Raw genomic sequence first — 57,671 nt, 5'->3', positions numbered from 1 at the left:
GTGTAGATGAAGATGTAGAGCGACTTGGAGGAGTCGGCGTTGAGCGTCGGCACCAGCGAGTGGCCCACGACCACGAGGGCGATCAGCAGGAACTTGACGTTGTCGAGGTAGGGCTCGCGCTTGCGCGGCGCGGCCTTGGGCTCTTCCTCGGGCTCGGCCTCGGGACGCTCCTGCGTGCCCTCGGCGCCCCAGAAGGAGGCCTCGGGCGCCTGCTGGCCCCATCCCTGCGGGGCCGGCGCCGCCTGCGGCCACGGGGCGCCCACCCTCTCCGTCTCGGCAGGTGGCGCCTCGGAGGCGGCGCTCTGGCTGCCGTTGCTCCTGGGGGCCGAAACCGGGAAGGACGATCGGGTGTCACTCACGGGGGAGACGCTCAGCTATCTCTCGGGGCCGGGGGTCGCTAGCCACGTTAGCGAGGGCGGCTTGCACACGGCTGGCAAGGCGCCGACTCGCGTTCGCGATCTGACAACCCTAACGGCCACTGGGGCCGATGTCGCTGCGGAGACTGGAGAAACGGACGGAATCCACAGGGAATCCGGAGGTTGACCAGCTCCGCAGAAACCAGTCAAGAACGGCTCATACAAGCCGTGGTCGACGGGACTGGTCAGGCGCAGATGTTCTTGGTGTCGGCGGAGATGCCGGTCTCCTTGATGGACTCGGGGATCTCGGTTCGGACGCCAGTGAAGTCGTCGCCGATCAGCAGCTGGATCACCGGGGCCTTCTCGGCGCCCTTGTCCGTGCCCTTGTCCGCGACGCTCTGGGTGGTGCCGGCCGCGGTGAACGGCTGCGGGTTGGTGACCTTGACCTTGCCCTTGGTGGAGGGACGCTTGGTGCCCGACAGCTTCGAGGCGAGCACGCTGGCGTAGTCGGGGCCGGTGGTGTCGCGCTTGCCGTACAGCAGCAGGGTCTTGGGCTGGCTGGTGCCCTCGGCGGTCAGGGCGTTGCCGGTGCCGACCACGTCGAATCCGAGCTCGGCCAGTTGCTGGGCGACCTCGCCCGCCTTGCCCGCCGTGGTCGTGCCGTTGATCACCTGGATCTTGACCTGCTCGACCTTGGGCACGAACTTCTTGGCCGTGGGCGCGGGCTCAGGGAGCGCGGTGTCGTTCTTGATGGCTTCGAAGAGCTTGGGCGCGCGGGCGGGGTCCCAGACGACCCTGTTCGAGTCGGCGGGGTCGGGCAGGACGGGAACCGTGTAGAACTGCACCTTGCTGGCGGTCAGCGACCTGGCGCTCTGGGCGACCTCCAGGAGCTTGTCCGGGTTGCCGGCCAGCTTCTCGTCCATGGTGACCGAGGAGGAGGCCGCGCGGATCAGGCCGAGCAGGGCGGTGGGATCGCTCAGGATGCCGCCTTCGGTGATCTTCTTGACGACCTGGCTGGCGAAGAGCTGCTGGCGCTTGATGCGCTCGAGGTCGCTGTGGTTGCCGTAGGCGCGCAGGCGGACGTAGCCGAGGGCCTGCTCGCCGTTGAGCGTCGACCTGCCGCGGGGCAGCTTGAGCTTGGACTTCTTGTCGTCGACCGGGTTGGCCAGGCAGACCTCGATGCCGTCGAGGGCGTCGACGATGGCCTTGAAGCCGTTGAAGTCGACCTCGACGTTGTGGTGGATGCGGATGTCGGTCAGGGTCTCGATCGTGGTGATCGTGCAGGCGATGCCGCCGCGGTTGTAGGCGGAATTGATCATTCCGCGCATGGGCGGCAGGACCTGCTTGCTGCCCTCGGCCTCACACTGCGGGATGTCGACCATCGAGTCGCGGGGGAAGCTGATGAGCTGCGCCTTGTCCCTGGCAGGGGAGATGTGCATGAGGATCATCGTGTCGGTGCGCTTGCCCGAGTCGATCCTGGAGTCGGCCTGGCCGTACCTGGCGTTGCCCTCGCCGTGGCGGGTGTCGGAGCCGACGATCAGCACGTTGAGCGCGCCGGTGAGGTTGGCGGGCCGTGGGTTGCGGATCTTGTCGTCGGGGGTGGTGACGCCGACGCCGGCCAGCGCGCTGCGGTAGAAGGTGTAGCCGGTCAGCGATCCCGCGACCATCAGGCCGGTCAGGGCGATGCTCGTCCAGGCCAGGCCGCTCAGCTTCCTGCGCCCGTCGTCGCCGCCCCTGCGTCCTCGTGGCTCCTTCGGAGGGGGCGGTGGGGGCGGGGATGCGGCGGCGGCTCTCCTGGAGGACCGGAAACCGGGGGAGGTCGGCGCCACCAGACGGTCCTGGACGCCACCGCTCCTGTGGTTGCTCATACGATCTCCTCACCCAGTCGGCGTGGAGCCCGCAGTCGGCTTGCTTCGCACAACGGCCTCCTCGTCCGGAGATTCGGAGCCCGCGTCGTGCTGGCTCGGTCGATCGCTCATCGCGCCACGAGACTAGGACACCGCAAGCGTTGCGGGAGCCAAGAACGACCCAAAAGGTCGTGACCCGGGCGTGATGATCCAGTCCCAGAGCATACTCAGAGTCGGACATTTCATGGAATGTAGACGTGAAAAACTTTACGTTACGCGCCTGATGCAAAGTGCCGCAGCCAGACAGGCCAACGGGACGGCGGGCAGCGTGTAGCGGTAATCGAACTCGGCGACCGCGGGCGGCACGACCAGCAACACCCACGCCGTTGACCAGGGCAGAAGCCATGCGCCCTGATAGCTCCTGCGCCTGATCGCGACGGCGAGCGGCACCGCCAGCAGCACCAGCAGCACGGTGCCAGGCAGGCGAACGACGTCCTGGTAGGCGCGCATCCAGCCCGCGAACGGCTCCACGATCGCGGTGCCGATTGGCCCGTTTTCGTATTTTTGTGCGAATTCCGCGCCACGTTGAGCGGGATATCGGCCGGGCGGCGCGGGCGGTTTCACAGGAAACTCGTAGTAAGCGTAGATTTCCGCGTCAGGATAGACGGGCCTGCCCAGCGTGAACGTGCGCGCCAGCTCCGACAACACCGAACCGAGATAGTCGAGCGGCTGGCTGCGGATGGCCAGCATCGCGAACCTTCCCGCCAGATCGTCGTTGGCCTCGGAGAAGGTGATGTCGGGCAGCTTCACCAGGGGCGCGTCCTTGGCCCAGATGTACTCCTGCGAGGGCGGCCTGTCCTCCGGCGGGCGCGGGTCGCACAGCACCGCCAGGTCGGGCGGCGGATCCATCGTCCCGCAGTCGGCGAAGGACATCGTGCGCGCGTAGAGGAAGACCCCGTTCGCGCCGACGATGCCGACCCTGTCGTAGGTGGCGTGGAACCAGAGGCCGTAGGCGAGCACCGGCAGGAGCGCGGCGGCCGCGGTGATGCCCGCCAGCGCGATCCTCCTGCGTAGCAGCAGCCAGGCGCACAGCACCACGATGAGCGGCTGGCCGACCGTCCTGGTGAGGGAGGCGCAGGCGAGCAGCAGCCCGACGGTCAGCGCCGTACGCCAGGTGAGCCTCCTGCGGATGGCGAGCACCACCGCGGCGACGACCAGGAAGGTGAACAGCGCGTCGGAGACCAGCAGGTGTTCGAGCTCGATCTGGTAGGCGTCGAGCAGCACGGGCGCGGCCGCCAGCGTGGCGGCCCACCTCGGCACCCTTCGCGCGGCCAGATAGATCAGCACGCCGGTGGCCAGGCCGAGCAGGTGCTGCACGGCGGTGACGGCGGCGAAGCTCTGGAACGGCTGCAGCAGCTTGAGGAAGAAGGAGTAGCCCGCGGGCCGCACCAGATCCGGACGCGGGTGGAAGACGGTGACGATGTAGGTGTAGGAGTCGGGGAACCACAGCGCGGGCCTGTAGCCCAGCATGGTGACCACCCTGAGCAGGGCGCCGACGCCGAACACGCCGACGAACCAGCGGTGCCTCCGCAGCCTCGGCAGCACCTTGGCCGCCGTGGCCTGCCGCCACCCCTCGCTCGACCGCCATGTCGCGACCGCGGTGTCCCTCGCCGTCATGGCCTGCTGCCTGACCCAGGCCGACCGCCCGGCTTCCACCCCGCGTGCCCTCCCCGTCCCGACGCCCAGGCCACGGCCGGGCGCAGCCCGACGCCTGCCGTACGCTACCGGCTTCCACGGCGGATGCCGCGCCCGGCCGTCGGCGGCGTTGGATACTCTCGCGATCACCGATGAGACTCGCCTGGCTCGAACGCACGCGCAGACCGTCGGCGGGCAGGGTGCTCGCCGTCGCCTCCGTGCTGCCCGTGCTCGCGGTGGCCTCCTGGCTGCTGGCCGGGCTGCCGCTCCTGCTGGCCGGGTGGTTCAGGCCGCTTCCCACGGTGATCCTCGCCGCGGCCGTCCTGGTGGTGCTGTGCAGGGTCGCGCTCACCCGGCTGCCTGACCTCGACGCCACCGCGCGGCAGGTGGGCGGGGTGTTCGGCGTCGCCCTGTTCTCGCTGGTCTTCAACCTGGTCATGCACGGCGAGCAGCTGATCGTCCGCCGTGACCCCGCCACCTACGCCCAGTACGCGATCTGGATCGCCAGGCACGGCTCGCTGCCCATCCCGCGACAGGCCGAGGCGTTCGGCGGGGACGACCCCGCGCTGTGGTTCCGCAGCATGGGCTTCTACGACGCCGACGGCGCCGTGGTGCCCCAGTTCCTGCCCGGCCCGCCGATGCTGTACGCGGCGGGGGAGTGGCTGGGCGGGCTGCTGTTCACGCCGCCCGTGCTCGGCGCGCTGGCCACGCTCGTGCTGGCCGGAGCGGTCGCCAGACTGACGGGCGCCCGCTGGGCCGCGCTCGCGGCGCTGACCTTCGCGATCAGCATGCCCATCCTCTACACCTCGCGCGCGACCTTCAGCGAGATCGCCTCCCTGATCCTGATCTTCGGCGGCGTCGCCCTCCTCCACGACGCCCTCCGCGACAGCGCGGGACACTGGGAGAGGGCCGTGGCCGGGCTGGTGTTCGGGCTGGCCGTGCTGGTGCGCATCGACGCGCTGCGCGACGTCCTGCCCGTCCTGGCCTTCGGCGGCCTGCTGCTGGCGCTGCGCCGCGGCTTCTCGCTGCTGGCGGGCCTGGCGGCGGGCGTGGGGCTCGGATTCGTGGCCGCGTGGGCGTTCGCGGGCCCGTACCTGGAGTATCTGTCGCGCTCGGTGGGCCCGCTGCTGCTCATCTGCGGGGTGGTGGTGGTGCTGACGGCCGTCGGCACCGCCATGGCGGGCAGGCTGTCGGGGCTGCGCCTGCCCAGGCGGCTGCCCGAGATCGGCGCGGGCCTGGTCGCGCTGGTCATGCTGGGCCTGGCCGTACGGCCGTGGGTCCAGACCGTCCGCCGCGAACCCACCACCGACGAGGACTGGCTGACCTACGAGTTCCTCCGCGTGACGCAGAAGAACAACGGCCTGCCGGTCGACGGCACCCGCCTCTACTTCGAGGACTCCCTCTACTGGGTGATCTGGTACGTCGGCGTGCCCGTCGTGGTCTTCGCCACGCTGGCGGCCGTGGTGCTGGTCAGGCGGCTGCTGCGCGAAGGGGCTCCGTTCGAGTGGCTGCTGCCGCTGGCCATCATCGGCTGGACCACCGTCACCACGCTGCTCAAGCCCGAGATCACCCCCGACCATCCGTGGGCCTCGCGCCGCCTGGTCCCCGTCGTGATCCCCGGCCTGATCATGCTGGCCGTCTGGGGGCTGGCCTGGACGCGCGAGCGGCTCGGGCGCGGCGGGCGTGGCACGCGCTGGTTCGGTGGCGCCGCCGCCGTGCTGCTCCTGGCGCCGGTGGCCGTCACCTCCATCGGCACCGCCTTCACCCCGATCGAAAGGGGCGAGCGCGCGGCCGTCCAGAACCTGTGCGCGAGCCTCCCCTCCGACGCCTCGGTGCTGATCGTCGAGCGGGTCACGGCCGAGCGCTTCACCCAGGTCGTCCGCGGCACCTGCGGGATACCGGCGGCCCAGGTGCGCAGGTCGCCGTCGAAAGACACCCCTTCGAGCGGGGACGTCCTGCGCCTGATCGAGGGCGTCAGGAGGGCGGGGCGGACGCCCGTGCTGCTGGCCGCGGAGCCCGGCCAGCTCTCCAGGTACGGCCCGCCGCGACACGTCATCGCCCTCGACACCCGCCAGGACGAACGCTCCCTGGTGAAGCCGCCTGACGGCACCTGGCGCCTGGTGGTCAATGTCTGGATGTCCCTGCCCTGATCACGTCGCGGTGCTACCGTGGTCGCATGATGGCTGTGAAGAAGATCTCGATCTCGCTTCCCGAGGAGATTCTGGACGAGGTCGCCAGATTGGCCGAGCGTGAAGGGCTGAGCGTCTCCGCGTGGCTCACGCAGGCCGCCGGTCACGTCATCCGCAGGGAGGCGGGCCTGGCAGCCGTGCGCGAGTGGGAGGCCGAACACGGCGAGATCACGGATGACGAGCTCTCTGCGGCGGCGGCGGAGCTGGCCAGAGCCGACGCCGAGATGTTCGGCGATGTCGGAAAGCTGGCCGGATGAGGGCAGGAACCGTTCAGTCGGCGATCGTCTACGACGCCGGGGCGCTCATCGCGGCGGAATCTAATGATCGCCGGATGTGGGTGCGACACAGGCTGGCGGTCGGTGCGGGCCGGCACGTGATCCTTCCCGTGCCGGTGCTGGCTCAGGTGTGGCGGGGCTCGGCCAGGCAGGCGTCTCTCGCGCGGTTGCTGTTCGGCTGCGACATCGCGGACATGACGGAGGCCATGGGGCGCGACGTGGGAAAGCTGTGCGGAAAGGCAGGCAGTTCGGATGTCGTCGACGCCACGGTCGTCATGACGGCGATCCAGTGGAACGCGGCCATCGTCACCTCGGATCCAGGTGATCTTCACGCTCTTCTCGACGCCGCCAAGCCCGCCGTGCGTCCCTCGCTCATCGCCGTGTAGTCGGCGGAGCATCTTGACCGAGTGGAACCGGGGCGTGACAGGGAAGGGTACCCTCGTCCCACGTGAGCACGCTTGAGCCCCCCAAGACTGGATCCGCCGTGGAAGCTACGCCGTACGTCACGATCGTCCTGCCCTGTTACAACGAGCAGGACCACGTCCTTGACGAGGTCGAACGCATCACCAAGGCGATGGACTCAAGCGGCTACACCTACGAGCTCGTGGCGGTCGACGACTGCTCCACCGACGCGACGCTGGCCAGGCTCGAGGAGGCCGCGCCGCGCTTCCCGCACATGCGCATCCGCGCCTTCCACCGCAACGGCGGCTCGGGCACCGTCCGCAGGATCGGCACGCAGGAGGCGCGTGGCGAGATCGTGGTCTGGACCGACGCGGACATGACCTACCCGAACGAGCGCATCCCCGAGCTGGTCCAGATCCTGGAGAAGGACCAGACGGTCGACCAGGTGGTCGGCGCGCGCACCACCGAGGAGGGCTCGCACAAGCTCCTCAGGGTGCCCGCCAAGTGGGTGATCCGCAAGATCGCGGAGAAGCTGGCAGGGCAGAAGATCCCCGACCTCAACTCGGGGCTGAGGGCCTTCCGCAAGTCGGTGGCCAGGCCGTACCTCAGGCTGCTGCCCCCCGGCTTCTCGTGCGTCACGACGATCACGCTGTCGTTCCTGTCGAACCAGCACGACGTCTACTACCTGCCGATCGAGTACGCCAAGCGGGCGGGCAAGTCGAAGTTCAGCTTCGTCAGCGACGCCTACCGCTACATCCTGCAGGTGCTGCGGATGGTCATGTACTTCAACCCGCTCAAGGTGCTCATGCCGCCCGCCCTGTGGCTGGTGGGCATCGGGTTCGTCAAGTTCGTCACCGACATGGTGCGGACGCCCTTCTACATCCCGACGAACACCATCATGATCGTGCTGTCCGGCATGCTGATCGGCTCGGTGGCGCTGCTGGCCGACCTGATCGTGAGGTCGCGCGGCGAATGAGGATCGCGATCGTCGGCCCGACCTACCCCTACAAGGGCGGGGGCGCGCAGCACACCACCGAGCTGGCCCACAGGCTCGCGGCCATGGGCCACGACGTGGTGATCGAGTCGTGGAAGGCTCAGTACCCCTCCTTCCTCTACCCGGGGCAGCAGACGATCGACGTCCCCGAGGGCGAGCCGTACCCGCGCACGCACAGGCGGCTCGACTGGCGCAGGCCCGACGGCTGGGTGGCGGCGGGGCGGCGGCTCAGGAGCGCCGACCTGGTGATCCTCGCGGTGCTCAGCCCGGTACAGGTCCCCGCCTATCTCGGCATCCTGTCCGGCATCGGCCGTAGGACCAGGACGATCGCGCTGTGCCACAACGTCCTGCCCCACGAGCGCAAGCCGTGGGACGAGCCGCTGATGAAGGCGCTGCTCAAGCGGGTCGACGGCGTGCTGACCCACTCCGATCAGCAGGCCGGTCTCGCCGGGTCGCTCACGACCAAGCCGATCAGCACCGCCGCGCTCCCCCCGCACCTGCCGGCCAGGAGCGCCGCCAGAGCCGAGGGCACGCACCACAGGCTGCTCTTCTTCGGCATCGTCAGGCCGTACAAGGGGCTCGACCTGCTGCTCAGGGCGCTGCCTCCGGGTGTGGGGCTCACCGTGGCGGGCGAGTTCTGGGGCGGGCTTGACGACACCAGGGCGCTGATCGCCGAGCTGGGCATCGGCGACAGGGTGGAGCTGCGCCCCGGCTACGTGGCCGCCGACGAGGTGCCCGCGCTGTTCGCCCAGGCCGACGCGCTGGTCCTGCCGTACAGGAACGCCACGGCCAGCCAGAACGTGTGGCTCGGGCACGAGCACGGGGTGCCGGTGATCGCGACCAGGGTCGGCGCGCTGGCCGACAACGTCCGCGACGGCGTCGACGGCCTGCTGGTCGAGCCCGATGACGTCGAGGCGCTGCGCAAGGCGATCGAGCGTTTCTACGAGGACCCCGAGCGGCTGAGGGCGGGCGTCAGGGCCGTCGATCCCGAGCCGTTCTGGCGCACCTACACCGACACACTCCTTCGAGCCTGAGAGGATCGGGGACGTGGTGAAGGAGAAGCAGCTCGAGTACTCCGAGTTCCAGCCGGCGATGCTCGACGAAGCCAAGCGCAGGCGTAAGGCCGCGAAGATCATCGCAGTCCTCGAGCACTTTCACGGGCCGCTCGAAGGGCTGACCGTGGGCGACGTCGGCTGCTCGGCGGGGTTCATCGCCGACGAGCTCGCGGCCGCGGGCGCGGGGCGCACGCTCGGCATCGACATCGACGTGCCCGGCCTGCGCAAGGCCGCCGATCGCTTCGGCAAGCGGGTCGCCTTCATCTGCGGCGACGGCACCGCGCTGCCCTTCCCCGACGGCTCGGTCGACGTGCTGGTCTTCAACCACATCTACGAGCACGTCGTCGACCCCGACGCGGTCGTGGCCGAGATGCACAGGGTGCTGTCCGAGGACGGCGTCCTCTACCTGGGGCTCGGCAACAAGCTCGGCATCATGGAGCCGCACTACAAGCTGCCGTTCCTGTCGTACCTGCCCGCTTCCCTGGCCGACCGTTACGTGCGCGCCTCCGGCAGGGCCGACCACTACTACGAGCGCTTCCGCACCAGGCGGGGGCTGAGGAAGATGACCCGCGCCTTCTACGTGTGGGACTACACCTTCCCCGTGCTGGCCACCCCCACGGCGTTCGCGGGCGGCGAGCTGTTCCCCGGCGTGCTCGGCAGGATCGCGCAGGGCGTGCTGGCCCGCACGCCGCGGGCGGTGCTCAAGCTGATGCTGCCGCTGGTGCCCACCTACCTGTGGGTGGCCACCAAGCGGCCGCGCACGCCAGCCGGGGCCGCACTGCCGCAGCCGCCGGAGCGGCTGTGAAGAAGGCGGTACGGCTCGGCTTCCTGCTGGTCGCGCTCGGGTTCGGCGCCTGGGTCGTCGCCTCGCAGTGGGACGCGGTCGTCGCAGGGTTCGCCATGCTCACCTGGCCGATGCTGGCAGGCTCGCTCGTCTCGGTGGTCTTCGCGCTGCTCGCGGCCATGATGACGTGGCGGACCCTGCTGGCCGACCTGGGCTCGCCGCTGCCGCTCAGGCCCGCGGCGAAGGTGTTCTTCGTCGGCCAGCTCGGCAAGTACATCCCCGGCGCGGTCTGGCCCGTGCTCGCCCAGATGGAGATGGGCAAGGACCTCGGCGTGCCGCGCCCGCGCAGCGCGACGGCCTTCTTCCTGATGATGCCGATCCAGCTGGCCACCGGGCTGCTGGTCACGCTGGTCACGCTCGGCTGGGACCGCTTCGGATGGGCGCTGCTGTTCATCCCCGTGCTCCTGGTGCTCCTGGAGCCGAAGGTGATCAACGCGCTGATCGGCTTCGGGCTGCGCAGGCTCAGGCGCGAGCCGCTCGAGAGGCCGCTCAGCCGCAGGGGCATGCTCACGGCGCTGGCGTGGGCGCTGGCCGGATGGGGCGCCTACGGCGTGCACCTGTTCCTCCTGGCCGCCGACATGGGGGCCTCGGGAGGGCTGCTGTTCGCCATCGGCGCGTTCGCGCTGACGTGGTGCCTGGGCATCATGACCTTCGTCGTGCCCGCGGGGGCGGGGGTGCGCGAGGCGGCCATGGTGGCGGTGCTGTCGCCCGTCCTCGACCGCGGCTCGGCGATCGCCCTCGCGCTGTGCTCCCGCATGGTGATCATCCTGGCCGATCTCATCTGCGCCGCCGCGGCGGGAGCCGCCGCGAGAGCCACAGTGGACCGTAATCCCGTGTGATTTGCCCCACCGGGTCGTAGGGTTGGAGTCGGACGAGGGTCTTCTGGGGAGGGATCTTTCGTGATGCCCCGAGTGCTCATCGACGCGGCGGCCGTACACGCCGACCGCGGCGCGCTCAACCGGTACGTCGATGGGCTGGTCGGCGGGCTCCACCGGGCCGGCGCCGATGTGAGTGTGGTCTGTCAGCGGGCCGACGCCGACAGGTACAGCAGGATCGCCCCCTCCGCGAGGGTGGTGCAGGGTCCTGTCTCCATCGCCAACACGGGCGCCAGGCTGGCGTGGGAGCAGACCGGCCTGCCGGTGATCGCCCAGCGGGTGGGCGCGCAGGTGATCCACACGCCCTACTACTCCATGCCGCTGCGCTCCGGGGTGCCGGCCGTGGTGACCGTCCACGACGTCACCTGGTTCACCGAGCAGGAGCGGCACGCCACGGTCAAGGCGTCGTTCTTCAGGTCGGCCACCCGCACCGCCGTACGGCACGCGCAGCGGGTGATCGTGCCGTCCAAGGCGACGAGGGACGAGCTGATCAGGGTGCTGGCCGCCGACCCGACCAGGATCGACGTCGCCTACCACGGCGTCGACCACGAGATCTTCCACGCGCCGACCGAGCTGGAGAGCAGAAGGGTGGCCGACAGGCTGGCCCTGCACGGCCAGCCGTACGTCGCCTTCCTCGGCGCGCTCGAGCCGCGCAAGAACGTGCCGAACCTGATCAGAGGCTTCGCCAGAGCGGTCGAGCGCCTTGCGAACCCACCCGCGCTGGTCATCGTCGGCGGCATCCACGAGGACGACGTCGACGCGGCCGTCAGCGAGGTGGAGGCCACGGTGAAGGTGGTCCGCCCCGGTTATCTGTCCTACGCCGACCTGCCCGGCTTCCTGGGCGGCGCCCTGGTGGTGGCCTTCCCCTCGCGCGGCGAGGGGTTCGGGCTGCCGGTGCTCGAGGCGATGGCCTGCGGCGCGCCCGTGCTGACCACGCACCGCACCTCCCTGCCCGAGGTGGGGGGCGACGCGGTCGCCTACACCGAGCCCGATCCCGACAGCATCGCCGCCGCGCTGGGGCAGCTCCTGGCCGCGCCCGACCGGCGCGAACAGCTGGCCGCGGCGGGTCTCGCGAGGGCGAGGGAGTTCAGCTGGGACGCCTCCGCCCAGGCACATCTGCAGTCGTATCAACGCGCGGTCGAATAGTTGGGTAACCTCACGGGGTGATGGAGAGCTCTTTGCCGGACCTCGAGGCGATTCTCCTGGTCGGGGGCCAGGGCACCCGCCTGCGTCCGTTGACGCTGGGCACGCCCAAACCGTTGCTGCCCACGGCGGGGGTTCCCTTCCTGGCGCACCAGCTCGCGCAGGCCCGCTCCTTCGGCGTGCGGCGCATCGTGTTCGCCACCTCCTACAAGGCCTCGATGTTCGAGCCGGTCTTCGGCGACGGATCCTCGCTGGGTCTCGAGCTGGTCTACATGACCGAGGAGACACCGCTCGGCACGGGTGGGGCGATCCGCAACGCCGCGCAGGCGCTGACCGTGGGCCCTGGCGATCCTGTGCTGATCCTCAACGGCGACATCCTCTCGGGGCACGACGTCGGAGACCAGGTCAGGCAGCACGTCGTCCGTGAGGCCGCGGTCACGCTGCACCTGACCGAGGTGGAGGACCCCACGCGCTTCGGCTGCGTGCCGACCGACGCCTCGGGGCGGGTCACCGCCTTCCTGGAGAAGACCCCCCATCCCGTGACCAACCGCATCAACGCCGGATGCTACGTCTTCACCCGCTCGGTGATCGACTCGATCCCCGAGGGGCAGGTCGTGTCGGTCGAGCGCGAGACGTTCCCCTCGCTGATCGAGTCGGGCGCGCTCGTGCTCGGCTACGCCGACAGCAGCTACTGGCTCGACGTCGGCACCCCCGCCGCCTTCGTCAAGGGCTCACGCGACCTGGTGCTGGGCAGGCTGAGCTCGCCCGCGCTCCCCGGGCCCACCGGTGAGTGCCTGTCGCTCGAAGGCGCCGTCGTCTCGCCCGAGGCCAAGGTCGTGGGCGGTTCGGTGGTCGGGGCGCGGGCCGTGGTCGAGGCCGGAGCCTCGGTGAGCGGCAGCGTGCTGGGCGACGGCTGCGTGATCGAGGCGGGGGCGACCGTGGTCGACTCCCTCGTCGGTCTCGGCGCCAGGATCTCCAAGGGCGCCGTGGTGCGCGACGCGGTGATCGGCGACGGCGCGACCGTCGGCGCGGGCAACGAGCTGAAGGCGGGCGCGCGGGTCTGGCCTGGCGTGATCCTGCCCGAGTGCGCCGTGCGCTTCTCCAGCGACGCCTGACCTGCTCATGCGGTACGGCGGGCAGACTGGAATGGTGCGCGAGCGTCGTTACGAGATGCCCGTCGACCTGGCCGCGCTGCTGGGCCCGCACCAGCATGGCGGTTACGACCCCACCTGGCAGCGCACGGGCGACGGCGCGTTCTGGATGACCAAGCGCACGCCCGACGGCCCCGGAACGCTCCGCCTCACCAGGCACGGCGGCCAGGCGTGGGGCGCGGGAGCCGCGTGGCTGCTCGACTCACTCCCTGGTCTCGTCGGCGCCGACGACGACCTGTCGGGCTTCGCCGTGCACCACGAGGTGCTCAAGGGGCTCGCCGTGCCGCGCATCGGCAGGAGCGGGCTGGTGTTCGAGGCGCTGGTGCCCGCCGTTCTCGAGCAGAAGGTGGTCGGGAGGGAGGCGTGGCGCGCGTGGCGGTACCTGCTGCGCAAGTACGGCACGCAGCCCCCTGGCCCCGCACCCGAGGGCATGAGGGTGATGCCCGAGCCCGAGGTGTGGCGGCAGATCCCGGCATGGGACTGGCACAGGGCGGGGGCCGAGGCCGTGCGCGCCAGGACGATCGCGACGGCCGCCTGGCACGCGGCCAAACTGGAGGCCGCCGCCGACTCCGCCTCGCTCGACCGCCTGCTGCGGGCGTTGCCCGGCATCGGGGTGTGGACGTCGGCGGAGGTTCGGCAGCGCTGCTTCGGTGACGCTGACGCGGTGAGCGTCGGGGACTTCCACCTGGCCAAGATCGTGGGCTGGGCGCTGACAGGCGAGAAGGCCGACGACGCGGAGATGATGCGGCTGCTGGAGCCGTACAGAGGGCATAGGCACAGGGCCTGCGTACTGGTCGGGCTCAGTGGGCTGAGGCCGCCCGCACGCGGGCCTAGGCTGTCCGCCCGGGACTACCGTTCCTTCTGAACGGCGACCTGCGCCAGTCCCTACCATCGCGGGTGTCGCTGCCGAAGAACGGGCCGACAACGGCGAGAACGGCGATCAGGCTGAGGATGAAGATCCAGGACATGGTGTGCTCCTTCGTTCTCTCCAATTATCTGCTCTTGCATCTATTTACGTCTATCGAGACTTTCTACGGCAGACCCTTCAGCTTTGCTTAACAGCTAATGTGCCGGTATGACCTATGTCAGCGATTCCGCCCTCCGCCGGGCCCTCGCCAGGGCCCGTGACGGCAAGGCGCTCGACCTCACCGAGGCCACCGTGCTGCTCCAGGCGAGGGACGAGCACCTCGACGCTCTTCTGGAACACGCCTCACGCGTGCGTGACGCCAACGGTCGCAACGGCGTCATCACCTACAGCAAGAAGGTCTTCATCCCCCTGACCAGGTTGTGCAGGGACCGGTGCGGCTACTGCACCTTCGCCACCGCGCCCGGCAAGCTGCCCGACGCCTTCCTCAGCCCCGACGAGGTGCTGGAGATCGCCAGGCAGGGTGCGGCCATGGGATGCAAGGAGGCGTTGTTCACGCTTGGCGACCGTCCGGAGGACCGCTGGCACCAGGCCCGCTCGTGGCTGGACGCCCACGGCTACGACGACACGCTCTCGTACGTGCGCGCGATGGCGATCAGGGTGCTGGAGGAGACCGGCCTGCTGCCGCACCTCAACCCCGGAGTGCTGACCTGGCGCGACTTCCAGCGGCTCAAGCCGGTCGCGCCGTCCATGGGCATGATGCTGGAGACCACGTCGCGCGCCCTGTTCGAGACCAAGGGCGCGGCCCACTACGGCTCTCCCGACAAGGACCCCGCCGTACGGCTGCGCGTCCTGGAGGACGCGGGGCGCTCCAACGTGCCCTTCACCACCGGCATCCTCATCGGCATCGGGGAGACCATCGAGGACAGGGCGGAGTCGATCTTCGCGATCCGCCGGGTGGCCCGCGAGTACGGCGGCATCCAGGAGGTCATCGTCCAGAACTTCCGCGCCAAGCAGGACACGGCGATGCGCGGACTGCCCGACGCCTCGCTCCAGGAGCTGGCGGCCACGATCGCCGTGACGCGCCTGGTGCTCGGGCCGAAGATGCGGGTCCAGGCGCCGCCCAACCTGGTCGACTCGGAGTACGCGCTCATGATCAGGGCGGGGATCGACGACTGGGGCGGCGTCTCGCCCCTCACGCCCGACCACGTCAACCCCGAGCGCCCCTGGCCGCACATCGACGAACTGGCCACCCGTACGGCCGAGGCCGGGTTCGTCCTGAGGGAGCGGCTGACGATCTACCCCGAGTACGTGCTGGCCGGGGAGCCCTGGCTCGACCCCAGGCTCTTCGCGCACGTGGAGGCGCTGGCCGACCCGGCGACGGGTCTCGCCCTCGAGGACGCGCCGCTCGTGGGCCGTCCGTGGCAGGAGCCCGACGGAGGGTTCGCGGCCGCCGGCCGTACGGACCTGCACGTCGAGGTGGACACCTCGGGGCGGACGAACGACAGGCGCGACGACTTCGACAACGTCTACGGCGACTGGGACGCCCTGCGCGACCGCCTCGCCGCGCCCGCCGCGCCCGGCGCGCTCCTGGCGGACGGCTTCCCGCAGGAGACGCCCGCCTCTTCGGCAGCGGGAAGCTCCCAGGAGACGCCCGCCTTGTCCACGGCGGCCGGCGACCTCGGGTCGTCTCGGAACCTGGCCCCTGGCGTCGGGGTCATGGGGGACGTCGCCGAGGCGCTGCGACAGGCCGAGCGCGCCCCCGCGAGCCTCACCGACGCCCAGGCCGTCGCGCTGCTCGCCGCCGAGGGCGACGCGCTGGAGGAGCTCACCCGCCTGGCCGACCACCTCAGGCGCGAGAGCGTGGGCGACGACGTCACCTACGTCGTCAACCGCAACATCAACTTCACCAACGTCTGCTACACCGGCTGCAGGTTCTGCGCCTTCGCCCAGCGCAGGACCGACGCCGACGCCTACACCCTCTCCCTCGACCAGGTGGCCGACCGCGCCCAGGAGGGCTGGGAGGCGGGGGCGACCGAGGTGTGCATGCAGGGCGGCATCCACCCTGACCTCCCGGGCACCGCCTACTTCGACATCGCCCGCGCGGTGAAGGCCAGGACGCCTGACATGCACGTCCACGCCTTCTCGCCGATGGAGGTCATCAACGGGGCGAGCCGGACGAACCTGTCCGTCGAGGACTGGCTGACCGCCGCCAAGGAGGCGGGGGTGGACTCGCTGCCCGGCACCGCAGCGGAGATCCTGGACGACGACGTGCGCTGGGTGCTGACCAAGGGCAAGCTGCCCACCCGCGAGTGGATCGACGTCATCACCACCGCGCACCGCGTGGGCATCCCGACGACCTCGACCATGATGTACGGCCACGTCGACACCCACCTGCACTGGGTGCAGCACATCAAGCTGATCAGGCGGTTGCAGGAGCAGACGGGCGGCTTCTCCGAGTTCGTGCTGCTGCCGTTCGTCCATCACAGCGCGCCCATCTACCTGGCGGGCGTCGCCCGTCCCGGGCCCACCGCCAGGGAGAACCGCGCGGTGCACGCGCTGGCGAGGATCCTGCTGCACGGGGCGATCGCCAACATCCAGTGCTCCTGGGTCAAGTTGCGCGACGACCTGTGCCGCGAGGTGCTCCAGGGCGGGGTGAACGACCTCGGCGGCACGCTCATGGAGGAGACGATCAGCCGCATGGCGGGGTCGGAGAACGGCTCGTACAAGACCATCTCGGAGATCGCCGAGATGGTCGCCCCGACGGGCCGCCCACTCCGGCAGCGCACCACGGAGTACGGCACGCCGACGGCCGAACGGCTGGCGGCCTCGGCGGCCAGCGACGGCGTCTGCCGCAGCGTCCGCCGCACCCTCCCCGTCGTCTGACCCCTTCCCGAAGCCCCGACCTCCGGAAACCCGCAGGTTCTCCGGGGGCTCGGCCTTCGAGGAACCTCGGGCCTCCCAGGGACTCAGGTCTTCGAGGTCCGCGAGCGCCTTGGTTCTCGGGGGCCTCGGGCCTCCCAGGGGTTCGGGTCTTCGAGGTCCGCGAGCGCCTTGGTTCTCGGGGGCCTCGGGCCTCCCAGGGGTTCGGGTCTTCGAGGTCCGCGGGGGCCGTAGCTCTCAGGGACCTCGGGTTACCCGTGCCTCGGGTCACGGAGGTTCTTCGGGATACATCGGGTTCGCGGGGCCTGGTTCTCGGGGGGAGATCGGAGGAGACTCTCCTCCCGAAAACCGAGGGTCTCGGAGGCCGCGCTCCGGTCAGCCGAAGGTCAGCGGGTGACGATGAAGTCGGCGGCGTCGCGGGGGGCGCGGTCGCGGGGAGGGGCGGCGGCGTGGCCGACCGCGACGCACCCCATCGGGTCCCACGAGTCGGGCAGGTCGAGCACCTGCCTGACCACCGGACGGCAGAACATCGTGGACGACACCCACGCCGACCCGAGCCCCTCCACGGCCAGCTGCACCAGGAAGTTCTCCACGCCCGCCCCCATCGCCACCACGAACATCTCCCGCTCGGAGGCGTTGCGGCGGTCGTCGCGGTAGGTGTGGGAGCCCTCCATGACCAGGCACGGCACCACGAGGTACGGCGCCTCGCGCAGCACGTCGCCCCTGCGGATCCGCTTGGCGATGGACTCCTCGCTGAACCCGTCGCCCTTCAGGTCGGCGATCCAGGCCTCGCGCATGGCGTCGACCAGCTTGAGCCGGGTGTCGGCCGACTCCACCAGGACGAAACGCCACGGTGTGGTGTGGTGCGGGGCGGGGGCCGCGATGCCGGCCGCCACCGCCCGCCGTACGGCCTCGGGGTCGACGGGGTCGGCGGAGAACTGCCTGATCGTACGGCGGGCGAAGACCACCTCGCGCGAGCCGTAGCGGAACATGTCCTCGTCGGCGGGGCGGATCAGCGGCCTGACGCCAGGCCCGTCGTCGTCGGTGACCAGGTGTCCGAGGCCGCGGACGACCGCGATGGGCACGCCGTCGAGCTTGCCCTTGACCAGCTCGGCGGCGGCGGCGACCTCGTCGACCAGCGCGGTGACGGTGGCGTTGAGCGGGTTGCCGTGGGTGTCGGTGCCGCCCCTGAAGTCCTCGAGGGGGCGCACGCCCGCCGCGCCGATGGCCACGTCGGTGAGGCCGTGGCGCCACGGGCGGCCGAAGGTGTCGGAGATGATGACGCCGACCCGGCCGCCGAGCGCCGCCCTGACGCGCCGGGCGGAGGCGTCGGAGTCGTCGGGCAGCAGCAGCACGGTGCCGGGCTCGGTGTTGGAGGCGTCGACGCCCGCGGCGGCCATGACGAAGCCGTGGCGGGTCTGCGAGATGACGGTGTCGCCGCGCCTGGCGACGACGCGCTCGGTCTCCTCGGCGATGGCGTCGGCGCGGTCGGCGCCCTGGCGGACGCGTCCCTCGGCCTTGCTGACGATCTTGGAGGTGATGACGAGGATGTCGCCGTCGCGCAGCTCCTCGTCAGGCGGGAGCGCCGCCTTCAGCAGCGCGGCGAGGTCGTCGCCGGGGCGGACCTCGCCGATGCCGTGGACGCCGAAGACCTGGAAGCCCTGCAGGGAGGCGGAGGCGGGGTGGGTCATCGGCTGAGCTCCTGGGCGAGGGTGAGGGCGGCGCGGGCGAGCTCCGCGGTGGCGTCGGGGTCGCTCATGAGCAGCGGACGGGGCTCCACGCGCACCCCCTCGAGCGCGACCGAGGAGTCCTCGGGCGCGACGAGCCAGCCGTCGAGCAGGTCGGACCCGTAGAGCGACAGCACCGCCTGCGCGCTGGTCTCCACGCCGATCGCCGTCAGGCACGCGTCGGCCATGCCGCGCACGGGCGCGCCGCCGATGATGGGGGAGACGCCCACGACGGTCTTGCCGGCCAGCGCCTCGCGGATGCCGGGGATCTGCAGGATGGTGCCGATGCTCACCACCGGGTTGGACGGCGGGAGGATCACGAAGTCGGCGGCCTCGATGGCGGCCAGCACGCCGGGGGCGGGGGAGGCGGTGTCGGCGCCGACGAGCGCGATGGACTCGGCGGGGACCGAGGCGCGCAGGCGCACCCACCACTCCTGGAAGTGGACGGCGCGGCGGCCCTGCTCGTCGGTGATGACGACGTGGGTCTCACAGCGGTCGTCGCTCATCGGCAGCAGCCGCACCCCTGGCTGCCACCGGTCGCAGAGGGCCTCGGTGACCTGGGAGAGGGTGTAGCCCGCCTCGAGCATCTGCGAGCGCACGATGTGGGTGGCGAAGTCGCGGTCGCCGAGGCCGAACCACTGCGGCTCGACGCCGTAGGCGGCCAGCTCCTCCTTGACGACGTGGCTCTCCTTCTCACGCCCCCAGCCCTGCTCCTCGTTGATGCCGCCGCCGAGCGTGTACATCACGGTGTCGAGGTCGGGACAGACCCGCAGGCCGAAGAGGGTGATGTCGTCACCGGTGTTGCCGATGACGGTGATCTCGGCGTCGGGGGCGGCGGCACGCAGGCCGCGCAGGAAGCGGGCTCCGCCGATGCCACCGGCTAGGGACACGATACGCATGCGGCCAGTCTTCCACCCCCCTCCGACAGCCTGTCTGGAGAGGCAGCCTTCCCTTCCTGTTGTCCCGAAATTTCGGTGTATTAGAGCTGATCGGGGACTATTGGGATAGATGAGCTTGCTGGGACTCCCGCCACCAAAGTCAGGTATGTGGCAAACTCCCCTCGGGTGGTAAGCCACCAGCTGGGGGTAACGAGTGAGCAAAATAGACGTCAGCCGACTCAGGGAGCCGGCTGCATGGATCATGCTTGCGGTCGCGGCGGGAAACGTTCTCATCGCGCTCTTGCAGATGCTGGTCGCAGAGTCGGGGACCATGACCTCGCTGCTGGTGCGCGCGCGCCTGGTGCAGGGTGAGCTGACCAGTCCGGTCGCCGCCGCCCTCGCGGTCGGCGCCGTGGTGCTGGTCACCAGGTTCGGCGACCCGGCGCCCAAGGCGAAGACGATCGCCTACGGCGCGGCGGGCACGCTGGCCGCGGGCGCCTTCTTCGGCGCGATCGCGCTGCTCCTCGGTCTGTTCTCGGGGATGGGCTTCATGAGCCTGCTCTCCTTCGTGGTGCAGGGCGTGCCGACCCTCGCGCTCACCGCCATCGCGCTGGTCTACCTCCTGCCGCAGGTGATCACCGCACGCCCCGCCGCCCCCGCGTTCGGCGGGTACGGCCAGCAGTACCCCCAGCAGGGCTACGCCCAGCAGCCGCCGGTGCAGCAGCCGGCCACGGGCGGCCAGCCGTACGGCCAGCAGCCCGCCGCACAGCCGCAGTACGGCCAGCAGCCCCCGAGCCAGCAGGCCCCGAGTCACCAAGCCCCTGGTCACCAGCAGCCTCCGAGCCAGCAGTCGCAGAGCCAGGCGCCACAGGGCGCTGGTTACGCGCAGCAGCCGCCGAGTTACGGCGGCCAGCCGGGCTACGAGCAGCAGCCGGGCTTCGACCAGCGCGGTTACGAGCAGCAGGGTTACGAGCAGCAGCCGCAGAGCCAGGCCCCGCAGGGCTACGAGCAGCACGGTTACGGCAACGAGGCCTACCAGCCGCCCCAGCACTCCCAGGCGCACCAACAGGGCCACCAGGCGGTCCAGGGACACTCGTCCCAGGCCCAGTCGCCCCAGCAGCCTCAGCAGCCTCAGCAGGAGGCCTACCAGCCGCCCAGGCACGAGCTGCCCGCCCTGCCCGCCGCGCCCACGCCGGTGCAGCAGCCCGAGCAGCAGGCTCCCGCCTACACGCCGGCCGAGACGCCCCAGAACGCCTACGCCGCGGACCCGAACCCGTACGCGCCGCAGGAGCAGAGCTCGTACGCTCAGCAGGAGCAGAGCTCGTACGCTCAGCAGGAGCCGAACTCCTACGGTCAGCAGGAGCCGAGCGGCTATACCCCCTCGGAGACGCTGCCGAGCAACGGGTACGCGCCGCCGCAGGAGTACCAGCCGGCCCCTTACGTGCCAGCCGACAGCCTGCCCAACGCCTACACGCCGTCGCACAGCACGCCGAACGTCTACGAGCCGCAGCCCTACCAGCCGGCCGACACCGCGCCGGGCTCGTCCTACCAGCAGCCCGAGCCTTACCAGCAGCAGTCCGCCGAGCCCTACCGGGCGGCCGACGGCTACCAGCCGTCCGACGCGGGGCAGGGGGCGCCGTACCAGCAGCAGGAGCCTCAGCAGCCCTACTACGAGCAGCCTCCCGCCTTCGAGCCGCAGGGCGGCAGCCCCTTCACCGGCTACTCGGGTCAGGAGTACGCCCAGCAGGCCCAGCCGCACTACGGCGAGCCCGACCCGCCCGTCGACCCGCGCTCGCAGCAGATGCTGCACGCCTACCAGCAGGCCGAGACCTACCAGCAGTCCAACGCGGGCACCCATCCGCAACTGCACTTCGACCCCGCGCAGCCGTACCAGCAGTCGTACGACGACCCGTTCGGCCACCCGCAGACCCCGCCGGCGCCCCCCTACCAGCAGGGGCCGCACGCGGACTCGACGCTCAGGTTCGACCAGAGCGGCTACCGCCCTGGTGACGACCCGATCGACCCCACGGCGATCTACACGCCGAACGATCCGCGCCGGTAAGACTTCGGTCAACACGGGATAGAGAGAAGGTGGGCCCTGGGCGGGCGTCAAGCCTGCCCTGGTACGGTTCCGACCGCTGACAGCGTTGATGAAGTCACGTCAAGGCCATGGAATCCGGTTTCGGCCGGTCCCGAACAGCACATGGCAAGCACACCGGGGCGAGAGGGTCTTTCCCCGGATACCGGCATGCCGCTTGACGTTACCTACGGCACGCGCGTGTAATTACAGCCATGTTGTTACGCCTCCAGGGTGGGTATGAAGGAGGCGTTCATGGGGGGCTCCATTGCGGGCGGGCGGCAGGGAGGTGTGCAGTGACCGAGTTGGTGGTCATCGCACAGGAACAGCTTGACGCTGAAGAACTCGGCTGGCAGGAGCGCGCACTGTGCGCGCAGACTGACCCTGAGGCGTTCTTCCCGGAGAAGGGTGGCTCCACCAGAGAGGCCAAAAAGGTGTGCCGTTCCTGCGAGGTGCGGGCCGAGTGTCTTGAATACGCACTCGAGCACGACGAGCGGTTCGGCATCTGGGGTGGGCTGTCCGAGCGGGAACGCCGAAGGATCAAGAAGGCGGCCGTCTAGGAATATTCACAAGGGTCACGCGGCGGCTGCTGTCTGCCGCGTGACCCTTTCGACTGTTATGGTGTCCGGCGCTGATCATCCCCCTGGTTGGAGCCGCGCCGATGTCCGCACCGCTCGTCACCGCCATCGTCGTGGCTCACGACGGCGCCCGCTGGCTGGGTGAGACGCTGGGGGCGGTGCTGGGGCAGAGCCGCCCAGCCGACCGGGTGGTCGGCGCCGACAACGGCAGCCGTGACGGCTCGGCCGACCTGCTCGAACGCGCCCTGGGCGCGGGCAACGTGCTGCGCCTTTCCCGCTCGACCGGCTTCGGCGCGGCGGTCGCCGAGGTCCTCGGCAAGCTCGAGGCGGCCAAGGACGAGTGGATCTGGCTGCTCCACGACGACTGCGCCCCCGATCCGCACGCGCTCCTGCACCTGCTGATGGCCGCCGAGCGCGACCCCAAGGCGGCGGTGCTCGGCCCGAAGCTGCGCGACTGGATGGACCGCAAGCTGCTGGTCGAGGTCGGCGTCACCGTCGACAGGTCGGGCAGGCGCGACACGGGCCTCGAAGCGCGCGAGTACGACCAGGGCCAGTACGACGGCGACCGCGACGTGCTGTCGGTCTCGTCGGCGGGCATGCTCGTGCGCCGCGACGTGTGGGAGCGGGTCGGCGGCATCGACCCCTCACTCGAACTGTTCCGCGACGATCTCGACCTGTGCTGGCGGGTGCGCAACGCGGGCCATCGCGTCGTCAACGTCAGGCGGGCGGTCGCCTACCACGCCGAGGCGGCGGCGCGCAGGAGGCGGCGCATCACCGCCAGCGGCGACCACCCGAGACGGCTCGACCGGCGCAACGCGATGTTCGTCGTCATGGCGAACCTGCCGTTCACCGCGATGCTCTGGGCGCTGGTGCGCAACGTGCTCGGCTCGATGGTCGCCACGCTGCTGTTCGTCGTGGCCAAGCAGCCGGCCAACGCCTACGACGAGGTGGCGGCCCTCGGCTCGGTGCTGCTGCATCCGGGGCGCCTGATCAAGGCGAGACGCGCCCGCAAGCACGGCCGAAAACAGGGATATTTCGCGATAAAGAAGCTGCTGACTCCGCGCGGAGCCGCCTACCGTCGCCTGTCCGATCTGGTGCAGGGCTTCCTGGCGGGGGAGGGCCCCGTGGAGTCGGCCGGCCGTCACCACGCGGTCGTCGCGCCGCCCAGTGAGGAGGACGACCTCATCCCGGACGACGCGGGCTTCCTCCGGCGTTTCCTCAGCCGTCCCGGCGTGCTCCTCACGCTGGCGCTGACCGCGGTCGCGCTGGTCGCCGAGCGCGACGTGCTCGGCGGCCCGCTGCTGGGCGGCGGCGCGCTGGTGCCGGTCGTCGGACAGTCCGCCGACCTGTGGCGCTTCTACCTGGAGGGCTTCCACGACACGGGGCTGGGATCGAGCGCGTGGGCGCCGCCGTACGTGGCGGTCGTCGCCGCCGTGTCCACGCTGTTCCTCGGCGAGACGTGGCTCGGGGTCTCGGTGCTGCTGCTCGGCTCGGTCCCGCTGGCCGGCGCCTCCGCCTACCTCGCCACCCGCACGATCATCCCCGCCGTTCCAGCGAGGATCTGGCTGGCGGCCAGCTACGCGCTGCTCCCCGTCGCCACCGGCGCCATCGCGGCGGGCAGGCTCGGCACCGCCGTGGTCTTCGTGCTGCTGCCCGTCTACGCGGGCCTCGGTGTGCAGCTGCTGTCGGCCGAGCCGCGCAGGGCCCGCCGTGCGGGCTGGGGGCTCGGCCTGCTGCTGGCCGTGGGCACCGCCTTCGCTCCGCTGGTGTACGTGCTGCTTGCGGTGCTCGGCGTGCTGGCCATGATCGCCTTCGGCAGGGTACGGCAGCTGGCCACGGCGCTGGCCGTACCGCCGGTGCTGCTCTACCCATGGATTCGCGGCTTCGCCGACCACCCTGGTCAGCTGCTCCTGGAGGCCGGGCTGCACAGGTCCTCGCTGATCGACCCCGCGCTGCCGCCGCACGCGCTGCTCACCTTCAGCCCCGGAGGGCCTGGGCTGCCGCCGTTCTGGGTCACCGCGGGGCTCATCGCGACGGCGCTGGCCGCCCTGCTCTTCCGCCGCCAGCGCATGATCGTCGCCATCGGCTGGGGCGTGGCCGTGTACGGCGTGCTCGCCGCGATCCTGGTCAGCCGGGTGACCGTCACCTCGGCAGCGGGAGGCGAGGCGGCCAGGGCGTGGCCGGGCATCCCGCTGGCCTTCGCCGCGACGGGGCTGCTCGTGCTGGTCGCGCTGACCGCGCACCGGCTGGCCGAACTGCGGGCGGCGGGCGGGCTGCGCAGGCTGGTCGCGGTGGCCGTGGTCGCCGTCGCCTTCAGCACGCCCGTGCTGGCCGCGGGCTTCTGGATCGCCTCGGGCACGCGCGGCCCGCTGAGCGGCTCGACGCCCGACCCGATGCCCGCGCTGGCCGAGGGGTCGAGGACCCTCCTGCTGCGTGGCGACTCCTTCACGGTGCTGCACCGCCGTACGCCCCTGCTGGGCGAGGCCGAGCTCCCGGTGCCGCGGCAGGCCCGTGACCAGGTGGCAAGGGCGGCGGCAGGGCTGGTCGCCGGGCGGGGCGGCACCGACGCCGCCACCCTGGCGGCCCTCGGCATCACCCATGTGGCCGTCGTGCGACCGGCGCCCGAGGTGACCAGCGCGCTCGACTCCCAGCCGCAGCTCACCCACCTGAGCCTGACAGAGGGTGAAGGGGTGTGGCGCCTGGTCGAGCCGCCCGCGCGGGTGAAGGCGCCGCCGGAGGATCCATTGCGCGTGCCCATGCTGTGGGCGCAGGCCGCGCTCACCGCCCTGGTGCTCGCCCTGGCCGCGCCCGGCGCCCGCACCGCCGATCCGCTCGTGGTGGCGGTGGCCTGATGAAGGGGTTCGTGGAGAACAGGTTCGGCCTCGTGGCGCTGGTCCTGATCGCGCTCGGCGCGCTGTACGGCGTGGCCTTCTTGACGCGTCCCGCGCGGGAGGCGCCGCCCGCGAGGGGCCCGCAGAAGGTCGCCGTGGAGTCGGTGGTGGCCGTCTGCCCCGCGCCTCGCGGCGCCGAGGTGGCCGTGCTGAGCGCTCCGGGCGAGGGGACGGTGACCGTCGGGTCCGCCCAGGTCAAGGAGCCGGGCAAGCTCTGGCGCGAGCCGGTCAAGGGAGACGGGCCCGTCGTGGTGAAGGCCACGGGGAAGGCGGCGCAGGGACTGGAGGCGTCGTTCGGCACGAAGACGGCCAAGGGGCGCTCGCGCGGCCTGGCAGGGGTACGCTGCACCGAGCCGGCGGGGACCACGTGGCTGATCGGGCCGGGCCCCTCCGCCGCCGGGGTCACGCTGCACCTGACCAACGCCGACGCCGCGCCCGCGCTGGCCGACGTGCTGGTGTACTCGGCCGAGGGGCCCGTGCCCAGCGACGCGGGGCGGGGGATCACCGTCAAGCCAGGGGCGCACGTCGAACTCGACCTGAACGAGCTCGCCCCCTCGGCCACCGTGGTCGCGGTCGGCGTGACGACGAGCACCGGCAGGCTCGCGGTGGCGGCGAGAGCGGTGATGGACGGGCGAGGGGTGGACTGGCTGCCGGCCTCGGCCCCTCCCGCCACGCGGGTCGTGGTGCCCGGGATCCCCTCGGGCGAGGGAAAGCGGGAGCTCCTGGTGGCCGCGCCGGGAACCCTGGACGCCGTCGTCCGGGTGCGGGCAGTGACCACGGACGGCAGTTATGCGATGAAGGGGCGTGAAACGCTTGATGTGATCGCCGGAACCGTGGCGGTCATGGAGCTGACCAAGGGCCTCGACGGGCAGGCGGCCGCGGTGGAGCTCGTTTCGGACGTGCCCGTGGTGGCCGGGATGGTGATCTCCACCTCGGTGGACGTGGCCTTCAGTGCGGGGACGCCGCCGCTCGACCTGGGCGGGGCCGTCGCCGACAACGGCAAGGGCTCGTCGCTGGTGCTCACCGCCGTGGGCGGCCCTGGACGGGTGAAGGTGGGCACGGCCACGGTGGACGTCCCGGCGTCGCGGACCAAGGTGGTGAAGGTCAAGGTGGGCACGGGGCTGGTGGTGACGCCGGTGTCGGGGCAGGTCTACGGCGGGCGGGTGACGAGCGAACGGATCGGGGCGGGGACGCTGGTCACCGCCCAGCCGCTGTCGCAGGGCAGGATCTGGACGATGCTGCCCACCTACATCGACGACCCCGCCGTCGTGCTGCCCTGACGGGCGGCCGCCCGGCGCTCAGCCGCGCTCGTCGTAGCCGGGGTCGACCGTCTCGGGCGACAGCCCGAGCAGCGTGGCCACCTGCTCGACGACCGTGTCGTGGACGAGCGCGCCCAGCATGTCGCGGTCGCGGGCCCGAGCCTCCAGCGGTCGCCGGTAGATCACCACGGAGGCCGGGTCGGCGCCCGAGGCGGTGTCGGCCCTGCCGAACGGGATCGGCTCGGAGCCGAGCCGGCCGGGGCCGTCGCCGAGCTCGCTCACCGGAGGCACCTCCTCCACGGCGAACTCCACGGCCGCCAGCTGCTTGCCCCACTGCGGCTTGAGCCTGTCGACCGCGTCGAGCACCAGGTCGTCGAAGCGCTCGCTGCGTGAGCGGGCGATGGGGACGTAGGAGGGGGCCAGCGGACCGCGAAGCCCGCGACCATGGCGGTCACGCCGCCGGGGACCACGCGTCGGTGTCACCACTCAAGCTTAAGCTTTCGGACGCACCTAATCAGGGCCCCCATCGGTACAGGTGGGTGTAAACGCTGTGACAGGTGTCCGAATTGTGGCGACACGCTCGTTAAGAGCGCTCAGGTAGTGGCGCCTCGCACTCTTACCGGATACGGTCCCTCCGTGAGCCCCGTCCGTCGCTGTTCCCGCACTGCTTGCAGTCAGCCTGCCGTCTTCACGCTCACGTACGTATACGCCGACTCGACCGCGGTTCTCGGCCCACTGGCGACGTACGCCGAGCCACATTGCTATGACCTGTGCGCCGAACACGCCGAACGGCTGACCGCCCCCAGGGGGTGGGAGGTCGTCCGCCTGCCGACCGACGGCGGCAGCCCGAGCACCGACGATCTCGAAGCGCTGGCCAACGCCGTCCGTGAGGCGGCCCGCCCCGCGCCGTCCGGCGGCACGGAGCCGGTCGGCCAGGGCGTCGAGGTGGGCCGCCGAGGTCACCTGCGTGTCCTTCGCTCCGCCCAACCCCACCGGGAGCGCTAGTAGGCTCGTCTCAGTCAGACAGGCGATCACCAAGGGGCGGGCGAGTGGGCGATCTCTCCAAGATCTTCAAGGCGTACGACGTGCGCGGCGTGGTGCCTGAGGAGCTAGACGAGGAGACCGCCGAGGCCGTGGGGGCGGCGTTCGCGGACGTGACGGGCGCGGCGCAGGCCGTCCTCGCCCACGACATGCGCGTCTCCTCGCGCGCGCTGGCCGACGCGTTCATCCGCGGCGCCACCAGCAGGGGCACCGACGTGATCGACGCGGGGCTCGGCTCCACCGACCTGCTCTACTACGCCAGCGGCAGCCTCGACCTGCCCGGCGTCATGTTCACCGCGAGCCACAACCCCGCGCGCTACAACGGCATGAAGATGTGCCACGCGGGGGCCGTGCCCGTCGGCACCGACACCGGGCTGACCGCGATCCGCGACAGGGCCGCCGCCTATCTCGAGAGCGGCATCCCCGAGGGCAAGCCGGGCAGCACGATCGAGAAAGACCTGCTCACCGGCTACGCCGAGCACCTGCGCACGCTGGTCGACCTGTCGGGCATCAGGCCGCTGCGCGTGGCCGTCGACGCGGGCAACGCGATGGGCGGCCACACCGTGCCCGCCGTCTTCGAGGGGCTCCCGATCGAGGTGACGCCGCTCTACTTCGAGCTCGACGGCACCTTCCCGAACCACGAGGCCAACCCGATCGAGCCGGAGAACCTGCGCGACCTGCAGAGGGCCGTGCTCGAGGGCGGCGCAGACCTGGGGCTGGCCTTCGACGGCGACGCCGACAGGTGCTGGGTGATCGACGAGCGCGGCGAGTCGGTCTCGCCCTCCACGATCACCGCGCTGGTCGCCGCTCGTGAGCTGGCCAAGCACCCCGGCTCGACGGTCATCCACAACCTCATCACCTCGCGCGCCGTCCCCGAGATCATCGCCGAGCACGGCGGCGTGCCCCTGCGCACGCGCGTCGGCCACTCCTTCATCAAGGCCGAGATGGCCCGCACGGGCGCGGTCTTCGGCGGGGAGCACTCGGCCCACTACTACTTCCGCGACTTCTGGTTCGCCGACTCGGGCATGCTGGCCGCGCTGCACGTGCTGGCCGCTCTCGGCGAGCAGGAGCAGCCGCTGTCGCGGGTGCTGGCGCCGTACTCCCGCTACACCGAGAGCGGCGAGATCAACAGCACCGTCGCCGACCAGCGCGAGGCCCTGGTGAGGGTCCGCGAGCAGTTCGAGGGCCGCGGCGAGGTCGACGAGCTCGACGGCCTGACAGTGACGGGGTCAGGCTGGTGGTTCAATCTCCGTCCGTCCAATACCGAGCCGCTGCTCAGGCTGAATGCCGAGGCGGCCGACGAGAGCCAGATGGCAGCGATCAGGGACGAAGTCCTCGCTGCTGTGAGGAGCTGAACAGTGAAGATCGACGACTGGCTGCTGGAGATCCTGGCGTGCCCGGCGTGCAAGTCCCCGCTGCGTGCGGAGCTCGACGCGGACGAGCTGGCCTGTACCGGCTGCGGCCTGGTCTACCCGGTGAGGGATGACATCCCCGTCCTGCTCGTGGACGAGGCGCGGAAGCCGTGATCTGGGAGCCCGAGCGGCTCGACGACCAGGCTCTGCTGTCGGCGGGCGACCCGGGCGCGATGCTGCCCGTGGTCGCCTCCGCGGCCGCCCAGGTGCGCACCGCTCATCGCAACGCCGGCGAGGCGGACATCGCGCGGCTGGCCCAGGACGGCAGGCCGCGCGCGATCGTGGTGACCGGCATGGGCTCGGCGGCGCTCGCCGGCGACATCCTGGCGGTGATCTGCGGGTACGGCGCGCCGCTTCCCGTCATCACCGTGCGGTCGGGCAGGCTGCCCGGCTGGGTCGGCGCCACCGACCTGGTCATGGCGGTGTCGTGCTCGGGGCGCACCGCGGAGACGCTCGCGGTGGCGGCCGAGGCCGTACGGCGGGGCTCCTCGCTGCTCGCGGTCGGGGCGCAGGACTCACCGCTGCACGCCATCGCCACGCAGGCGTCCGCGCTGTTCGTTCCCGTGGAGGCGAACGGGCCCTCGCGGGCCAACCTCTGGGGAATGGCGGTGCCGCTGGTCGCGGCGGCGGGCGCGCTGGGGCTGATCAAGACGGATCCCGACCTGTTCGAGGGCGTGGCCAAGGGCCTGGAGGACATGGCCAACCGCTGCCGTCCCTCGAGCGAGTCGTTCGTCAACCCCGGCAAGGCGCTGGCGATGGAGCTGGCCGAGAGCGTGCCGGTGATCTGGGGCGCCACGCCACTGACGGCGGTCGCGGCGCACCGGCTGGCGCTCCAACTGCACGAGAACGCCAAGTACCCGGCCCAGTGGGGCGCGCTTCCCGAGGCGGGCCACAACCAGCTGGGCGTGGTCGAAGGACCCTTTGCCGAGCGCGACATCTTCGCCGAGAGCGCGGGCCGCACCATCAGGCTGGTCGTGCTGCGCGAGCCCGAGGAGCGGCCGATCTCCCTGCTCAGGGTGGTCGAGGATCGCGACGTGCCGGTCAGCGAGCTGGCCGCGGAGGGCGCCCATCCGCTCGAAAGGCTGGCCACCCTCATCGAGCTCGGAGACTATGCGAGTGCTTACCTCGCTCTTGGGTATGGCATCGATCCGACGCCGGTGACGGCTATCACAGAGCTAAAGTCACGAACTTCCCAATAAGATCCCCTTCCCGGGATTTTCAGTGGCACGAGTGGAGATATACGTTGAGCGCGAGTGGTGGGACCAAAGCGATCGTTGCGGCATTGGCCGCGAATCTAGCGATCGCCGTCGCGAAGTTCGTCGCCTTCCTGTTCACCACCTCCTCCTCGATGCTGGCCGAGTCGATCCACTCGGTGGCCGACTCGGGCAACCAGGCGTTGCTGCTGCTCGGCGGCAAGCGCGCCCAGCGGGCGCGCACGAAGGAGCACCCGTTCGGCTACGGCCGTGAGCGCTACTTCTACGCCTTCGTCGTCGCGGTCGTGCTGTTCACGGTCGGCGCGGTGTTCTCGATCTACGAGGGCATCCACAAGATCGAACTAAGAGGCGATGTCGAGTCGCCCCAGTGGGCGTTCGGCGTGCTGATCTTCGCGATCATCGCCGAGATCTTCTCCTTCAGGACCGCCATCAAGGAGTCGAACCACGTCCGCGGCGACCAGAGCTGGGTGTCGTTCATCCGCCACTCCAAGTCGCCCGAGCTCCCCGTGGTCCTGCTGGAGGACCTCGGCGCGCTGCTCGGTCTGATCTTCGCGCTGTTCGGCGTCACCATGGCCGTGATCACCGGAGACGGCCTGTGGGACGGCATCGGCACCCTGATGATCGGTATCCTGCTCGCGGTCATCGCGATCATCCTGGCCATCGAGACGAAGTCGCTGCTGCTGGGCGAGGGCGCCTCACCCGACGTCGAGACGCAGATCAGGTCCGCGCTCGAAGGAGCGCCCGAGGTCTCGCGCGTCATCCACATGCGCACGCTGCACCTCGGCCCCGAGGAACTCCTGGTGGCGGCGAAGATCGCTGTCGACCACGACGACACGGCTGCCGACGTGGCCCGCGGCATCGACGAGGCCGAGCAGCGCATCCGCGCCGCGGTCCCGATCGCGCGGGTCATCTACCTCGAGCCCGACCTCGACAGGGCCCCCGTCAAGTAGACCCCGTCAGGCGAGCCCGGCCACGAGGCCCTACTCGTGGCCGGTGACGCAGGAGGTGCCCGCGTCGGTCTGGTCGAACAGGCAGCGGCCGCCCTTGTCCAGCGTGACGACCTTCTTCACGCTGGCGAACTGGCGCAGCGTCCTGTCGATCGTGTGCAGGATGCGGGCGTCGGCGCCGACGCCGAGCCCCATCACCGTGCGGCAGAAGCGCAGCGTCGCGGTGCCGTGCTTGATCTTCAGCTGGAAGTCGGCGCCGCAGTCCGACCTGCCCTTGATCTGACGGCCGAGCTCCGAGTGCAGCCCGCGCTTGCGCTCGGCCTTGGTCGGGCCCTTGATGAGCTGCTGGACGGCGAACTTGGCGACCCCGCTGTCGGGGGCCTTCCTGCTGACGGCGACGACCTTGCCGGGGATGCCGAGGTCGGCGGAGAAGTAGACCTTCACGGTGGGGCCAGGGGCCGTGGCGGGCGTCAGGGCGAGGGTGGTGGCGAGAATGAGCTCTTTCATACTCCGTTGGACGGTCTGCGAGGGCCTCTGGTTTGCAGCAATCGCAACGCCTTCTCCTTCTCGAAGTCGAGGGCCCGCCTCGGAGCCTGCAGCCGCCCGATCCGCAGCCCCAGATCCCGTACGGCCTGCGCCACCCCGGGCTCGCTCAGCGCCCGCAGCGCGAAGGCCAGCTCGGCGGGGGAGACGTCGAAACGCCGCTCCAGCTCCACCGCCTGGGCCACCGCCGTGAGGTCGTCCTCGCTGAACCTGCGGTGCGCTCCGCGCTCCCTGACCGGCGGCAGGAGCCCGAGCGCCTCCCTGTAACGGAGCATGCGAGGGGACATCCCCAACCGTCTGGCAGCCTCTGTGATGCGCATCCTTACATTCTTGTGGAAGATTCCACCCTCTCGGGATGCGACACGAAACGGCCCCACCTAGACTCGACGGCGACAACTTCGTTTCGCGAGGGGTAAACAGATGGACTTCAAGGTCGCCGACCTTTCACTTGCCGACTTCGGCCGCAAGGAGATCCGGCTCGCCGAGCACGAGATGCCCGGCCTCATGGCGGTTCGCAAGGAGTACGCGGCCTCCCAGCCCCTCCGCGGCGCGAAGATCATGGGCTCGCTGCACATGACGATCCAGACCGCCGTCCTCATCGAGACGCTCGTCGCGCTCGGCGCCGAGGTCCGCTGGGTCAGCTGCAACATCTTCTCCACCCAGGACCACGCCGCCGCGGCCGTCGCCGTCGGCCCCGACGGCACCGTCGACAACCCGCAGGGTGTCCCCGTCTTCGCCTGGAAGGGCGAGACGCTGGAGGAGTACTGGTGGTGCACCGAGCAGGCGCTCACCTGGCCCGGCGGCGAGGGCCCGAACATGATCCTCGACGACGGCGGCGACGCCACGCTCCTGGTCCACAAGGGCGCCGAGTACGAGAAGGCCGGCGCCGTCCCCTCCGCCACCGAGAGCGACCCCGAGGAGTGGCACGTCATCATCGACCTGCTCACCCGCACGGTCGGCGAGGAGAAGAAGTGGACGAAGATCGCTGAGCAGATCAAGGGCGTGACGGAGGAGACCACCACCGGTGTCCACCGCCTCTACGAGATGTTCAAGAGCGGCACGCTGCTCTTCCCCGCGATCAACGTCAACGACTCGGTGACCAAGTCGAAGTTCGACAACAAGTACGGCTGCCGCCACTCGGTTATCGACGGCCTCAACCGCGCCACCGACGTGCTCATCGGCGGCAAGGTGGCCGTGGTCTGCGGTTACGGCGACGTCGGCAAGGGCTGCGCCGACGCGCTGCGCGGCCAGGGCGCCCGCGTCATCGTCACCGAGATCGACCCGATCTGCGCGCTGCAGGCGGCCATGGACGGCTTCCAGGTCACCACGCTCGACGAGGTCGTCGGCATCGCCGACATCTTCGTGACCACGACCGGCAACTTCGACATCATCACGGCCGACCACATGGCCAGGATGAAGCACCAGGCGATCGTGTCCAACATCGGCCACTTCGACAACGAGATCGACATGGCCGGCCTGGCCAAGACGCCCGGCGTCGTCAGGAACAACATCAAGCCGCAGGTCGACGAGTGGGTCTTCGAGGACGGTCACTCCATCCTCGTGCTCGCCGAGGGCCGCCTGATGAACCTGGGCTGCGCGACCGGCCACCCGTCGTTCGTGATGTCCAACTCCTTCACCAACCAGGTCATCGCGCAGATCGAGCTCTTCGCCAAGACCGAGGAGTACCCGATCGGCGTCTACACGCTGCCCAAGCACCTGGACGAGAAGGTCGCCCGCCTCCACCTCGACGCGCTGGGCGTCAAGCTCACCACGCTGACCAAGGCGCAGGCCGAGTACATCGGCGTGAACGTCGAGGGCCCGTACAAGCCGGAGCACTACCGGTACTGATCCCTTCGATCATCGCGGCGGCGGGCGTCCTCTGGTCGCCCGCCGCCGTGCCACATCCGGCCCACCACATCTAGCCCACCACGTCCGGCCCACCACGTCCGTGACGGCGGGCCGCGCCCACGCCTGCGCGGTCCCGTCAGTCGAAGGCACCCAGCGGGACTCCGGTGGCCCGCCGTCACGTGCCCACGACGCTCTCGTGTGGCTTGACGAAGGGGGCGGGGCGGCGTGACGGCGAGGACCGGAGTCCCGCTGGAGTGGCGTGATGGACCGACGGTCACCGGTGACCACGGTGGGCTCGACTTGGCTGTGCCGTACAGGATTGAGGAGAGGTTGTGGGAGAGCGGAGGATCGCCTGGGCCGGCCGCGCGATGCCGGTTCTGACGGCGATCGGGGAGCGGTTCGGCAGGGAGCGCCCCCTCGAGGGGCTCAGGATCGCCGCGTGCCTGCACGTCACCGCCGAGACCGCCGTCCTGATGGGCGCGCTCAAGGCCGGCGGCGCGCAGATCGCGCTGGCCGCCTCCAACCCGCTCTCCACCCAGGACGACGTCGCCGAGGCGCTCAGGTCCTACGACATCGCGGTCCACGCGCGCGCGGGCGTCGACAGGGCCACCTACTACCGCCACATCCACCAGGCGCTCGACCTGGCACCCGACCTGGTCCTCGACGACGGCTGCGACCTGGTCAACATCCTGCACACCGAGCGCACCGACCTGCTCGGAGGCGTCAGCGGCGGCTGCGAGGAGACCACCACCGGCATCATCCGCCTACGCCAGATGGCCGCCGAAGGCGCGCTGCGTTTCCCCATGGTCGCGGTCAACGACACGCGGACCAAGCGGATGTTCGACAACCGGTACGGCACCGGCCAGTCCACGCTCGACGGCATCATGCGCGCCACCAACCTCATGCTCGCGGGGCGCACGGTGATCGTCGCGGGGTTCGGCTACTGCGGGCGCGGCGTCGCCGAGCGGGCCAAGGGCCTGGGCGCCCGTGTGATCGTCACCGAGATCGACCCTGTCAAGGCGCTCGACGCCTCACTGCAGGGCTACGAGGTGCGGCCGATGGAGTCCGCGGCCTTGGTGGGCGACCTGTTCATCACGGTCACCGGCAACCGCGACGTCATCAGGGCCGAGCACCTGGCGCTGATGAGGGACGGCGCGATCCTGGCCAACGCGGGCCACTTCGACGTGGAGATCGACGTACGCGCGCTGGAAGAGATGGCCGTCTCGCTCAACCAGGGCGTGCGGCCCAACACCGACGAGTACGTGCTCGCCGACGGCCGCCGCCTGCTGCTGCTGGCCGAGGGACGGCTGGTCAACCTGACCGCGGCCGAGGGGCACCCCGCCGCCGTCATGGACATGTCCTTCTCCGCCCAGGCCCTGGCCGTCGCCTGGCTGGCCGCCGAGCGGCTGAACCTGGCGCCGGGCGTCTACGACGTGCCCGAGGACATCGACGTCGAAGTGGCAAGGCTCAAGCTGGCCGCGACGGGCATCGAGATCGACCGGCTGACCGCGGACCAGGAGGACTACCTGCACTCCTGGCGCACGGGCTCCTGACGTACCGGATTTCGTGTGACAGTTCCCGGACAATCACTTGGTTGATCGCTGAACGACATGGATAATCCAGGGCATTTCCGTCTCTGGAGGCTCCATGAGATTGCGTGGCTTATCCTCCCTCGTGGCAGGGATCGTGGTGGCGATCGCCCTGGTCCCCGTCCCCGCCTCGGCCGCCGACGAGGTCACCAAGAGTGACAACATCCGGCACGAAGCCCACCTCGATCTGCCCGCCGGTGTGCAGATCAACACCGACATCGCCTTCCAGGGCGACTACGCCTATGTGGGTAGCTACACCGGCTTCTCGATCTACGACATCAGGCGCCCGAAGCGACCCAAGCTGGTCAGCACGGTCAGCTGTCCCGGCGGCCAGATGGACGTCACGATCTACGGCGACATCCTCGTCACCTCCGTCGACGACTCGATGAAGGACGACTCCTGCGCCAGCACGGGTCAGTCACCGAGTGTGAAGAGCTCGTGGGAGGGCCTGCGGATCTTCGACGTCAGCGACAAGGCCAATCCGAAGTACGTCAAGTCGGTCGAGACGAACTGCGGCTCGCACACCCACACGCTGGTGCCAGGCAAGTCGCGTGACGCCTTCTACGTCTACGTCTCGTCCTACTTCCCCGCCGCGAACCTGCCCGACTGCCAGCCGCCGCACGACCGCATCTCGGTGGTGAAGGTCCCCGTCCGCAACCCGACCGCGGCCGCCGTGGTCAACATGCCGGTGATCTTCCCCGACGGCGGCAACGACAGGACCCAGCAGCCCAACCTGCTCGCCGACACCAGCGGCTGCCACGACATCACCGTCTACGCCGAGAAGGACCTCGCGGCCGGCGCCTGTATGGGTGACGGCGTGCTCATGGACATCTCCGACCGGGAGAACCCCAAGGTCATCGACACGGTCAGAGACACGAACTTCGCTTTCTGGCACTCGGCGACCTTCAACAACGCCGGCACCAAGGTGGTCTTCACCGACGAGCTCGGCGGCGGCACCCAGGCCCGCTGCACCGCGGCCGAGGGCCCGACCAGGGGCGCCGACGCGATCCTCGACATCGTCGGCAAGAAGCTCGTCTTCAAGAGCTACTACAAGATCTCCAGGATCCAGACGAACACCGAGAACTGCGTGGCCCACAACGGCTCGCTGATCCCGGTCAAGGGCCGCGACATCATGGTCCAGGCCTGGTACCAGGGCGGGCTGTCGGTCTGGGACTTCACCGACTCGGCCAACCCGCAGGAGATCGCCTTCTTCGACCGCGGCCCGATCTCCGACACCCAGCTCAGGCTCGGCGGCTTCTGGTCGGCCTACTACTACAACGGCTACATCTTCGGCAGCGAGATCTTCCGCGGGTTCGACGTGTTCAGGGTCGACGACCGGCGCGTCAACCAGGCGCGAGGCGTGAAGTTCGACCGGCTGAACGTGCAGACCCAGTCCAGGTACCGCGAACGCGGCCACTGAGGTCCTCGGGGCGGCTCCCGCACCAGGGAGCCGCCTTCGCCCTCGGAGGTCCGCGCGGCGGTCTACAGAGCTGCCTGCATCTCCTGCATGCGGCGGATCTCCGCGGTCTGCTCGACGCCGATGTCGCTGGCGAGCTCGGAGATCCGCTGGTGGGCGCCCTCTCCGAGCACCTTGGTCGCCATCGTGATCGCTCCATGGTGATGGGCGATCATCATGGTCAGGAAGAGCCGGTCGAACTCCACGCCCGACGCGGCCTTGAGCGCCTCCATCTGCTCGGGCGTCGCCATGCCCGGCATCCCCGTGTGCGCCGCGTGGTGCTCGGGCACCTTCTGGCCCTGCTCCTGGAGCCAGGTGGTCATGTACTGGATCTCGGGGCCCTGCGCGTCCTTGATGCGGGAGGCCAGCCCCTTCAGCTTCTCCGACTTGGCCCTCGTCGGCGCGAGGATCGCCATGTCGAGCGCCTGGCGGTGATGGACGATCATGTTCTGCATGAACGACACGTCCACCGCGTTCGCGGTGGGGGAGGGCACCGCGGTGACGGCCTCGCCCGGCGACAGCGTCCTGGCGGCCTCGCCCGGTCTGCCCGGCGCGATCACCGGAGCCGTCGAGTCGGCCGTGGGCGCGGCGGTCCTGCTGTCTCCGCTACAGCCCGAGAGGGCGACCACCGTACAGGTGATGACAACGAGCGCGGCGCGCACCTGACCTCCGTGAGTCGAGAGAGCGAACTGTAAACCAGAACCGTGATCATCTAACAGATGGCAAAGCGCAATAACATTTGACGTACTGCGTGCTAGCTGAGAGTGAGATCGGGGCGTCACCATTTTTACATTTATGTCCCCCTTATCGGAGGAACGTGAGTGTTCATCCCCCGTAGAGCCCTCGTCCTGCTCGGCACCGCCGTCGCGTTAACGATCACCGCCCTGCCGGCCCAGGCCAGCGACATCCCCGCCCCTGGCCAGATCTCCAAGAGCGCCAACATCGAGCACGTCACCAACGTGCCCAAGCCGGCCGCCCTGGCCGACATCCACACCGACATGGCCTTCCAGGGCGACTACGCCTACGTCGGCAACTACCAGGGCTTCTCCATCTACGACATCAAGCACCCGAAGCGCACCTCCCTGGTGAGCAGCGTGGTCTGCCCCGGTGGACAGATGGACGTCTCCGTCTACGGTGACCTGCTGTTCGGCTCCGTCGACTCCTCCAGGAACAACGACTCCTGCCAGAGCACCGGCCAGAGCGCGCGGATCAAGGAGTCGTGGGAGGGCATCCGCATCTTCGACGTCAAGGACAAGGCCAACCCGGTCTACGTCAAGTCCGTCGAGACCAACTGCGGCTCCCACACCCACACCATCGTGCCGGGCAAGGGCGCCGACGCGGCCAAGCACGTCTACCTCTACATCTCCTCCTACGGCCCTGCGGCGGACTTCCCCGACTGCAAGACGCCGCACGACCTGATCTCGATCGTCAAGGTGCCGCTGGACAACCCCGCCGGGGCCACGGTGCTGAGCACCCCGGTGCTGTTCCCGCCCACCCGTGACACCAACGGCGACGGCGTGCCCGACGACGGCGGCTTCGCCGGTGTGCCGCTGCCGTACCCGAACGGCAAGTCCGCCACCTCCGGCTGCCACGACATCACCGCCTACCCGGAGAAGGACATCGCCGCCGGCGCCTGCATGGGCGAGGGCATCCTGATGGACATCTCCGACCGCGAGCGCCCGGTGGTCACCGCCACGGTCCGCGACGAGGTGAACTTCGCCTTCTGGCACTCGGCCACGTTCAACAACGCCGGGACCAAGGTCATCTTCACCGACGAGCTCGGCGGCGGCACCCGCGCCACCTGCAACGAGGCCATCGGCCCGAACCGCGGCGCCAACGCCTACTACGACCTCGTCGGCGGCCAGCTCCAGTTCCGCAGCTACTTCAAGATCGCCCGCCACCAGGCCGACACCGAGAACTGCGTCGCGCACAACGGCTCGCTGATCCCGGTCAAGGGCCGCGACATCATGGTGCAGGCGTGGTACCAGGGTGGCATCTCGGTCGTGGACTTCACCGACTCGTCGCGTCCCGAGGAGATCGCCTACTTCGAGCGTGGGCCTGACAACACCGCTCCGCCGCTCAGTGGCGGGTTCTGGTCGGCCTACTACTACAACGGCTACATCTACGGGTCCGACTTCAACCTCGGCCTGGACGTCCTGCGCATCAACGATCCCCGTACCAACCAGGCGAAGAGCGTCAAGTTCGACATCCTGAACGCCCAGACGCAGCCTTCGTACCCCGAGCACGGCCGCTGACCCAGCGGTGTGACCTGACGACCCCTGCGGCCGAGTGCGTGCCGCAGGGGTCGACATCGTGAGGGGGAGCGGCGTGAATGGGAGGGACGAAGGGAGTCGAAGCGATGCGCGAACCTCACCCCGCCCTCCAGCGGCTGAACGCCCTCGTGGGCGAATGGGAGATCTGGGCGACCGTGGGTGCCACGCCCACCGCCGGCGGCAGAAGCGTGGTCGAGTGGATGGAGGGCGGCGCCTTCCTGCTCCAGCGCACGGACGCGGAGCTACCCGAGGACGCCCCGCCCGAATGGCTGGCCAACTCGCCCTTCCCCGTCTCCGCGATCATCGGTCTGGACGACGCGTCGGAGGAGTTCACCATGCTCTACGCCGACGGCCGAGGCGTCCACCGCGTCTACCGGATGACCTTCGCCGACGACGTGTGGCGGATCTGGCGCGAGGCGCCGGGCTTCAACCAGCGGTTCACCGGCGCGCTCAGCGCGGACGGCGCCTCCATCACCTGCTCATGGGAGATGTCGCAGGACGGCACGTCATGGCAGCACGACTTCGACCTCGAGTACAGGAAGGTCAAGTAGGGCAGGTGTATCAGGAAGGTATCAGGCGACATGCTCCGGGACACGTAGTGACATAGTGGGTCGAGTCTGATCATTAACCCACGATGGGAGGTTCCGGTGGCGTCCAGACTCGGCCGTGTGCTCGTGCTGGCCGGTGCGGCCCTGACTCTGGTGGCGGCGACGATGCCGGCACAGGCGGAGTCGGCTGACAAGATTCTCAAGAGCGCCAACGTCGAGCACGTGGCGAACCTGCCCAAGAAGGGCGCGTTCACCGGCCCGGACGCGTTCAACTCGGACCTGGCCTTCCAGGGCGACTACGCCTACCAGGGCAACTACAACGGCTTCACGATCTACAGCATCAAGGACCCGGCCAAGCCCAAGGTCGTCAGCCAGGTGACGTGCGAGGGCGCGCAGAACGACGTCTCGGTGAAGGGCGACCTGCTCTTCCTGTCGGTGGACGACCCTCGCGACAGCGACTCCTGCAAGAGCGACTACGGCACGCCCACGAGCAAGAAGTCGTGGGAGGGCATCAGGATCTTCGACATCAGCGACAAGTCGCGGCCGAAGTACATCAAGGCGGTCGAGACGGCCTGCGGGTCGCACACCCACACGCTGGTGCCGGACAAGTCGGGCAAGTCGGTTTACCTGTACGTCTCGTCGTACATGCCGGCCGACATCTACCCCGAGTGCAAGCCGCCGCACGACCGGATCTCGATCGTCAAGGTGCCGCTGAAGAAGCCGACGGACGCCAAGGTCGTCTCCAGGCCCGTGCTCTTCCCCGAGGGCGGAAACGAGCAGCAGAGCGGCCTGCTCCTGCCCACCAGCGGCTGCCACGACATCACGGTCTTCCCCTCCAAGAACCTGGCCGCCGGCGCCTGCATGGGTGACGGCGTGCTCATGGACATCTCCGACCGTGAGCGGCCCAAGGTCACCGCGACCGTGACCGACGAGAACTTCGCCTTCTGGCACTCGGCGACCTTCAACAACACGGGCACGAAGGTGGTCTTCACCGACGAGCTCGGCGGCGGCGCCTCGGCCACCTGCAACGCGACGATCGGCCCCGAGCGCGGCGCTGACGCCGTCTTCGACATCGTGGGCGGCGAGCTGGTCCACAAGAGCTACTACAAGATCTCCAGGCACCAGGATTCGTCGGAGAACTGCGTCGCGCACAACGGGTCGCTGATCCCGGTCAAGGGCAAGGACATCATGGTGCAGGCGTGGTACCAGGGCGGCGTCTCGATCTGGGACTTCACCGACTCCTCGGCGCCCAAGGAGATCGGCTACTTCGAGAGGGGACCGCTGAAGCCGCGCTCCATCGGCGGTTCGTGGTCGGCGTACTACTACAACGGGTTCATCTACAGCAGCGACATCCAGAAGGGATTCGACGTGCTGCGGATCTCGGACAAGCTGACCGACCCGGCGGCCAAGGTGCGCCTGAGCATCCTGAACACCCAGACGCAGCTGCCGTTCTGACGCAGGGCCGCGCGCCGTCTCCCAGAGAGCGGCGCGCGGCTCACCACGGAGGCGCTCACCGCAGAAGTGGTCTCCTCGGAGGTGCTCACCGCGGTGGCGCTCACCGCAGCGGTGATCTCCTTGGAGGTGCTCGCCGCGGAGCTGCTCACCGGGGAGGTGCTCACTGCGGAGGCGCGAACCCTCCCGGCGTGGTGCGCGGCTGCGGAGCGGGGGGGCGGCGGCGGGGAGGAGCCCGGCGGAGCCGCCTGCGGGGAAAAGACCTGCGGGGCATGGGGCTGAGCGTACGGCTGGCCGTACGGTCCGGGCTGGGGGTAGGGCGCAGCCTGTGGACGAACGCCATGGCCCTGCGGGGCCTGTGGATAACGTGCCTGGTCCCGCCGTCGGCGCTCGGCCAGCACCGCGCTGAGATAGGCATGGGGGGGGAACCCCGGGCGGCGGCGGTGGCGTCACATACGCCGCGACCTGCGCGGCGATGCGCACCCCCATCTCGTGCTGGACGGCAGGCGACAGATCGTGCCAGCGCACCAGATACTGCCTTGCCGCCCCCGCCACCTCCCCTGGCAGCTGCGAGAGCTCCAGCGTGCGAGCCCATCCCTCCAGCGCGGGAGGCATCAGCACGGGCTGCGAACTCCCGCTCGGCCCTCTCTCGGAGATGACGATCGTGCCCGCGAACACGTCACCGAGCCGCTTGCCCCGCTGCGAGATCAGGGAGGCGATGAGCGCGGGCGCGCCGAAGAAGGTCCAGAACTCCAGGACCCCCGCCAGCCCCCTGAACAGCGCCTGCCTGAACCGCTCGGGGCCCCCGTCGTCGCTCACGACGCGCAGGCCCAGCGCCAGCTTGCCGAGGCTGCGTCCCCGCGTCGCCGTCTCGAAGATCACCGGGTAGCCGGCCATCACCAGCACGCTGATCAGGATCGACACCGCGCCGGCCAGTGCGGGGTCGGAGACGACCGAGGAGAAGCCGACCGCGAGGAAGACGCCGACCATCAGGGTGACCTGCACGATCATGTCGATGGCCAGCGCCACGGCTCGGATGGGCGGCTGTGCCACCCTGACCTCGACGACGACGGCGTCGCCCGTTACCACCTCGGACATAAGGGGAGCCTAGTGCCAGAATGTCCCGGTGGACATTGACGCCTTCGTCGCCGCGCACCGGCCCGCGTGGGATCGACTCGACCACCTGGTACGGCGGCGCAGGTCGCTGACGGGCGCGGAGGTCGACGAGCTGGTCGAGCTCTACCAGCGGGTGTCGACCCACCTGTCGATCGTGCGATCGGGCACGCAGGACTCCGTGCTCGTCGGCAGGCTGTCGGCGCTGGTGGCCAGGGCGCGCTCGGCGGTGACCGGCGCGCACGCCCCCGCCTGGCGCGACGTCGTCAGGTTCTTCACGGTCTCGTTCCCCGTGGTCGCCTACCGCGCCAGGTGGTGGTGGCTGGCCAGCACCCTGGCGTTCGTGGCGGTGTCGTGGATCATGGGCGCGTGGGTGGCGGGCAGCCCGGAGGTGCAGGCCGCCGTGGGCACGCCAGAGGAGATCAAGCAGCTGGTCGAGCACGACTTCGCCGACTACTACTCGGAGAATCCCGCCGCCTCGTTCGCCAGCAGGGTGTGGATCAACAACGCCTGGGTCTCCATGCAGGTCATCGTGTTCGCGATCTTCCTGGGCCTGCCGATCCCCTGGATCCTCTTCCAGAACGCCGCCAACGTGGGCGTCTCGGGCGGCCTCATGGCGTCGCGCGACAAGCTCGACATCTTCTTCGGCCTGATCCTGCCGCACGGCCTGCTGGAGCTGACGGCCGTGTTCCTGGCCGCCGCGGTCGGCATGCGGCTCGGCTGGACGGTCATCGTGCCGGGGCCGCGCCGCAGGGTCGACGCGCTGGCCGAGCAGGGAAGAGCGGTGGTCAGCGTGGCGCTCGGGCTGGTGCTGGTCCTGTTCGTGTCAGGCCTGATCGAGGCGCTCGTCACGCCTTCGGGGCTGCCGACGTGGGCGCGCCTGTCCATCGGGGTGATCGCCGAGGCGGCCTTCCTCGCCTACGTCGTGTACTTCGGCAGGAAGGCCTACCTCGAGGGCGAGACGGGCGACCTCGAGAGGGCGCCCGACGTGGCGCCGACGAACTAGAGCCGTCCCGCGGCCTTCAGCGCCAGGTAGGCGTCGGCCAGCGCGGGCGCGAAGTCCTCGGGCAGCGCGTCCACGACCTCCACGCCGTGCCCGCGCAGGCGCGCGGTGATGCGCTTGCGCTCGGCGAGGGAGCGTTCGGCCGCGGCGGCGTCGTAGACCTGCTCGGCCGTCCCCCTGCCGGCCGCCATGGCCGCGACCAGCGGGTCGGAGACGCCGGCCACCAGCAGCAGGTGCCGCGACGACAGCTGGGGCAGCACCGGCATCAGCCCCTCTTCGAGCGCGGCCGAGTTGAGGTCGGTCAGCAGGACCACCAGCGCCCTCCGCTTGGCCCTGCCCAGGACGGCGGCGGCCAGGCCGGGCGCGTCGGACTCCACCAGTTCGGCCTCGACCGGGGCCATGACGTTCACCAACGCCGAGAGCAGCTCGGTGCGCGAGGCGCCCGACACCCAGGCGCGCACCGCCCTGTCGTAGGCCAGGAAGTCCACCTGGTCACCGGCCTTGGCGGCCAGCGCGGCCAGCAGCAGCGCGGCGTCCATGGACCAGTCGAGCCTGGGCCATCCCGTCCCCACGCGCCCCGCCGACGTGCGCCCCGTGTCGAGGACGATCAGCACGCGCCTGTCCCTCTCGGGCCGCCAGGTCCGCACCACCACGTCGTTGCGGCGGGCCGTGGCGCGCCAGTCGATGGAGCGCACGTCGTCGCCGACCACGTACTCCCGCAGCGAGTCGAACTCCGTGCCCTGCCCCCTGACCAGCGCGGGGTGGTTGCCCTCGAGCTCCCGCAGCCTCGCCAGGCGCGAAGGGAGGTGCTTGCGCGACAGGAAAGGAGGCAGCACCCGCACTGTCCACGGCACGCTGTGACCACCCTGCCGCGCGGCCAGCCCGAGAGGCCCGAAGGCCCGGACGGTCACCGCCTCCGACGACCTGTCGCCGCGCCGCGTGGGCTTCAGCTCGAACACCAGGCGCCGCCGCTCGCCCGGCGGCACGTCGATGGGCACGCTCTTGGGCGACAGCCCCGCCGAGGGCTGCCACGCGTCGCGCAGGACACCGCGCACCCGCCGAGGGCCGGGATTCTCCACGATCAGCTCGACGGTGGCCGTCTCGCCGAGCCGTACGGAGGTGGGGCCCGAGCGGGTGAACGTCAGCGGCCGCACCGACCCGGCGAACACCAGGTCGGTCACGATCGCGGCGGCAAGCAGCAGGCAGCCCGCGAGCACCGCGTGGCCGGGCCCTGGCACGAACAGCACCACCACGATCCACAGGGCCGCGACCAGCCCCGCCCGCCCTGTCAGTGCCATCAGCGGGGGACCGGCACGGCCGCCAGGATGCCGTCGAGCAGGCCGTCCGTGGTCGCGCCCTCGAGCTCGGCCTCGGGCCGCAGCTGGATCCTGTGCCGCAGCGCGGGCCTGGCCAGCGCCTTGACGTCGTCGGGCGTCACATAGGTGCGGCCGGACAGCCACGCCCACGCCCTGGAGGCCGCCAGCAGCGCCGTCGCGCCGCGAGGCGAGACGCCCAGCTGCAGCGAGGGCGACTGCCTGGTCGCCCTGGCCAGGTCGACGATGTAGCCGAGCACCTCGGGGGCCACGTGAACCGCGGCCACCGCCTCGCGGCCCGCGGCCAGGTCGTCGGCCGAGGCCACCGGCTTGACCTGCGACAGGTCGCGCGGGTCGAAGCCTCGCGCGTGCCGTTCGAGCACCGCGATCTCCTGGTCTCGCGGCGGCAGCGGCACGGTCAGCTTCAGCAGGAACCTGTCGAGCTGCGCCTCGGGCAGCTGGTAGGTGCCCTCGTACTCCACCGGGTTCTGCGTCGCGCACACCACGAAGGGGTCGGGCAGCGGCCTGGGGTCGCCCTCGACGCTGACCTGCCGCTCCTCCATCGCCTCGAGCAGCGCCGCCTGGGTCTTCGGCGGCGTGCGGTTGATCTCGTCGGCGAGCAGCAGGTTGGTGAAGACGGGCCCCTCGCGGAAGTCGAACTCCGCGGTCTTCGCGTCGTAGATCAGCGAGCCCGTCACGTCGCCGGGCATCAGGTCAGGCGTGAACTGCACGCGCTTGAAGTCGAGCGAGAGCGCGGCCGACAGCGTGCGGACCATCAACGTCTTGGCCACGCCGGGCACGCCCTCCAGGAGCACGTGCCCCCTGCACAGCAGCGCGATGACCAGCCCTGTCACGACCGCGTCCTGGCCCACCACGGCCTTGGCCACCTCGGCGCGCAACGCGCCGAGCGCCTCGCGCGCCATGTCACCGCGCCCCGCGACGCGGGTGGTCTCCTCAGTGTTCACGAACCTGCCTCTCGATCTCGTCCAAGTATCCAGCCAGGGCCACCAGGCCCGCGTCGTCGGCGGGGGGAGCGCCGTACAGGGCGGTCCCGAGGTGGCCGGCCTCCAGCCCCGTGCGTACGGCCAGCGCCGCCACGACCTCGTCGGCCCGGGGCTGCGCGCCGAGTCCGAGCCGGGGTGTCAGGCGGTCGAGCGCGCCGCCGCGCAGCGCCTCGGCGGCCTGGGTCCTGGCTCTGCGGGCACGGTAGAGCCTGCCCCTGCCCTCCACGGTCTCCGCCGCCCTCACCACGACAGGCAGCCGCTCGGCCACCACGGGCCCGAGCCGCCTGCCCTGCCAGAGCGCGACGACCGCGACGGCGACGACCGCCATGAGCACCGCCCACGGCACGTTGTCGGGCATGAGCTCCTGGATGCTCTTGCCTCCTGGCCCAGGCAGTTCGCCGGCCCCGACGGGAGGGGGCACCAGCCAGGTGACGGCCTTGCGGGAGCCGAGCAGGTTCAGCGCGAGCGCGGCGTTGCCGTCCTCGGCCAGGCGCAGGTTGGTCATGAACTCGCCGCTGCCGAGCACGGTGACCGTGCCCGCCGCCACGAGGGAGCCCGCGTAGCAGGACTCGCCTTCGGCCTCGAAGGTCAGGCCGCCCAGATAGGCGCTGCCGGCGGCGCGGGCGGCCGGCAGCCGGCAGCCGGGCTCGCGCGAGCGCAGACGCGCCTGCCCGTCGTGCTCCACGGAGGGGGCGAGCACGTCGAGGTAGGGCTGGTCGCCGACGATCACGAGGTCGCCGGAGATGTTCGCGAGCCGTTCGGCCTCGCTGTAGTCGCCGTTCCACGGCGCGCCGACCAGCAGGAGGCGCTCGCCTTCGCGGGCAAGGGACTCGGCGGTCGCCGCCGAGTCGACCCTGTCGACGCGCACGCCCCTGTCGCGCAGCAACTGGGCAAGCGCCTTGGAGCCGCGCAGGGAGGCGTCGTCGGGGTCGAGGTAGCGGCCCTGCTCACCGCCGCCCGCGAGCAGCGCGCCGAAGACCGCGGTGGCCACCACGAGCAGCGCGACCGCCACAGCCGCCCTGCCGCGCCGCCACAGGCCCTTCGCCGTGGGAGCGGTCGAGACGCTCACGACGCCACCGGCCTGGCCAGGCGGAGCCGTTCGTCCAGGTCGCGCAGCATCGCGTAGGCGGCGGGGCTGCCTGGCACGCCGCCGTAGGCGACGTCGTCGAAGGCGCGCGCGGCCGCGGCGAGCTCCTCGGCGAAGGCCGGCAGCGACCTGCCCGCCTCCGCCGCCAGCTCGTCGGCGGTCTTGCCCGGCAGGCCGTCGATCAGCGCTCTGTCCTGCAGCTCGCGGGCGATGGCGCGCAGCCGTTCCTGGACGGCCTCGGCCCATCGACCCTCCGCGGCCAGCCGCTCGGCCGCCTGCCTGTGCTCGGCCGCGGTCATCGTCCTGCCGTCGAACAGGTCGCCTGGCGCCGTCGTGGCGCGGGCCGACCTGCGCGCCAGCCAGACCAGCACTGTGACGAGCGCGACGACGAACAGGACCAGCAGCAGCGCGGCGAGCAGGGCGCCGACGGGGCTGCCGCCCGGCGCGAAGTCGGTCGCGTCACCGAGCAACTGCTGGAAGGTGCGGTAGAGCCTGTCGAGCAGCGACTCGTGCGCGTAGCCCGGCTTGGACAGCTCCTCGGCCGCCCTGCGCTGCGCCTCCTCACGGCCCAGAGGGGTCACGGCCTGCGGGCGTTCGACGGATGCCAGAGCTCGTCGGCCGTGGCGTGCACCCAGCCCTGCCGCTGCTGCTCGAGGGCGGCGGTCTGCAGGACCAGGTCGAAGGCCTCGCTGCGCATGCGCCTGTCGGTGTAGAGCAGCCCCGCCACGCCAGCCTGGAGCGGGTAGGTGATCATCGCGCCCAGCGTGGTGCCGATGGCGAGCACCACGGCGACGGCGATGGTGGCGCCGGTGGAGCCCTCGCCGAACACACTGACGATCCCCGCGATCAGGCCGAACGGGAAGCTGATGATCATGCTGATCAGCCAGGCGATGATCATGGTGAGCACGAGGATGCCGAACACCCTCCAGAAGTCGCCGCCCACCAGCCGCCACGACCTGCGCATCGCCTGCACGGGGCCGAGCCCCTCCAGCACCACGACGGGGGCGGCCAGGGCGAAGCGCGTGTTGATGAACAGCGCGTAGCCGATGTAGAGGAGCAGGAACAGAAGGCCGAGGCCGAGCGCGGCCAGGGGCTCACCGCTCGACGCGGCGGCGTAGAAGATCACCGCCATCGGGATGGCGGGTACCAGGATGAGCCCGAGCACCAGGAAGAACACCCCGAACAGCGCCGGCACCCTCGAGGCGACCAGCCGCCAGGCCTCGCCTGCGGTGATCTTGCCGCCGAAGACGGCTCTGCCGAGGATCCTGATGAGGATGCCGGTCAGGATGGTGACGGCCGCGAGGCTCACCACCGACGAGATGATCGTCGGCAGGTACTGGGTGACGAACCCGCCCTCCATCGCCGTCGGCTGGGCCGTCGGGTCGGCAAGGAGATCGCCGACCGAGCTGAGCGTCAGCGCCTGCCCGATCGAGACGGGCACCGCGGCGAGGGCCGCGACGATCGCCGACAGGCCGAGCACCGCCTTGGGGTTGGACCTGATGAGCTTGATCGTGCCGTCGTAGATGTCGCCGAGGCCGAGGGGGCGTAGCGGGATGATTCCCGGACGCAGCGCGGGCGGCGGCATGTAGCCGTACCCTTGCTGGCCGTAGGGAGGCGGTGGGGGAACAGGTTGCTGCCACGCTGACGGGTCCGGGCCGCCGCTGTAGGGGGATCCGGGGGCCCGGTAGGGCGGAGGCTGCTCAGCCGACCAGCCGGGTGGCGTCTCGTGACCGTCTGACATACACCAATCCTGGCACGGTGGGCGACTCATTGGTGTAGTGCGAGTCCGGGGATGGTCGAAACATGCCTTTGTCTTGCACACTGAGATTACGGGGGTTGCAGGGGCGTCTAAAATTCGGCTTTCGATGGTCTGATGGTTATGCCACGAGGCTGGCAAGGGTAACCTTCAGCAACCGTGCGGGTATGTCCCACAATGCGTAGAACGAATGAGGGGCCATGAAAGGACGCGTGCTTGTCGTCGACGACGACGCCGCTCTCGCCGAGATGCTCGGCATCGTGCTGCGGGGCGAAGGTTTCGAACCATCCTTTGTCTCCGACGGCGACAAGGCCCTCGACGCGTTCCGGGATACGCGCCCGGATCTGGTACTGCTCGACCTGATGCTTCCGGGGGCGGACGGCATCGACGTGGCGCGCAGGATCAGGGCTGAGTCGGGGGTCCCGATCGTCATGCTCACCGCCAAGAGCGACACGATCGACGTCGTGCTCGGCCTCGAATCGGGGGCCGACGACTACATCGTCAAGCCGTTCAAGCCCAAGGAGCTCGTGGCCAGGGTGCGGGCGCGGCTGCGCCGTACCGACGAGCCGACCCCCGAGATCCTGCAGATCGGCGACATCACCATCGACGTCGCGGGCCACTCGGTCAAGCGCGGCGAGGAGACCATCAACCTCACCCCGCTCGAGTTCGACCTGCTCGTCGCCCTCGCCCGCAAGCCGCGCCAGGTCTTCACCCGCGAGGTGCTCCTGGAGCAGGTCTGGGGCTACCGGCACGCGGCCGACACCCGTCTGGTCAACGTGCACGTCCAGCGCCTGCGCGCCAAGATCGAGAAGGATCCCGAGCACCCCGAGATCGTGGTCACGGTCCGCGGCGTGGGCTACAAAGCCGGCCCGGCGTAAGTCTTCCCCTTCCTCATGTTCCCGTCGAAGAGCAGGCCCCGTCGCAGGACGATCCGCCAGATCCTTGGCGGCGTCAGGCGGCGGGCCAGGCGCGCGGTGGGCATGGTCCGCAGCACGTGGCGGCGCTCGCTCCAGCTCCAGGTCATCACCAGCACGCTGGTGATCTCGGTGACCGTGGTCGCCGTCCTGGGCGTCTTCCTGGTCGACCAGATCAACACCTCGGTCGTCGACGGCCGCACGCAGGCGGCCGTCACCGACGCCACGGCCGACAGGGTCGCCATCGTGGCCGCGCTCAACCAGGAGCCCGCCGAGCGGGGCAAGGCCGCCGAGGGCAGCACCTCCCCGATCGAGGACCCGCTCGACCAGGCTCTTTACGGCATCATCGGAACCGGAGAGAGCGGCTGGCAGAAGCGCTACCAGCTGCTCGTGCTCAACCCCACCGAGCCGGGAGGGTCGCGGGCCACGGGCCGGGTGCTGCCCGTCGACGTGCCCGCCGACCTGCGCGCGAAGCTCCAGACCAAGCGCGACAAGGGCGGCGTGCTCAACGAGCCGCAGCAGGTCAGGAAGCGCATCAAGTTCGCCGCCGGAGGCGAGCCCGAGCTGACACTCGTGGTCGGCGCCTTCGTCCAGAACGGCTACGAGGTCTACCACTTCTTCCCGCTCACCGGCGAGGAGGAGATGCTCACCACCGTGCGCCAGGTGCTGGTGGTGGTCGGCATCGGCCTGGTGCTGCTGCTCGGCGCCATCGCCTCCCTGGTCACCCGCCAGGTCGTCACCCCCGTACGGCTGGCCCGCCAGGCGGCCGAGCGCCTCGCCTCGGGACGGCTCGACGAGCGGCTCAAGGTGCGCGGCGAGGACGACCTCGCGCGGCTGGCCACCTCCTTCAACGAGATGGCCGCCAACCTGGCGCTCAAGATCCATCAGCTGGAGGAGCTGTCGCAGGTGCAGCGGCAGTTCGTCTCCGACGTCTCACACGAGCTGCGCACCCCGCTCACCACCGTGCGGATGGCCGCCGACCTGCTCTACGACGCGCGCGAGGACTTCGAGCCGATGGCCGCGCGCTCGGCCGAGCTGATGCAGGCGCAGCTGGAGCGGTTCGAGTCGATGCTGGCCGACCTGCTCGAGATCAGCCGTTACGACGCGGGCGCGGCCACGCTCGACCTCGACTCCACCGACGTGCGCGACGTGGTCCTGCGCGCGGTGGGCGACTCCGAGGCGCTGGCCGAACGGCACGGCACCCGCTTCGAGCTGCGGCTGCCGAGCGAGCCCTGCATGGCGGAGATCGACAGCCGCAGGGTGGAGCGGATCCTGCGCAACCTGCTGTTCAACGCGATCGAGCACGGCGAGGGGCGCGAGATCGTGGTGACCGTGGGGGCCGACCGCGACGCGGCGGCCGTGGCCGTACGGGATCACGGAGTCGGCCTGAAACCCGGCGAGGACCAGATGGTCTTCGACAGGTTCTGGAGGGCGGACCCCTCGAGGGCGCGCACGATCGGCGGCACCGGGCTCGGGCTGGCCATCTCGCGCGAGGACGCCATGCTGCACGGGGGCTGGTTGCAGGCGTGGGGGACGCCTGGAGAGGGGTCGCAGTTCAGGCTCACCCTGCCACGTACGGCGGGGGCCGTGCTGAAGGGCTCTCCGCTGTCGCTCGTGCCGCCGGAGGTGGAAATGCGGCGGACATGGCGCGGGCACATCACGCCGGTGCTCTCACCGGCGGCGGGGGAGGGGGTGCTCCATGCGGAGTAAGAAGTTCGGCGTTCTCGTGCTCGCGGCCAGCGTGGCCTGCGGAGGTTCGGCCTGTTCGGTGATCTCTGTGGGTGGGCCGCCCGAGCTGGCCAGGCCCGCCGATGCCGCCGACTCGATGACCAAGCCGTTCCAGCGCATGGTCGCCACGTCCCCGCAGGCCGACTGGACGCCGACGCAGACCGTCAAGGGGCTGCTGGCGGCGATGGCCAGCTTCGACGACGTCGAGCAGAAGATCCTGCGCGAGTACCTCACCCCCGAGGCCAAACGCGCGTGGAAGCCCGGCGACTCCTTCACCGTGGTCGAGGACAACCCGACCGTCAACCAGGTGAAGGAGGGCATGGTCCAGATCGAGGCCAACCAGATCGCGATCATCCACGACGACGGCTGGTACGAGCCCAAGAAGGAGAAGCGCACCCTGCAGGTCCCCGTGGCCAAGACGAAGGACGGCTACCGGGTCTCCAGGCTCGACAACGGGCTGATGCTCCTCACCGCCGCCGACGTGCGCAGGGCGTACGCGCAGGCCGACATCTACTTCCTCAGCGGTTCAGGCTCCCTCGACGACCCCAGGGCCATCCCCGTGGTCGACCACGTGTGGCTGCCGGTCAACCCGCGCAGGTCGCTCGCGGAGACGATCGTCGACAGGCTGCTCGAAGGCCCGAGCGAGTCGCTCGAGGGCGCGGTCTCCACCGCGTTCGAGGGGATCAGCCTCGACAGGATCGACCCCGGTGACGAGACGGTCGTGGTCAGGCTCGAAGGCCAGTTCAAGACCCAGCCGGCGCCCGTCGAGGCGCTCACACGGCAGCTGCAGTGGAGCCTGAGGGAGCTGACCAAGGGCCGCACCATCGAGGTGCGGCTCAACGGCGAGCCCTTCTACGAGTCGGGTTCGCTGACGATCGTGCCCAAGCAGACCGACACGTGGCTGCGCTCGCCGGAGAGCAAGGTCTACTTCGTCCAGAACGGCCAGCTGATGTGGCTCGGCCAGGACGGCGCGAGCAGCGCCATCCCCGGCCCCGTCGGCCAGCTGGGCGAGATCTACAAGGAGCCGGCGATCACCGGCTCGCCCGGGCCGCGCGAGGGAGACCTGGCGGAGTACGTGGCCGCGCTGAAGAGCGACGGCCGCAGCGTCTGGATCAGCCGCCTCGCCGGCGACGGCCAGTGGGAGGAGGCGATCAAGGGCACCGACCTGACCGCACCCAGCTGGAACTGGAACGGCACGCTGTGGACCGTCGACAGGGTCGACGAGCGCACCTCCTACGTCCTGCGCTACGACATGTCGGCCCTGGACCAGCCGGTGACGCGCATCGCCGCCCCCGAGCTGAACGGCAAGCAGGTCAAGGCCTTCAAGGTCGCCAGGGACGGCACCAGGGTGGCCGCCATCGTCGCCGACGGCGAGGGCGTCTCCGTCATGGTCGGCGTCATCACCGGCGACAAGCTCGACCACTTCCAGACGCTGTGGTCGGCGGAGGAGATCAAGGACCTCGCCTGGAGCGACTCCGAGCACCTGCTCGCGCTCGTCGGCTCGGGCCGCACCATCTCCGAGATCGACATCAGCAACGGGACGGTGCGGCAGCTTCCTGGTACCGACAAGCGCATCACGTCCATCACGGCGCTGAACGACCGGCTGGTGGCGGGCACCGAGGCCGACGAGAAGGGGGGTGGGAAGGTGCTGGAGCTCGCGCAGGACAAGTGGGTCGACACCAAGGCCCCGGAGGGCGCCCTCTACCTGACCTTCCCCCTCGACTGACCCCCTCGGCTGCCCCTCTGACCCTCGCTCGAGCGACCCCCGCTCGACCTCAGGCCCAGGACTCGGCGCGGGTTCTGTCGGTGGCGGCGGGCATCCTGGCACGCGTGCTCGACCTCCTCCTGCCCCTCCGATGCGTGGGCTGCGCCGTCCGGGGCTCGCTGCTGTGCGAGGCGTGCCTCGTCGTCGCCCCCGCCGACAGGACACCCGTCCCGGGCCCCGCGGGGCTGCCCGTCTGCTGGTCGGCGGCGCTCTACGAGGGCGCGGCCCGACAGGCGATCCTCCACTACAAGGAGCGGGGCCGTACGGCTCTCGTCGCCCCGCTGGCGCAGGCGCTGGCCTTCACCATCGCCACGGCGGTGCCACGGGGGCCCCTCGTCGTCGTTCCGGTGCCGAGCGCCCGGCGGGCCGTCCGCGCGAGAGGGCACGACCCCGTGGGCAGGCTGGCCGCGCTGGCCGTACGCCATCTGGCCGGTCTGGGCAGGGCGGTCACGCTCCGCGCGGACCTCAGGCAGAGCAGGAGAGTGGCTGACCAGGCGGGGCTCAGCGCCGCGCAGAGGGCCGCCAACCTGGCCTCCTCCCTACGAGTCGCGCAGGCGGGCGGCGTGCCCCTGAGCGGCCGCTCAGGGGCGCCTGTGGTCCTCCTGGACGACGTCGTCACGACGGGCGCGACGCTGGCCGAGGCGGCCAGGGCGATCCGCGAAGCGGGGGCGACCGTCGGCGTCGCGGTAACGGTCGCCGCGACACGCCGAAAAAGCGTGATCCATTATGGTGACGGACAGTAAAGGCGACGCCAGGTCTCCACCCTCCCCGCTTCGCCACATCTCCCTTCCTCGGCCGCAGCTCACCGGGTCCTCCAGGCCCGCCTGGAAGGGGTAAACGGTCGCTAATGCGGACATCTGCTACCCCTCTTTCGTGCTCGCAAAATCACGCAAAGTGATCTTTTAGGCGAACCTCAGGCTGACATTCGGACGGGATCCGGATAGCGTTCTGACATGGCACCCGTTCGGGTCCGTGGTTGCGCAGGGTCGGGGCTCCCGGCTCTGCTAGCCGATGCCAGCCGCAGGCAAAACGGTCCACGTAAGGCGACTTTTTGTCGACTGATCACGGTGCGGCTTAGGAGTAAGTCCTGCCTTCCCGGGGGTCCAGATGTCCCCCGACCAGAAGAGAAGGGCAGTAGTGGCAAAGAGCTGCGAACCCCTCAGCAGGCGATTGTGGGGTCGAAGACCAGGTCGGCCGGACGGGTGCCACTGGAGCCGCTGGTGACGATGTGTCGAAAGAGGGTAACGGTGGTAGAAGACCTCGCCCGGCAGGCACAACGTCGGGCGCTCTGTCTCAGTTGTTAGACGAAGGGGGGCTGTTGCATGGACATCATCGTCAAGGGACGGCACACAGGAGTGAGTGACCGGTTCCGGGACCACGTGACGACCAAGCTGGCCAGGATCGAGCGTCTGGACAACAAGCTCATTCGAGTCGATGTGGAGGTGTCGAAGGAGCGCAACCCCCGTCTCGCGGATCAGCGCGAGCGCGTCGAGCTCACCATTCACTCACGAGGACCCGCCATCCGCGCGGAGGCCTCGGCAGACGACCGATTCGCCGCCCTCGATCTAGCACTCGACAAACTCGAAGGCCGCCTCAGGCGGATCGCGGACCGGCGCAAGGTGCATCACGGCAACCACGCCACCCCTTCCGTGGCCGAACTGACGGCGGCGCTGGCCGACGTCTACGACACGCCGCAGGCCACCGCCGTCCCCGCGCAGGCGGAGCCGGAGGAGGAGGACCTCCTCCCCGACGACAAGGCCTACGACGACATCGTCCCCATCGAGATGGACGGCGAAGGCCCTTGCGTCGTCCGCGAGAAGTTCCACAAAGCCGAACCCATGACCATCGACCAGGCCCTTCTCGAGATGGAACTGGTCGGTCACGACTTCTACCTGTTCCGTGACAAGGAGAGCGGCCAGCCGAGCGTCGTCTACAGCCGGCGCGGCTACCACTACGGCGTGTTGCGGCTCGTTGAGCCGTAATGTCGTAAACGAAGATCCTCTCGACCACCCCAGGACCGCAAAAGCCTGGCATCATGGCGGTTCAACGGCTCTGGCCCCCCACGAGGAGGAGACGTGAGCGAGCGCAGCGAGCGAGTCGAGGCGGCGCGCCCCGGCCACGTGAGCGAGCGAGCCATCAGGCAGATGCGGTCCCCCGAGGAGGCCGCATGAGCGACCCGATCCGCGTGATGATCGTTGATGATCACGAGCTGATCAGGCGCAGCCTCGCGCTGGCTCTGGCGGCCGAGGAGGACATCGAGGTGGTCGGCGAGGCGAGCGACGGGCAGGAGGCGGTCGAGCTGGCCGATCGCCTTCTCCCCGACGTGGTCCTGATGGATGTTCGCATGCCCAGACAGGGCGGCATCGAGGCGACCGGCGGCATCAAGGCGTCGGTGCCCAGCACCAGGATCATCATGCTGACGGTCAGCGACGAGGAGGAGGACCTCTTCGAGGCGATCAAGGCAGGGGCCACCGGTTACCTGCTGAAGGACGTCCAGATCGACGAGGTTCCCGATGCGGTGCGCGGGGTGCACGAGGGCCAGTCCCTCATCAACCCCGCGATGGCGGCGAAGCTCATCACCGAGTTCGCCAACATGAGCCGCAAGGAGGCCGAACGGCCGCCCCAACTGCCGGTTCCGAGGCTGACGGAGCGGGAGATGGAGGTGCTGCGGCTGGTGGCGAAGGGGATGAACAACCGAGAGATCGCCAAGCAGCTGTTCATCTCGGAGAACACGGTGAAGAACCACGTGAGGAACATCCTCGACAAGCTGCAACTGCATTCCAGGATGGAGGCCGTGGTCTACGCCGTGCGTGAACGCATGCTGGAGATCACCTGACGGACTGGGGTTGTCGGCCTTCCTCGGGCTTTCGCGAGCCCTTTCACCGGTTTCTCAGGCAGTACGGGGACACCGACGCGGCGTGGAGACGGACGACCACGGCCTCCGCTCCACCGCGCCGTGCAGCTTCACAAGCTCGTCGCTCGAGAAGGCGTATGCCCGCGCCCTCGACCCGGGTCGCGCGATGTGGAGATTCCTCTGAGGTCGCGAGGGCTGCGCCTTCGAAAGGCGGGCGCCTGGTGAAGGCGGCACCTTAGGACCGGCCGAACAGCATCCTCCTCGAAGGACGGCGGTGTCGGGGCGGCGACCATGTCGGAGTACGGCGACCTTCTCGATGGACGGCGGCTTCTAGATGGACGGCGGCCTCTCGATAGGCGGCGTTGTCATCGAAGGGCCGCACACCTCCGTCGAGAGACGGCAACTTCCTCGGAAGACGGCGGTGTCGTTGAGGGGCTGGCATCTTCTGGGAAGGGCACAGCACCGTCAAAGGGTGTGGCGCCGGGATGACGGAGAGTCCTTCGAAAGTTGGCAGTTCCCTTGATGGGCGGCGGTGCCTGGGGAGGACGGCAACCCTTTCGATGGGCGGCGGTGTGGTCGAAGGGCAGCACCTCCTCGAAGGGCCGTGCACCTCCGTTGAAAGATGGCAGCTCCCTCGGAAGGCGGCGGTGCCTGCGGAGGACGGCAACCCCCTCGAAAGGCGGCGGTGTCGTTGAGGGGCGGCAGCGTCTTGGAAGGACGTAACCCCTTCGAAGGCCCCTCCGCCGGGTGGCAGAGGGTCTCTCGAAGGGGCGGGCGCGTGGGCTCCGTCGGGGTCAGCGGAGGTCGGAGGGGCCGAGAGGTAGGGCGTCGAGGAGCGGACGGGTATGGGCCTCGGAGGTGACCCGCTCGACCCGTACGTCGGTGCAGCCCACCCAGCTCGCCGCCGACCACAGCGCGTCCCGCACCGCCGCGATCTCCACAGGACGTACCACCGAGGACTCGAAGGACACATGCCTGGCAACGAAGGTCGAGCCCTCGCGCGCGGGATCCACCCTGCCGATGAGCTTGCCGCCCGCGAGAACCGGCATCGTGAAGTAGCCGTGGACGCGCTTGGGCTTGGGGACGTAGATCTCCAGCTGGTAGTCGAAGCCGAAGATCCTCGAGGTGCGTCCCCTGTGCCAGATGAGCGAGTCGAACGGCGAGACCAGTGTGGTGCGATGGCGTCCCCTCGCCACCGACGCCAGGGCCTCAGGATCAGCCCAGGCATTCGGCGCCCGCCCACCGATCCCCGCGAAACGAACGGAACCCGGCGACGAGATCACCGGAGCACCGGGCACCACGAGCCCGTCAGCCCCCGGCAGCGCTGAGTCGGAGGAAGACCCCGCAAGCCCACGCATGGCCGTACCGGCGGTCGCGAGATCAGGAGACCCAGAAAGTCCGCCCTCGGCTCCAGAGTCCACCTGGTCGGCAGATGCGGAAACGCCACGCCCGTCTCCGGAGATCGAGAGGTCGGCAGATGCGGAAACGCCATGCTCGGCGCCGGAGTCCATGAGATCGGGAGGTCCGGAAACGCCATGTTCGGCACCGGAGATCGCGAGGGCGGGAGGTCCGGAAAGCCCCTGGTCGGCGGCTCCAGCGGTCGGGAGGTCGGTAAGGCCGTTGTCGGCGGCTTCGGAGCCGGCGAGATCGAGCGAGCCGGGAGCCCCGAGTTCGGCGGCTCCACGCGTCGCGGGGTTCGGGGATGGCGAGGTGACCGAACTGGCCGGTGAAGGCGCGACGGCTGTGCGACGTGGGGGTCTGGCTTCCGGCCAGCCCGCCACGTGGACGGGGACGAGCCCCGCCGCGCCGCTGGCGAGGGCCTCGTCGAGCATCGCGGCGTACGGGCCCTTGAGCCTGAGGAAGTCGATCAGATCGGCTCGCGTCGCCACGCCCAGCGCGGCGCCTGCGATGCGCGCCAGCCGTACGATGCACTCCTCGTCGGTGAGCTCCACGCCGAGCAGGTCGGTGGGGACGGCGCGTTCGGCCAGGTCGTAGACCCTGCGCCAGCCGATGCGCTGGGTGCAGACGAGCTCACCGATGTCGAGCAGCCACTCCAGCGCGATCTTGGAGTCGGACCAGTCCCACCACTCGGCGCTCTTCTTGGCGCCGCCGATGTCGGAGGTGGTCACGGGGCCGCTGTCGCGCACCTGGTGGAGCACCTTCTCGAAGTCGGGAGGGACCTCGTGCCAGCGCTGCTTCCTCGCGCGGTAGCCACGGCGGCGGAAGTCGTAGAGCGGCCAGTGCTCGATGGGCAGGATGCAGGCGGCGTGGCACCAGTACTCGAAGCTGCGGGCGGGGTTGTGCCAGTAGGCGCGCTCGATCGTCTCCCTGCCGACGGCGCCCAGCCTGCCGTACGCGACCAGCTCATGGGAGCGGGCGAGGACGGAGATGGTGTCGAGTTGCACGGCGCCCAGCCTGCGGAGCATGCCCTCCACCCCGCCGCGCCGGGCGTCGGCGCCAAGGAAGCCCTGGGCGCGCAGGATCAGCCGGCGCGCGTCGTCGGCGCTCAACTCGGTCATGTCGCAGATTCCGTACGGCACAGCATGCCGGGCATCGTAACGGCGGCCACCGACAGAAACGGCACGCGGTCCGACGGCGAGATCTGGAGAGCTCCCGACGACGGACCGGACCACTGGGGAGCGTCGGACGGATCTGCAGGGGAGGAGTGATGCTTCCGCGTGCGTGGGACGGCGGCACGCCGCGCGGGTGGGGCCGTGGAGAAGCCGAGCTGTACCCAGGGAGGGCACGGAGCCTGGAACGGTCGCGGACCGCGCGAACCGGAAGGGGTGGGAAGCAGGAAGCGGTTGAGCAGCCAAGCAGCAGGTGA

Annotated in this window: 50 protein-coding genes and 1 pseudogene (1 of these 51 only partly in view); 35 read left to right on the top strand and 16 right to left on the bottom strand. The window is 70.1% G+C overall.

Annotated features, from left to right (window positions below; translation table 11 throughout):
- The 3 genes from ABFX55_RS29835 to ABFX55_RS29825 all read right to left on the bottom strand — a co-directional run.
- On the bottom strand, nt 1–359 hold the beginning of the coding sequence (locus tag ABFX55_RS29835) for an acyltransferase family protein (protein ID WP_346126060.1). Its footprint begins 871 nt before the window's first position; 359 of the gene's 1,230 nt are visible here — the first part of the coding sequence; its start codon is at nt 357–359; the stop codon falls past the left edge of the window.
- Between the two features lie 242 nt (nt 360–601).
- Nucleotides 602–2,224: an LCP family protein gene (locus tag ABFX55_RS29830; protein WP_346126059.1), complete on the bottom strand. Its 1,623-nt coding sequence runs from the start codon at nt 2,222–2,224 to the stop codon at nt 602–604.
- 246 nt (nt 2,225–2,470) lie between these two features.
- Nucleotides 2,471–3,919, bottom strand: a complete 1,449-nt coding sequence (locus ABFX55_RS29825) for a hypothetical protein (RefSeq protein WP_346126058.1) — start codon at nt 3,917–3,919, stop codon at nt 2,471–2,473.
- Nucleotides 3,920–4,050: 131 nt separating this feature from the next.
- On the opposite strand from ABFX55_RS29825, the gene ABFX55_RS29820 reads away from it, so the two are divergent.
- The 11 genes from ABFX55_RS29820 (at nt 4,051) to ABFX55_RS29770 (ending at nt 16,577) form a co-directional block, all read left to right on the top strand.
- Complete coding sequence (locus ABFX55_RS29820; protein WP_346126057.1) at nt 4,051–6,048, top strand: hypothetical protein; 1,998 nt, start codon at nt 4,051–4,053, stop codon at nt 6,046–6,048.
- Between the two features lie 26 nt (nt 6,049–6,074).
- Entirely contained in the window at nt 6,075–6,344 is a 270-nt protein-coding gene (locus ABFX55_RS29815; RefSeq protein WP_346126056.1) for a ribbon-helix-helix protein, CopG family, read from the top strand.
- The gene (locus tag ABFX55_RS29810) at nt 6,341–6,748 is read left to right on the top strand and encodes a PIN domain-containing protein (RefSeq protein ID WP_346126055.1); all 408 of its coding nucleotides are present in this window, start codon (nt 6,341–6,343) and stop codon (nt 6,746–6,748) included. The genes ABFX55_RS29815 and ABFX55_RS29810 overlap by 4 nt, the downstream gene beginning before the upstream one ends.
- A 98-nt stretch (nt 6,749–6,846) precedes the next feature.
- A complete protein-coding gene (locus ABFX55_RS29805; protein ID WP_312895634.1) occupies nt 6,847–7,740 on the top strand; it encodes a glycosyltransferase family 2 protein in 894 nt (297 codons plus the stop codon).
- Nucleotides 7,737–8,792: a glycosyltransferase family 4 protein gene (locus ABFX55_RS29800; protein WP_346126054.1), complete on the top strand. Its 1,056-nt coding sequence runs from the start codon at nt 7,737–7,739 to the stop codon at nt 8,790–8,792. The genes ABFX55_RS29805 and ABFX55_RS29800 overlap by 4 nt, the downstream gene beginning before the upstream one ends.
- Before the next feature lie 13 nt (nt 8,793–8,805).
- Complete coding sequence (locus tag ABFX55_RS29795) at nt 8,806–9,618, top strand: class I SAM-dependent methyltransferase (protein WP_346126053.1); 813 nt, start codon at nt 8,806–8,808, stop codon at nt 9,616–9,618.
- Nucleotides 9,615–10,496: a lysylphosphatidylglycerol synthase domain-containing protein gene (locus tag ABFX55_RS29790; protein WP_346126052.1), complete on the top strand. Its 882-nt coding sequence runs from the start codon at nt 9,615–9,617 to the stop codon at nt 10,494–10,496. The genes ABFX55_RS29795 and ABFX55_RS29790 overlap by 4 nt, the downstream gene beginning before the upstream one ends.
- A gap of 63 nt (nt 10,497–10,559) precedes the next feature.
- Nucleotides 10,560–11,678, top strand: a complete 1,119-nt coding sequence (locus ABFX55_RS29785) for a glycosyltransferase family 4 protein (protein WP_346126051.1) — start codon at nt 10,560–10,562, stop codon at nt 11,676–11,678.
- Nucleotides 11,679–11,710: 32 nt separating this feature from the next.
- The gene (gene manB / locus ABFX55_RS29780) at nt 11,711–12,790 is read left to right on the top strand and encodes a mannose-1-phosphate guanylyltransferase (protein ID WP_428834772.1); all 1,080 of its coding nucleotides are present in this window, start codon (nt 11,711–11,713) and stop codon (nt 12,788–12,790) included.
- A gap of 31 nt (nt 12,791–12,821) precedes the next feature.
- The gene (locus tag ABFX55_RS29775) at nt 12,822–13,691 is read left to right on the top strand and encodes a DNA-3-methyladenine glycosylase family protein (protein WP_379478938.1); all 870 of its coding nucleotides are present in this window, start codon (nt 12,822–12,824) and stop codon (nt 13,689–13,691) included.
- A 210-nt stretch (nt 13,692–13,901) separates the two neighbouring features.
- Nucleotides 13,902–16,577 (top strand): bifunctional FO biosynthesis protein CofGH, encoded by a 2,676-nt coding sequence (locus ABFX55_RS29770; RefSeq protein WP_346126049.1) that lies wholly within the window; start codon nt 13,902–13,904, stop codon nt 16,575–16,577.
- Nucleotides 16,578–16,960: 383 nt separating this feature from the next.
- On the opposite strand, the gene ABFX55_RS29765 is transcribed toward ABFX55_RS29770, so the two are convergent.
- Both ABFX55_RS29765 and cofD read right to left on the bottom strand, forming a co-directional pair.
- Nucleotides 16,961–18,265, bottom strand: coding sequence for a coenzyme F420-0:L-glutamate ligase (locus tag ABFX55_RS29765; protein WP_346126048.1), 1,305 nt, complete (start codon nt 18,263–18,265; stop codon nt 16,961–16,963).
- Complete coding sequence (cofD, locus tag ABFX55_RS29760; protein ID WP_346126047.1) at nt 18,262–19,200, bottom strand: 2-phospho-L-lactate transferase; 939 nt, start codon at nt 19,198–19,200, stop codon at nt 18,262–18,264. The genes ABFX55_RS29765 and cofD overlap by 4 nt, the downstream gene beginning before the upstream one ends.
- 241 nt (nt 19,201–19,441) lie before the next feature.
- Here cofD and ABFX55_RS29755 point away from each other — a divergent pair, with 241 nt between their 5' ends.
- The 4 genes from ABFX55_RS29755 (at nt 19,442) to ABFX55_RS29740 (ending at nt 26,005) form a co-directional block, all read left to right on the top strand.
- The gene (locus ABFX55_RS29755; protein WP_346126046.1) at nt 19,442–21,241 is read left to right on the top strand and encodes a hypothetical protein; all 1,800 of its coding nucleotides are present in this window, start codon (nt 19,442–19,444) and stop codon (nt 21,239–21,241) included.
- A gap of 320 nt (nt 21,242–21,561) precedes the next feature.
- Complete coding sequence (locus ABFX55_RS29750; protein WP_221241942.1) at nt 21,562–21,816, top strand: WhiB family transcriptional regulator; 255 nt, start codon at nt 21,562–21,564, stop codon at nt 21,814–21,816.
- A gap of 101 nt (nt 21,817–21,917) precedes the next feature.
- Nucleotides 21,918–24,686 (top strand): glycosyltransferase, encoded by a 2,769-nt coding sequence (locus ABFX55_RS29745; RefSeq protein ID WP_346126045.1) that lies wholly within the window; start codon nt 21,918–21,920, stop codon nt 24,684–24,686.
- Nucleotides 24,686–26,005, top strand: coding sequence for a DUF5719 family protein (locus ABFX55_RS29740; RefSeq protein ID WP_346126044.1), 1,320 nt, complete (start codon nt 24,686–24,688; stop codon nt 26,003–26,005). Before ABFX55_RS29745 ends, ABFX55_RS29740 begins: the two co-directional genes overlap by 1 nt.
- Nucleotides 26,006–26,023: 18 nt before the next feature.
- On the opposite strand, the gene ABFX55_RS29735 is transcribed toward ABFX55_RS29740, so the two are convergent.
- Nucleotides 26,024–26,467, bottom strand: a complete 444-nt coding sequence (locus ABFX55_RS29735; RefSeq protein WP_346126043.1) for a metallopeptidase family protein — start codon at nt 26,465–26,467, stop codon at nt 26,024–26,026.
- Nucleotides 26,468–26,620: 153 nt separating this feature from the next.
- Between ABFX55_RS29735 and ABFX55_RS29730 the strand changes: the two genes are divergently transcribed.
- Genes ABFX55_RS29730 through ABFX55_RS29710 form a run of 5 tightly spaced genes read left to right on the top strand, consistent with a single transcriptional unit; the run spans nt 26,621 to nt 30,601 of the window.
- On the top strand, nt 26,621–26,989 hold the full coding sequence (locus tag ABFX55_RS29730) for a DUF3499 domain-containing protein (RefSeq protein ID WP_183650001.1): 369 nt from the start codon (nt 26,621–26,623) through the stop codon (nt 26,987–26,989).
- A 44-nt stretch (nt 26,990–27,033) separates the two neighbouring features.
- Nucleotides 27,034–28,380 (top strand): phosphomannomutase/phosphoglucomutase, encoded by a 1,347-nt coding sequence (locus ABFX55_RS29725; RefSeq protein ID WP_346126042.1) that lies wholly within the window; start codon nt 27,034–27,036, stop codon nt 28,378–28,380.
- A 3-nt stretch (nt 28,381–28,383) separates the two neighbouring features.
- Entirely contained in the window at nt 28,384–28,551 is a 168-nt protein-coding gene (locus tag ABFX55_RS29720) for a Trm112 family protein (protein WP_183649995.1), read from the top strand.
- A complete protein-coding gene (locus tag ABFX55_RS29715) occupies nt 28,548–29,636 on the top strand; it encodes an SIS domain-containing protein (RefSeq protein ID WP_346126041.1) in 1,089 nt (362 codons plus the stop codon). Before ABFX55_RS29720 ends, ABFX55_RS29715 begins: the two co-directional genes overlap by 4 nt.
- A gap of 44 nt (nt 29,637–29,680) precedes the next feature.
- On the top strand, nt 29,681–30,601 hold the full coding sequence (locus tag ABFX55_RS29710; protein ID WP_346126040.1) for a cation diffusion facilitator family transporter: 921 nt from the start codon (nt 29,681–29,683) through the stop codon (nt 30,599–30,601).
- Between the two features lie 30 nt (nt 30,602–30,631).
- Here the strand turns inward: ABFX55_RS29710 and ABFX55_RS29705 are convergent, their stop codons facing one another.
- Nucleotides 30,632–31,105 (bottom strand): GerMN domain-containing protein, encoded by a 474-nt coding sequence (locus tag ABFX55_RS29705; RefSeq protein WP_346126039.1) that lies wholly within the window; start codon nt 31,103–31,105, stop codon nt 30,632–30,634.
- Complete coding sequence (locus ABFX55_RS29700; RefSeq protein WP_183649984.1) at nt 31,102–31,461, bottom strand: MerR family transcriptional regulator; 360 nt, start codon at nt 31,459–31,461, stop codon at nt 31,102–31,104. The genes ABFX55_RS29705 and ABFX55_RS29700 overlap by 4 nt, the downstream gene beginning before the upstream one ends.
- 100 nt (nt 31,462–31,561) lie before the next feature.
- Between ABFX55_RS29700 and ahcY the strand changes: the two genes are divergently transcribed.
- The 3 genes from ahcY to ABFX55_RS29685 all read left to right on the top strand — a co-directional run bounded on the left by ahcY (nt 31,562) and on the right by ABFX55_RS29685 (nt 35,998).
- On the top strand, nt 31,562–32,989 hold the full coding sequence (gene ahcY / locus ABFX55_RS29695; RefSeq protein WP_346126038.1) for an adenosylhomocysteinase: 1,428 nt from the start codon (nt 31,562–31,564) through the stop codon (nt 32,987–32,989).
- Between the two features lie 332 nt (nt 32,990–33,321).
- Nucleotides 33,322–34,542: an adenosylhomocysteinase gene (locus ABFX55_RS29690; RefSeq protein ID WP_346126037.1), complete on the top strand. Its 1,221-nt coding sequence runs from the start codon at nt 33,322–33,324 to the stop codon at nt 34,540–34,542.
- 94 nt (nt 34,543–34,636) lie between these two features.
- A complete protein-coding gene (locus ABFX55_RS29685; protein ID WP_346126036.1) occupies nt 34,637–35,998 on the top strand; it encodes an LVIVD repeat-containing protein in 1,362 nt (453 codons plus the stop codon).
- 62 nt (nt 35,999–36,060) lie between these two features.
- On the opposite strand, the gene ABFX55_RS29680 is transcribed toward ABFX55_RS29685, so the two are convergent.
- Nucleotides 36,061–36,489, bottom strand: coding sequence for a DUF305 domain-containing protein (locus ABFX55_RS29680; protein ID WP_346126035.1), 429 nt, complete (start codon nt 36,487–36,489; stop codon nt 36,061–36,063).
- On the opposite strand from ABFX55_RS29680, the gene ABFX55_RS29675 reads away from it, so the two are divergent.
- The 5 genes from ABFX55_RS29675 (at nt 36,488) to ABFX55_RS29655 (ending at nt 40,589) form a co-directional block, all read left to right on the top strand.
- Nucleotides 36,488–36,700, top strand: a complete 213-nt coding sequence (locus ABFX55_RS29675) for a hypothetical protein (RefSeq protein WP_346126034.1) — start codon at nt 36,488–36,490, stop codon at nt 36,698–36,700. The two genes, ABFX55_RS29680 and ABFX55_RS29675, sit on opposite strands and share 2 nt — an antisense overlap.
- Before the next feature lie 155 nt (nt 36,701–36,855).
- Nucleotides 36,856–38,289 carry an LVIVD repeat-containing protein gene (locus ABFX55_RS29670; protein ID WP_346126033.1) on the top strand — a complete coding sequence of 478 codons (1,434 nt, stop codon included), beginning with the start codon at nt 36,856–36,858 and terminating at the stop codon, nt 38,287–38,289.
- Between the two features lie 104 nt (nt 38,290–38,393).
- Nucleotides 38,394–38,858: a hypothetical protein gene (locus ABFX55_RS29665; RefSeq protein ID WP_346126032.1), complete on the top strand. Its 465-nt coding sequence runs from the start codon at nt 38,394–38,396 to the stop codon at nt 38,856–38,858.
- Nucleotides 38,859–38,954: 96 nt separating this feature from the next.
- Nucleotides 38,955–40,310 carry an LVIVD repeat-containing protein gene (locus tag ABFX55_RS29660; RefSeq protein ID WP_379478939.1) on the top strand — a complete coding sequence of 452 codons (1,356 nt, stop codon included), beginning with the start codon at nt 38,955–38,957 and terminating at the stop codon, nt 40,308–40,310.
- A gap of 66 nt (nt 40,311–40,376) precedes the next feature.
- Nucleotides 40,377–40,589, top strand: coding sequence for a hypothetical protein (locus tag ABFX55_RS29655; RefSeq protein WP_346126031.1), 213 nt, complete (start codon nt 40,377–40,379; stop codon nt 40,587–40,589).
- 444 nt (nt 40,590–41,033) lie between these two features.
- Here ABFX55_RS29655 and ABFX55_RS29650 read toward each other — a convergent pair.
- A pseudogene (locus tag ABFX55_RS29650) lies at nt 41,034–41,297 on the bottom strand (RDD family protein); the annotation flags it as partial.
- Nucleotides 41,298–41,433: 136 nt separating this feature from the next.
- On the opposite strand from ABFX55_RS29650, the gene ABFX55_RS29645 reads away from it, so the two are divergent.
- Nucleotides 41,434–42,426, top strand: a complete 993-nt coding sequence (locus ABFX55_RS29645; protein WP_346126030.1) for a stage II sporulation protein M — start codon at nt 41,434–41,436, stop codon at nt 42,424–42,426.
- Here the strand turns inward: ABFX55_RS29645 and ABFX55_RS29640 are convergent.
- From ABFX55_RS29640 to ABFX55_RS29620, 5 genes are read right to left on the bottom strand one after another with little or no spacing between them, the layout of a single operon-like run.
- A complete protein-coding gene (locus tag ABFX55_RS29640) occupies nt 42,423–43,721 on the bottom strand; it encodes a DUF58 domain-containing protein (protein WP_346126029.1) in 1,299 nt (432 codons plus the stop codon). The two genes, ABFX55_RS29645 and ABFX55_RS29640, sit on opposite strands and share 4 nt — an antisense overlap.
- On the bottom strand, nt 43,721–44,659 hold the full coding sequence (locus ABFX55_RS29635) for an AAA family ATPase (RefSeq protein ID WP_346131294.1): 939 nt from the start codon (nt 44,657–44,659) through the stop codon (nt 43,721–43,723). Before ABFX55_RS29635 ends, ABFX55_RS29640 begins: the two co-directional genes overlap by 1 nt.
- 31 nt (nt 44,660–44,690) lie before the next feature.
- Entirely contained in the window at nt 44,691–45,809 is a 1,119-nt protein-coding gene (locus tag ABFX55_RS29630) for a DUF4350 domain-containing protein (RefSeq protein WP_346126028.1), read from the bottom strand.
- Nucleotides 45,806–46,408, bottom strand: a complete 603-nt coding sequence (locus tag ABFX55_RS29625; RefSeq protein WP_346126027.1) for a DUF4129 domain-containing protein — start codon at nt 46,406–46,408, stop codon at nt 45,806–45,808. Before ABFX55_RS29625 ends, ABFX55_RS29630 begins: the two co-directional genes overlap by 4 nt.
- Nucleotides 46,405–47,568 carry a glycerophosphoryl diester phosphodiesterase membrane domain-containing protein gene (locus ABFX55_RS29620; RefSeq protein ID WP_346126026.1) on the bottom strand — a complete coding sequence of 388 codons (1,164 nt, stop codon included), beginning with the start codon at nt 47,566–47,568 and terminating at the stop codon, nt 46,405–46,407. The genes ABFX55_RS29625 and ABFX55_RS29620 overlap by 4 nt, the downstream gene beginning before the upstream one ends.
- A gap of 215 nt (nt 47,569–47,783) precedes the next feature.
- Between ABFX55_RS29620 and mtrA the strand changes: the two genes are divergently transcribed.
- The 6 genes from mtrA (at nt 47,784) to ABFX55_RS29590 (ending at nt 54,826) form a co-directional block, all read left to right on the top strand.
- Nucleotides 47,784–48,461, top strand: a complete 678-nt coding sequence (gene mtrA, locus ABFX55_RS29615) for an MtrAB system response regulator MtrA (RefSeq protein ID WP_043620615.1) — start codon at nt 47,784–47,786, stop codon at nt 48,459–48,461.
- Nucleotides 48,462–48,476: 15 nt separating this feature from the next.
- The gene (gene mtrB / locus ABFX55_RS29610) at nt 48,477–50,207 is read left to right on the top strand and encodes an MtrAB system histidine kinase MtrB (RefSeq protein ID WP_346126025.1); all 1,731 of its coding nucleotides are present in this window, start codon (nt 48,477–48,479) and stop codon (nt 50,205–50,207) included.
- Nucleotides 50,197–51,951: an LpqB family beta-propeller domain-containing protein gene (locus ABFX55_RS29605; RefSeq protein WP_346126024.1), complete on the top strand. Its 1,755-nt coding sequence runs from the start codon at nt 50,197–50,199 to the stop codon at nt 51,949–51,951. Before mtrB ends, ABFX55_RS29605 begins: the two co-directional genes overlap by 11 nt.
- Before the next feature lie 104 nt (nt 51,952–52,055).
- Nucleotides 52,056–52,733: a ComF family protein gene (locus tag ABFX55_RS29600; RefSeq protein ID WP_346126023.1), complete on the top strand. Its 678-nt coding sequence runs from the start codon at nt 52,056–52,058 to the stop codon at nt 52,731–52,733.
- A 579-nt stretch (nt 52,734–53,312) separates the two neighbouring features.
- Nucleotides 53,313–53,972: a ribosome hibernation-promoting factor, HPF/YfiA family gene (hpf, locus tag ABFX55_RS29595; RefSeq protein ID WP_183649950.1), complete on the top strand. Its 660-nt coding sequence runs from the start codon at nt 53,313–53,315 to the stop codon at nt 53,970–53,972.
- Between the two features lie 185 nt (nt 53,973–54,157).
- A complete protein-coding gene (locus ABFX55_RS29590) occupies nt 54,158–54,826 on the top strand; it encodes a response regulator (protein WP_183649948.1) in 669 nt (222 codons plus the stop codon).
- A gap of 812 nt (nt 54,827–55,638) precedes the next feature.
- Here ABFX55_RS29590 and ABFX55_RS29585 read toward each other — a convergent pair.
- Nucleotides 55,639–57,363, bottom strand: a complete 1,725-nt coding sequence (locus ABFX55_RS29585) for a winged helix-turn-helix domain-containing protein (protein WP_346126022.1) — start codon at nt 57,361–57,363, stop codon at nt 55,639–55,641.
- Between the last annotated feature and the right edge of the window lie 308 nt (nt 57,364–57,671).

Source organism: Nonomuraea roseola (assembly GCF_039535395.1).
In the GTDB taxonomy this organism is placed as follows: domain Bacteria; phylum Actinomycetota; class Actinomycetes; order Streptosporangiales; family Streptosporangiaceae; genus Nonomuraea; species Nonomuraea roseola.
Note: the sequence above shows the minus strand (reverse complement) of the source record. Positions and strands in the feature narration are given on the sequence as shown.

Coding starts and splice junctions, on each gene's coding strand:
- ABFX55_RS29755 (WP_346126046.1), top strand. CDS start 19,442: ATGCTTGCGGTCGCGGCGGGAAACGTTCTCATCGCGCTCTTGCAGATG.
- cofD (WP_346126047.1), bottom strand. CDS start 19,200: ATGCGTATCGTGTCCCTAGCCGGTGGCATCGGCGGAGCCCGCTTCCTG.
- ABFX55_RS29680 (WP_346126035.1), bottom strand. CDS start 36,489: ATGCAGAACATGATCGTCCATCACCGCCAGGCGCTCGACATGGCGATC.
- ABFX55_RS29740 (WP_346126044.1), top strand. CDS start 24,686: ATGAAGGGGTTCGTGGAGAACAGGTTCGGCCTCGTGGCGCTGGTCCTG.
- mtrB (WP_346126025.1), top strand. CDS start 48,477: ATGTTCCCGTCGAAGAGCAGGCCCCGTCGCAGGACGATCCGCCAGATC.
- ABFX55_RS29775 (WP_379478938.1), top strand. CDS start 12,822: ATGGTGCGCGAGCGTCGTTACGAGATGCCCGTCGACCTGGCCGCGCTG.
- hpf (WP_183649950.1), top strand. CDS start 53,313: ATGGACATCATCGTCAAGGGACGGCACACAGGAGTGAGTGACCGGTTC.
- ABFX55_RS29590 (WP_183649948.1), top strand. CDS start 54,158: ATGAGCGACCCGATCCGCGTGATGATCGTTGATGATCACGAGCTGATC.
- ABFX55_RS29620 (WP_346126026.1), bottom strand. CDS start 47,568: ATGTCAGACGGTCACGAGACGCCACCCGGCTGGTCGGCTGAGCAGCCT.
- ABFX55_RS29665 (WP_346126032.1), top strand. CDS start 38,394: ATGCGCGAACCTCACCCCGCCCTCCAGCGGCTGAACGCCCTCGTGGGC.
- ABFX55_RS29685 (WP_346126036.1), top strand. CDS start 34,637: ATGAGATTGCGTGGCTTATCCTCCCTCGTGGCAGGGATCGTGGTGGCG.
- mtrA (WP_043620615.1), top strand. CDS start 47,784: ATGAAAGGACGCGTGCTTGTCGTCGACGACGACGCCGCTCTCGCCGAG.
- ABFX55_RS29700 (WP_183649984.1), bottom strand. CDS start 31,461: ATGCGCATCACAGAGGCTGCCAGACGGTTGGGGATGTCCCCTCGCATG.
- ABFX55_RS29705 (WP_346126039.1), bottom strand. CDS start 31,105: ATGAAAGAGCTCATTCTCGCCACCACCCTCGCCCTGACGCCCGCCACG.
- ABFX55_RS29830 (WP_346126059.1), bottom strand. CDS start 2,224: ATGAGCAACCACAGGAGCGGTGGCGTCCAGGACCGTCTGGTGGCGCCG.
- ABFX55_RS29675 (WP_346126034.1), top strand. CDS start 36,488: ATGAACGACACGTCCACCGCGTTCGCGGTGGGGGAGGGCACCGCGGTG.
- ABFX55_RS29640 (WP_346126029.1), bottom strand. CDS start 43,721: ATGGCACTGACAGGGCGGGCGGGGCTGGTCGCGGCCCTGTGGATCGTG.
- ABFX55_RS29635 (WP_346131294.1), bottom strand. CDS start 44,659: ATGGCGCGCGAGGCGCTCGGCGCGTTGCGCGCCGAGGTGGCCAAGGCC.
- ABFX55_RS29820 (WP_346126057.1), top strand. CDS start 4,051: ATGAGACTCGCCTGGCTCGAACGCACGCGCAGACCGTCGGCGGGCAGG.
- ABFX55_RS29810 (WP_346126055.1), top strand. CDS start 6,341: ATGAGGGCAGGAACCGTTCAGTCGGCGATCGTCTACGACGCCGGGGCG.
- ahcY (WP_346126038.1), top strand. CDS start 31,562: ATGGACTTCAAGGTCGCCGACCTTTCACTTGCCGACTTCGGCCGCAAG.
- ABFX55_RS29585 (WP_346126022.1), bottom strand. CDS start 57,363: ATGACCGAGTTGAGCGCCGACGACGCGCGCCGGCTGATCCTGCGCGCC.
- ABFX55_RS29800 (WP_346126054.1), top strand. CDS start 7,737: ATGAGGATCGCGATCGTCGGCCCGACCTACCCCTACAAGGGCGGGGGC.
- ABFX55_RS29785 (WP_346126051.1), top strand. CDS start 10,560: ATGCCCCGAGTGCTCATCGACGCGGCGGCCGTACACGCCGACCGCGGC.
- ABFX55_RS29815 (WP_346126056.1), top strand. CDS start 6,075: ATGATGGCTGTGAAGAAGATCTCGATCTCGCTTCCCGAGGAGATTCTG.
- ABFX55_RS29745 (WP_346126045.1), top strand. CDS start 21,918: ATGTCCGCACCGCTCGTCACCGCCATCGTCGTGGCTCACGACGGCGCC.
- ABFX55_RS29770 (WP_346126049.1), top strand. CDS start 13,902: ATGACCTATGTCAGCGATTCCGCCCTCCGCCGGGCCCTCGCCAGGGCC.
- ABFX55_RS29765 (WP_346126048.1), bottom strand. CDS start 18,265: ATGACCCACCCCGCCTCCGCCTCCCTGCAGGGCTTCCAGGTCTTCGGC.
- ABFX55_RS29605 (WP_346126024.1), top strand. CDS start 50,197: ATGCGGAGTAAGAAGTTCGGCGTTCTCGTGCTCGCGGCCAGCGTGGCC.